Source organism: Edwardsiella ictaluri ATCC 33202 (assembly GCF_000264785.1).
Taxonomy (GTDB): domain Bacteria; phylum Pseudomonadota; class Gammaproteobacteria; order Enterobacterales; family Enterobacteriaceae; genus Edwardsiella; species Edwardsiella ictaluri.
The window spans coordinates 1-57,671 of the sequence record NZ_AFJI01000054.1 but is presented as its reverse complement, the minus strand read 5'-3'; the positions used below and the strand labels follow the sequence as shown (position 1 = coordinate 57,671).

Here is a 57,671-nt window from a genome sequence, read left to right as displayed (position 1 = left end):
CGTGTCGTCAGACATGATATCTTCGCGGATGGCCATATACACATGCCCAATGATAAACGCCCCGATCAGCCACATCCCCAGGCGGTGCCAGCTGTGGATATCGATGGAGTTGCCGCCGGTCCAGTAGAAGAACTCGATCACATAGTGGAACGGGGCGAAGATGGCGTACTGGCTGTGCTCGCTGAACAGCGCGAACCCGGTGAGGATCATGAATACCGACATCAGGAAATAGCCAAACATCGCCGCCTGGGCGATGGGGTTATGGCCAATGTCACCGCTCGGACGCTTCTCCAGAAACAGATACCAGCGGATCTCATACAACACGCCCTGCCACCAGCTGCGGCGCCACGCTGGCACCACGAACAGCTCGCGCGAGTAGCGGTTGCCGACGCAGGCCCAATAGATGCGCATCAGCAACAGCACGGTGAACAGCATCCCTGCGCTGAAATGAACCAGACGGATATAGCCCATGTAGAACAGATAGGTGGCCTCGCCGCTGACCGACGGCAGTGGCCGGCCAATGAAGTACCCGGTCACCATCAGCACCAGCATGCAGCCCACCGTCAGCCAGTGCCACAGGCGCACCGGCGCCTCGAACACATAGTGGCTGACGGCATCATCACGCGCCTCCTCGGCGTGCGGGGATGTCTTTTCACTCATCGTTCTTCTCCTTAGTGCTTAGCGTACCTGGACGGAGATCAATTCGCTGCCGTCATCGCCGAGCACGTGGGTTGAACAGGCCAGGCAGGGGTCGAAACTGTGCAGGGTGCGCAGGATCTCCAGCGGCTGATCGGGGATCGCCATCTGGGTCCCCATCAGCGCCGCCTCATAGGCCCCGATCTGTCCCTTGGGATCGCGCGGACTGGCGTTCCAAGTGGTCGGTACCACGCACTGATAGAGATCGATCTTCTGATCGCGGATCGATGCCCAGTGGCCCAGCGCACCGCGCGGCGCCTCGGTAAAGCCGATACCGCGGCAGTGCTGCGGCCAGGTGGCCGGTTCCCACTTCTCGGTATTGGCCGTCGCCAGATTGCCGTTCTTCAGGTTGGTCATCAGCTTGTCGAAGAAGTACTGCAGCTTACCGGCGGCCCACTGCGCCTCGTGGGCGCGGCACAGAATACGGCCCAGGGTAGACTGAATGCCAGAGAGCGGCAGCTTGAGCGATGACATCATGCGATCCACCGACTCGATGGTCGCCGCATCGCCCTTGTGATAGGCGATCAGGGTACGGGCCAGCGGGCCGACCTCCATCGGATGACCGCGCCAGCGCGGCGCCTTGATCCAGGAGTACTGCGCCTGCTCGTCCAGCTGCTGGATATCGGTGGCGCTGCCCTTCACGTTGCCCGGGTTGTACCAAGGGTCGGTGATGCCATCGAACGGATGACGCCCCTGCTGCCCGTTGGGGTAGCGATACCAGGAGTGGTCGACGAACTCCTGCACCTGCTGCGGATCGGCCAGATCCACCGGCAGCACGTTGGCGAAGTCACCGTTGATCACCGCACCGCCCGGCATCAGCAGACTCTTCTGGCTGAAGTCGTTGGCGATGTCCGGGAAGGCGCCATAGCTCAGCACGCACTTGTCGGACAGACCGGTGCCGATCTGGCTCCACGGCTTGTTAAACAGGCCGATGGCCAGCGCATCGGGGATCATCACGTTGTTGATAAAGTCGGCGGTGCGGGTAATGATCGACTGCACCAGGTTGAGACGCTCCATGTTGACCGCGCCGACCGCGCCGCTCTGATCGATGTTGATGGCACAGGGCATGCCGCCGACGATCCAGTTCGGGTGCGGGTTCTTACCGCCGAACACCGTATGGATCTTGACGATCTCCCGCTGGAAGTCGAGGGCCTCCAGATAGTGGGCAAAGCCCATCAGATTGGCCTCCGGCGACAGCTTGTACTGCGGGTGCCCCCAGTAGCCGTTGCGGAAGATCCCCAGCTGGCCGCCCTCCACGAACTTTTTCAGGCGGTTTTGCACGTCAAAGAAGTAGCCAGGCGACGACATCGGCCAGGAGGAGAGACTCTGCGCCAGCTGCGAGGTGGCGCGCGGATCGGCCTTCAGGGCATCCAGCACGTCGATCCAGTCCATCCCCGCCAGCTGATAAAAGTGCACCAGATGGTCGTGGCACCACAGGGTGGCCAACATGATGTTACGGATGATATTGGCGTTGTCCGGCACCTTGATGCCGATGGCATCCTCGATGGCGTACACCGAGGCCAGGGCGTGCACCCCGGTGCATACCCCACAGATACGCTCCACGAACGCCCAGGCGTCGCGCGGGTCACGCCCCTGCAGAATGATCTCCAGTCCGCGGAACATGGTGCCGCAGGAGACGGCGTTGGTAATGATGTTCTGGTCGTTGATGTTCACTTCGCAGCGCATGTGACCTTCAATGCGCGTAATCGGGTCCACCACCAGGCGACGGCCGGCATCGCTTAAGGTATATCCTTGGGTTTGATACTGGTAACTCATGCCTGTTTATCCTCATTGCCCGGCTGTTGTTGTTCTGCCTGTGTCAGCTGCTGGTTGTGGCGTTTGCGCTGATTGACAGCGCTGGCCACCGCATGTACCCCGACCCCCGCGGCAACCACGCCCAGCGCCGTCAGGCCGACGGTATCGGCGGTGGAGTGGGTCCCCATCTGCGGAATATCGACCACCCGGCTGTAGAACGAGCCGCGATCCCAGAAGCCATTCTCTGAGCAGCCCAGACAGCCGTGGCCGGACTGGATCGGGAAAGAGACGCCGTCGTTCCAGCGGGTGGAAGAGCAGGCGTTATAGGTGGTTGGCCCCTTACAGCCCATCTTGTACAGGCAGTACCCCTTACGGGCGGCATCGTCATCCCAGCTCTGGACGAACTCACCGGCGTCGAAGTGGGCGCGGCGGTAACACTTGTCGTGGATACGCTGACCGTAGAACATCAGCGGACGCCCCATGCGGTCAACGTCCGGCAGACGGTCAAAGGTCACCATATAGGTAATGATGGCGCTCATCACGTCCGGGATCGGCGGACAGCCGGGCACCTTGATGATCGGCTTGTCGGTGATCACCTTGTCGATGGGGGTGGCCTGGGTCGGATTGGGACGGGCGGCCTGCACGCAGCCCCAGGAGGCACAGGTCCCCCAGGCGATGATGGCGCTGGCACCGGCGGCGGCTTTTTTCAATTTTTCAATAAACGGACGACCGCTGCTGATACAGAACATCCCCTGCTCACCCAGCGGCGGATTCCCCTCCACCGCCAGAATGTACTTGCCGTGGTAGCGGGTGATGATGTCCTCAAATACCGCCTCGGCCTGCGTTCCGGCGGCCGCCATCAGGGTATCGTCATAATCGAGGGAGATGAGCGAGAGGATCACATCCTTGGCCAGCGGGTGTGAGGAGCGGATAAAGGATTCGGTACAGCAGGTACACTCCAGGCCGTGGATCCAGACGACCGGAATACGCGGTTTATTCTCCAGCGCCCAGGCTATCTTTGGCGCCATCCCGGCACCCAGCCCCAGCGACGTGGCAGCCAGACTGCAATACTTGAGAAAACTCCGCCGGGTCACGCCCTGACGGCGCATGGCTTGGTAAAAGGTATCCTCGTTATTCATAACGCACGTCTCTTCTCCTTGCAGCACCGGCGGGTGTGCCGGGCGCGTTTGATCGGCCAGCGACGTCCCCCCAGCGAGGCAAGCCATCGGATCGCGTGCGACGCGAACGCGAAAATAACGATCGCCCTTCCCTCTACAGTAGCGTACGCCGTCAGATAATATTGTGAAAAAAGTGTAGCCAGTTTTTCCCGAAAAACAATATAAAACCTATTGATATGTCTTTTTACGATATTTCCTGAACCCTTTATCTCTCTTTTTGACGGCGCTTTTTCCCTCTGGCAACAAACAGTTCTCCGCCATCAATAGCGTCAGACGCCGCCGGGGGTTCTCTTTACGTTCCCCCCGATAGCGCATTCGATGTGCATAATCCTTCACCGCATGTAAATGACGCACGGCGATAATATCAATAAATAAATGTCACTAATGATAATAATTAATTTATGGAATAGACGCTGGTGAGTAACAAAGACTGGCGCAAGACAAAATCATTTAATTTACTCATATCTCTTACACCTCAACCAGCCAAATTAACGCAACCGGTAACGTCTATACAATGACGCGCCAGTAAGCAGCGCGATAAAAAATCACTGGAGGATTAATTTTACTAATAGTGATAAATATCACAGTATCCAGACGCCACAAACTTACACTAAATCTGTTTTTAAATAGGGATATGTCAGGCACACATTGCCAAACATAGACCGATAAGGAGTTCGGCAATTCACACTGTGGTGAACTCAGTTTGATATATTTCCTGATAGCAAGAGAGTTGAAGAATGGAAAACAATAATAAAAACTGGCCGCACATTCGACGTGTGACCCATATTATGATGGTGGCTCACCGCAGCTGCTTCGATTTCCACAAGTTCAACGCTCAATAACTCTCCCTCCCGATATCCGTCCCGCACGGATCGTCACACAGTTAACCCAGCCATACCTGTAATCTACACCGGACCATATTTGGTCGGCGTTTGGCAGGGTGCTGCGTTATCGCTGACAATCCGTAACCGACCCATATCGCGACGATGGCTCAGGCCATCAGGCAGCCGTATACCCATTTGACAGTAGTGTCGTTAAGACATATTACTGCAGCTCTGCTGCTGCCATAAAAAATACTTACCAGAGAATTCAATTTGATTAAATTAAATTCCGTGGGATAGGTTTGTCTTAAATAATGCAATGAGACCAACAAAATGGAAACATTAAAAATAGCGATCAGCGACAGCGTGATGCAGTGTATTAATACCCAGCGTAACCTTGTCGCTCCCGGAAACAGCGATCTTACCGACGTTGCCGCCGTGGTGCTGTCGGTACAGGATGCGCTGGGCGGCGTGCTGGATAAGGTCGAGCAGAGCGCCTTTGGCCTGCCTGTCTTTGTCGCCGAGGCGGGCGACCAGTCTCTGCCGGCCGAGTATCTGCCGCGCCTGACCGGCGTCTTTACCTGCGGCGACGGCAATCAGGATTTTTATGGAAAACAGCTGGAAAGTGCGGCACAGAAATATGAGGCCGAGCTGCTGCCGCCGTTTTTCGGCAGCCTGCAGACCTACATCCGGCAGGGCAACGCCGCCTTTGACTGCCCGGGGCATCAGGGTGGCCAGTTCTTCCGCCGCCACCCCACAGGCCGTCAGTTCTTCGACTACTTTGGCGAGGCCCTGTTCCGCGCCGATCTGTGCAACGCCGACGTCTCCATGGGTGACCTGCTGATCCACGAAGGCGCCCCCTGCGCCGCCCAGCAGCACGCGGCCAAGGTGTTCAACGCCGACAAGACCTACTTTGTGCTCAACGGCACCTCCTCTTCCAATAAAGTGGTGCTCAACGCACTGCTGGCGCCCGGTGATCTGGTCCTCTTCGACCGTAATAACCATAAATCCAACCACCACGGCGCATTGATTCAGGCCGGTGCTACGCCGGTCTACCTGGAAACCGCGCGTAACCCGTTCGGTTTCATCGGGGGCATCGACGCACACTGCTTTGAAGAGAAATACCTGCGTGACCTGGTGCGTGAGATCGCCCCGGCGCGCACCGGGGAACAACGGCCGTTCCGCCTGGCGGTTATCCAGCTCGGCACCTATGACGGCACCATCTACAACGCCCGCCAGGTGGTGGATAAGATAGGTCACCTGTGTGACTACATCCTGTTCGACTCCGCCTGGGTTGGCTATGAGCAGTTCATCCCGATGATGAAAGAGTGCTCGCCGCTGCTGCTGGAGCTGAACGAGAACGATCCGGGGATCCTGGTGACCCAGTCGGTGCACAAACAGCAGGCCGGCTTCTCACAGACCTCGCAGATCCACAAAAAGGATCGTCATATCAAGGGGCAGGCGCGCTATGTTAACCACAAGCGCCTGAACAACGCCTTTATGATGCATGCCTCCACCAGCCCGTTCTACCCGCTGTTCGCCGCCCTGGACGTCAATGCCCGCATGCACGCCGGCGACAGCGGCAAGCGCATGTGGATGGAGTGCGTCCGGGTGGGCATTGAAACCCGCAAGCTGCTGCTGCAGACCTGCCAGCACATCCGCCCCTTCGTCCCGGAGACCGTGGACGGCCGCCCATGGGGTGCCTGCGACACCGAAGAGATGGCCAACGACCTGCGCTTCTTTAACTTTATCCCCGGTGAGCGCTGGCACGCCTTTGAGGGCTATGCCGAGCACCAGTACTTTGTCGACCCGTGCAAGCTGATGCTGACCACCCCGGGTATCGATGCCAAGAGCGGCGAATACCAGGCCTTTGGGGTGCCCGCGACCATTCTGGCCAACTTCCTGCGCGAAAACGGCATCGTGCCGGAGAAATGCGACCTGAACTCGATCCTGTTCCTGCTTACCCCGGCGGAGGACATGGCCAAGATGCAGCATCTGGTGGCCCAGATCGCCCGCTTCGAGCGTCTGCTGGAGCAGGACGCCCCGCTGGCTGAGGTGCTGCCGTCCCTCTACCGCGCCAACGAGGCACGCTACCGCGGCTACACCCTGCGTCAGCTGTGCCAGGAGATGCACGACCTGTACGTCAGCCACGACGTGAAGCAGCTGCAGAAGGAGATGTTCCGCAAGGCGCACTTCCCGCGGGTGGCGATGAATCCGCAGCAGGCCAACATCGCGTTCGTACGCGGCAACGTCGAGCTGGTCTCCCTGGCGCAGGCCGAAGGCCGCATCGCGGCGGAGGGCGCACTGCCGTACCCACCGGGGGTGCTGTGCGTGGTACCGGGGGAGGTCTGGGGCGGCTCGGTGCAGCGCTACTTCCTGGCGCTGGAAGAGGGCATCAACCTGCTGCCGGGCTTCGCGCCGGAGCTGCAGGGGGTCTACATCCAACAGGATGAGGATGGCCGCAAGCGCGCCTATGGCTACATGATCAAGCAGTAACAGCCTTTATATCGACATTACCAATAAAACAAGGTTGGCGGGGGGCCGCGGCTCCTGGGTTGCTCCTGCCCGGATCCCCGCATTTTGAGAGAGAGAAACTATGAGTACGTCTAGTGGCAATAAGATGGGCGTCGTGCAGTTAACCATACTGACGGCGGTGAACATGATGGGGTCCGGCATCATTATGCTGCCGACCAAGCTGGCCTCCGTGGGGACCATGTCGATACTCTCCTGGCTGGTCACCGCCTTCGGCAGCCTGTGTCTGGCCTACGGTTTTTCCAAGTGCGGGATGTTCAGCCGCAAGTCCGGCGGGATGGGCGGCTACGCGGAGTACGCCTTCGGCAAGTCCGGTAACTTTATGGCCAACTTCACCTACGCCATCAGCCTGGTGATCGCCAATATCGCCATCGCCATCTCCGCCGTCGGCTACGGCGCCGTGCTGTTCGACTGGCACCCATCGCCGATCATGACCTGTATCGCCACCATCGCCGTCATCTGGCTCACCACCGTAGCCAATTTTGGCGGGGCACGCATCACCGGCAGCATCGGCTCCATCACCGTCTGGGGAGTGATCATTCCGGTGGTCGGCATCTCCATTCTCGGCTGGTTCTGGTTTAGCCCGAATATGTACATCCAGGCCTGGAACCCGCATCATCTCTCCTTCTCATCCGGTCTGGGCGCCTCCATCGCCATGACCCTGTGGGCCTTCCTGGGGCTGGAGTCTGCCTGCGCCAACTCCGATGCCGTGGAAAACCCGGAAAAAAATATCCCGGTCGCCGTCTTCGGCGGCACCCTGATCTGCGCCATCGTGTATATCCTGTCCACCAACGTGATGGCCGGCTTTGTGCCCAACATGGATCTGGCCAATTCGACCGCGCCGTTCGGCCTGGCCTTCTCCTATATGTTCGACCCAACGGTCGGTAAGATCATCATGGCCCTGATGGTCGTCGCCTGTATCGGCTCCCTGCTGGGCTGGCAATTCACCGTAGCCCAGGTGTTTAAGTCCTCTTCCGATATCGGCTACTTCCCGCAGATCTTCGCCAAGGTCACCGCCAAGGATGCACCGATCGCCGGGATGATCATTCTGGGGATAGCGCAAACCATCCTGTCGCTGATGACCATCAGCCCATCGCTGAACAATCAGTTCAACTCCCTGGTTAACCTGGCGGTGGTCACCAACCTGATCCCCTACATCCTCTCCATGGCAGCGCTGATCCCGATGCACCGCCTGTACAAGATGGCCAACAAGACCCATGTGGTAATCCTACTCACCGCCATCATCGGTACTGTTTACAGCTTCTACGCCCTCTACTCATCCGGCTCAGAGGCCATGCTGATGGGGTCACTGGTGACCTTTGCCGGCTGGAGTTGCTATGGCCTGTTCGTGCGGGACAACAACACCTGCCCGAAAGACAAAATTCAACATGTTTAACCCGGAGAACGTGAAATGAAAGACATTCTGTTCCTGTGTAACCCCTCGCCGACCTTCAAGCGCATCCCGCTGGAGGAGCTGTACGCCCAGCTGCGCAATCGGGGTTTTAACATCATCGAAAGCACCTCGGTAGACGATCTGCTGGATCTGGTACGCAATAACGCCCAGCTGGCCGGGGTGGTCTTCGACTGGGACACCTACAGTCTGGATCTGTGCCAGCACATCACGGCGCTGAACGAGATGCTGCCGCTGTATGCCTTCACCAACACCCACTCCACGCTGGATGTCAGCCTGGGCGACCTGCGCATGAATATTCAGTTCTTTGAGTATACGCTGGGCGGCGCTGCCGACATCGCCGACAAGATCCGCCAGGGAACCGATGGCTATATCGATGCCATTATGCCGCCGCTGACCAAGGCGCTGTTCAACTATGTCAAAGAGGGGAAATACACCTTCTGTACCCCGGGCCACATGGGCGGTACCGCATTCCAGAAAAGCCCGGTTGGCAGCCTGTTCTATGACTTCTTTGGCGCCAACACCATGAAGTCCGACATCTCCATTTCCGTCTCCGAGCTGGGCTCCCTGCTGGACCACTCAGGCCCGCACAAAGAGGCGGAAGAGTATATCGCCCGTACCTTCAACGCCGATCGCAGCTACATGGTGACCAACGGCACCTCCACCGCCAACAAGATCGTCGGCATGTACTCCGCCCCGGCCGGCAGCACCATCCTGATCGACCGCAACTGTCACAAGTCGCTCACCCACCTGATGATGATGAGCGACGTTATCCCGATCTACCTGCGGCCGACCCGCAACGCCTACGGTATTCTGGGCGGCATTCCGCAGAGCGAGTTCACCCACGACACCATCGCCAAACGGGTGAAGGATACCCCAAACGCCACCTGGCCGGTACACGCCGTGGTGACCAACTCCACCTATGACGGCCTGTTCTACAACGCGGAGTACATCAAGAAAACCCTGGATGTAAAATCCATCCACTTTGACTCCGCCTGGGTGCCCTACACCAACTTCAGCCCGATCTATAAAGGCCTGTGTGGCATGAGCGGTGGTCGTGTAGAAGGCAAGGTTATCTACGAAACCCAGTCCACCCACAAACTGCTGGCGGCCTTCTCGCAGGCGTCCATGATCCACGTGAAAGGCGACTTCAACCAGGAAACCTTCAACGAAGCCTACATGATGCACACCTCCACCTCACCGCACTACGGCATCGTGGCCTCCATCGAAACCGCGGCGGCGATGATGAAGGGCCACGCCGGTAAACGCCTGATCGATGACTCTATCGCGCGGGCCATCCGCTTCCGTAAGGAGATCAAGCGCCTGCGCAGCGAATCCGACAGCTGGTTCTTCGACGTCTGGCAGCCGGATAATATTGACCAGGTCGCCTGCTGGAAACTGGATCCGCAAGCGTCCTGGCACGGCTTCAAGGGCATCGATGACAACCACATGTACCTCGACCCGGTCAAGGTCACCCTGCTGACCCCGGGGATGAAGGAAGATGGCACCATGGCAGACACCGGTATCCCGGCCTCCATCGTGGCCAAATACCTGGATGAGCATGGCATCATCGTTGAGAAGACCGGTCCGTACAACCTGCTGTTCCTGTTCAGCATCGGTATCGACAAGACCAAGGCCATGAGTCTGCTGCGTGGTCTGACTGACTTCAAACGTGCCTATGACCTGAACCTGCGCGTTAAGAACATGCTGCCCTCACTGTACCGTGAAGATCCGGAGTTCTATGAAAACATGCGTATCCAGGAACTGGCCCAGGGCATCCACGCGCTGATCCAGCATCACAACCTGCCGGATCTGATGTACCGTGCCTTCGAAGTTCTGCCGACCATGGTGATGAACCCGCACAACGCCTTCCAACAGGAGCTGCGCGGCCAGGCCGAAGAGGTCTACCTCGACGAGATGATCGGCAAGGTCAACGCCAACATGATCCTGCCGTACCCGCCGGGAGTTCCGCTGGTAATGCCGGGTGAAATGCTGACCGAAGAAAGCCGTCCGGTGCTGGAGTTTCTGCAGATGCTGTGCGAAATCGGCGCCCACTATCCGGGCTTCGAAACCGACATCCACGGCGCCTATCGTCAGGCCGACGGGCGCTATACGGTGAAAGTGCTCAGGCAGTAGCGTCTTTTGTGCGGGGCGCCACGGTGCCCCGCAGTAACCTTCTGCATTTTCCTGCCTGAAGACGGCTGCGCGTAGGAGGCGCCGCAGCGGCGCCGGGGGAAAGGGAGAGATTCCCCCTCACTATTTATCCACCCTTTCTGACGCGGCGTGCCGTCGCTGCGTCATCACGCCGTCTCCCGAACCGCGGCGCAGGCCTTGCCTGGCGCGGCTCATCTCTCCGGCGTGACATCGGCTGACAGGCCCTGATGCCGACGGACGGACACCGCTAAAGCCTCCTATGCCCTTTACGGTGGCCCCCGTCCGTCGGCACTTTTTTCCGCCCGAGATCCAGCTGCGCAATCGGTGCATCGCCATAAATAATAAAACATCATTTCAAATTAATTGAATTGGTAGACCGGCATCAGTAAACTAGCCAGAGATTCGCGGACGGATTCGCGCTGCGGGCCACGCCTGCGACGACAATTCCCGCCCTTCCCTTGGGTTACGATGTAAGGATATGTTGTGAAAATTGCACTCATGATGGAAAACAGCCAGGCCGCCAAGAATGCGGCGGTGCTGAACGAACTCAACGCCGTGGCACAGGACGGCGGGCACCGGGTCTATAACGTCGGCATGTGCGACGAGCAGGATCACCATCTGACCTATATTCACCTGGGGATCATGGCCAGCATCCTGCTCAATGCCCGCGCGGTTGACTTTGTGGTCACCGGCTGCGGCACCGGTCAGGGCGCCCTGCTCTCCCTTAACGCGCACCCCGGCGTCGTCTGCGGCTACTGCATCGATCCGGCCGACGCCTTCCTGTTCGCCCAGATCAATAACGGCAACGCCCTGTCGCTGCCGTTCGCCAAGGGCTTTGGTTGGGGCGCCGAGCTGAACCTGCGCTATATCTTTGAAAAGGCCTTCGCCGGCGAGCGCGGCCAGGGCTACCCGCAGGAGCGCCGCGAACCGCAGGTACGCAACGCGGCGATCCTCAACCGGGTAAAAGCGGCAGTGATCAAGGACAACTATCTGGATACCCTGAACGCTCTCGATCGCGATCTGGTCAAAACCGCCGTCAGCGGCGCGCGTTTCCAGCAGTGCCTGTTTGAACAGGGGCAGGATGCGGCGATTATCGACTTTGTTCGCAGCCTGCTGGCCGCGTAACCGGGCAACATCGTCAACCAACAGCGCAGCCGAAAGGCCGCGCTGTTGGCGCTCTCCGGCACGCAGAGGCAACGGCGATGCAGGCCACGGTCAGATAGAACAGGGATTCACCCAACGGAACGAACAGCAGCAGAGCCATCCCCGGCAGTGTGACAACCTACGCCGACGAAATGCCCCGGATATGGGACACGTTATCCGACAGCCCCCCAGCGCCACCTGTCCCCCATATTTTCGCCACGACGCACAGATACAGTATCACCAGGCTGTTGACATGGTCCGTCAGCAAAAAAAACCGCCCCAGCGCAATCCCGGCCCCCTGCGTCACCCGGCATACGCCGAAACGCTCCTGCAACTTGCCCGCCAACGATGAGGCCAGCGCCAGGCTGAGCAGGCCGAAGGTAAAGGCCACCTGACTGACCGGCTGATCCAGCCGCTGCGCATCATCGAAATCAGGGAGGCCATACAGCGCTTCCTGCTCAGCATTATTTAAAACAGCCAGTCGTTCACTTTTGCCTGTCACTTTGCCACGCGTTGTCATCCTGACCCGATTAATCATGTCCGTCAGAGGATCGCTCTGCGGACAGTAAAAAAGCATTGTGCGCTTCAGATAAAATCACTGCTGACCTTGTCTCATATAACTGGTACGGTATTGTTCTCTTTCATGATCCCCTAAACGTACACTTTATGACTGAAATACAGATTGGCTATGCCCGTTGCTCTACAGACAAGCAGGATTTGACTGCCCAGCAGGAAACCCTGGCGAAACTAGGTGTCTCCCCGGACCGGATTTATACCGATAAGGGACTGACCGGCTCAAACCGCCAGAGACCTGGTCTGGATCAGGCGCTGGCCGCTGTACGCAGCGGTGACACGCTGGTTGTTCCCAAGCTTGACCGCCTGGCGCGCTCTGTGGCTGATGCGCGTGAGATAGCAGATGCATTACAGGCCAGAGGCGTGAAGCTGGCACTGGGAACCCGCATTTACGATCCGACAGACCCGATGGGGAAAATGTTCTTCAATGTGCTGGCGACATTTGCTGAGTTTGAAGATGGCCTGATACGTCTGCGTACCCGCGAAGGTATGGCCATCGCCAGGGCAAAAGGGAAACTGCGGGGAAAACAGCCAAAATTGTCTGATAAACAGCAACAGGAGCTTTGCAGGATGCACGGAAGTGGTGAGTACTCTATCAGCGATCTGGCTGAATTATTCTCCGTCTCCCGCCCCACGGTCTATCGGACGCTTTCACGTGGAAAATAATGGAAAACTGGATTTAATGAGAATTAACATGGAGCGGTTATGTACAACAATGAAATCATCAGTTACTTACAGGCCAACAAAATTCTCGCATTAAAACTCGATCACGCATTAACAGGGGTAGGAAACGCTGTATCAAATCAGATCAAAACGATCGGCGCAGGTGCAACGCGCGCGCTGTATTATACATCCTGCTTTACTGATGAATATCAGGATGTATGCCAGAAACAAAAGTCTGAAGATATTCGATTTACTAAAGGCGTTGATCATATTATAAAGCATGAAAATATTGTATATGAAATTCTCAGAATATACTTTGAAGAGGTATTCCGGCACAAAACGTCCGATCAACTAGAGCACATCAAACAACTGTTAATGGCAGTAAATATCCATATTGCCGCAAGCTCACTCACAAACACGGGATTTGCTTTGGCAACAGCATCATTTGTCGCTGCAGGCATGAATCTAAGCCTTGAACTCAGTGCGTTGGCAGTGCGAAGAGCTGGACAGGTTGTAGGTGTTATCGGCATCTACGGCGTAGTCCAGAAAGCAGGAGATAGTGCGCATCATCTTCACATTACTTATCCAGCTTACTACTCAGCGTTATACGTTCAAGAGCTGGAAATGATGTACTTCCTGATAGAGCCATTGTTTGAGCGGGCCCAGGTGTTTAAAGCGCAATGGGTATCGGATGATGAGATTGCAAACACCATTACCAGGATGGTTCGATAATCATGATAAATCTTATTAAAAGGTTTTTCAGGCGGATATTCAGGTCATTAATATCGATGTACGGCCCCGCCTTATTGACACTTCTATTTGCAGTTGTCCTTTTTCGATTTTCTCCGGACAGTCCAATCTGGCTCATCCCTTTGTTTTTTGTTTTTATCATGGTTGTTTTATCAATATATGAAATTGTAAAGCTAAAACGTTAGCATTACTGTAAATTTAATTATAAGGAAATACTATGTCTACACCTGCACACTTATGGCTTGAAGATGAGAATGGCTCTCCGGTAGTCGGTAGCTGCATGATGCCACTCCGCCTGGGTTCTATCGAGTTAAAATCATTCTCTCACGGTGTCACTATCCCGGTTGACCCGAGCTGGGGAAAACTGACAGGGACGCGCGTTCATCGTCCTATCACGATAGTGAAGGAGTTTGATCAGACAACACCACTGCTGTATCGCGCTGTCTGCGAAGGCCGGACCATGAAGAAAGCGACAATCAAGATGTACCGTATTCTGGAATCGGGCATGGAGGCTGAGTACTTCAATATCATTCTGGAAAACGTTAAGTTCACGACTGTTGCGCCATACCTGGCGCCTAACGGCATGAGTAGCACTCACCTTGAAACGCTCGAATTGCGTTATGAGGCGATCACCTGGAAGTATACGGAAGGAAATATTATCTATCGTGATTTATGGAACGATCGCTGCTGTGCCTGACAACTAAGGGCGTCAGAGGAAGCAAATACCCCCTCTGACGCTAACGAGGAGAGAAAATAGTCGACTTAACCGCAGAACAGCGACAGCTGGCGAAAACAGTTCATGATTATGCCTGCCGGTTTCCTCTGACAGAAAATGGCGATGCTCAGTTATTGTAGGGCTGTTATGACGATATGGATGCAGTTAAGCAGGTAATCGACCGCGCATCAAAAATCCAGGTGGACTACATCTGCCAGCAATACCCTGGATATTTCCGCTTTGCACAATGGATGGAAAGGCTGGCACAAGGTATTGCAGATGGAGTCATTGACGTGCCGAAAGATCACTAAAACCTCGCGCCGGAAATTTCGGCGGTTTCAGCGTAGAACCCCATCACCGGCATCAACACCGCCCGCTCAAATACGGCCAGCAGCCGCATCACATCACTGATCACACCACCACCTTGGCAGGCAATACGGCCTCATGTAGCCGCAAGAGATCTCCGTAAGGGGGCGGAGTGCCCCCCTTACGCCTCAGGCTGACGCCTGTGCGGCGTCAAACTGCGGCAGCCACTGCCGCTGGGCGGCAAACAGCGCGTCGAACATCGACTGGATCTGATCCAGGGTACAGACGGCGGCGGTCAGCGGATCGAGAGAGAGCGCATAGCGCGCCGCGTCCAGATCGCCGGTCAGCGCCGCCTGCACCACCAGCTCCTGCACCGCGATATTGCTCTTACACAGGCTGGCGCACTGGGTCGGCAGACGCCCCATCGTCTGGGGGTGCAGCCCGTCACCGTCGACCCAAACCGGCACCTCCACCACGCACTCCGCCGGTAGATTCTCCACCAGCAGCCCCTGCGGCTGACGGTTGGCCATATTGCCGTTGATACGGATGCGCTCACCGCTGAGCTGTGCACTGATCAGCTTGGGCGCGTTGAGCATGTTCGGCGCGATAACGAAAGGACGCTCGCCGGCCAGCTGGGCATCGATCTCCGCCTGGCCGGCGGCATGCACCTGCTCCTCCAGCGCCAGCAGGTTCCAGCGCTGCGGCAGGAAGCGATCGATCATCTGCGGATTCTTGCGGAAGTAGGGCAGATAGTCGCTGCAGTGCCAGTGGTTCTCGGTACACCACAGGCCGAAGAAGCGCAGCACCTCGCAACGTACCCCGTCAGCCTGGCGGGTACGCGCGTCATCGGCCAGTGCCCGCACCCGCGGCAGCAGATCCTCACCATGGCGTGACAGCGCCGTAATCCAGGTCATGTGGTTGATCCCGGCAAACTCATACGCGATATCGGCCGGGACCTCGTGATACATCAGGCGCTGCCAGCGCTGCGGTGTGGAGGGGTGGTCAACCCACGGCCCCAGCCCCAGATAGCCGACCAGCTGCGCCACGGTATAGCGCACTCCATAGCACAGGCCGATGCTGCGCACGCCGCTGGCCTCTTTGGCCGCCCAGGTCAACGGCGCCAGCGGATTGGCATAGTTGATGAACAGCGCCTGCGGGCACAGATCCTCCATATCGCGCAGAATATCCAGCATCGGGGGAATATGGCGCAGGGCGCGGAAGATACCGCCGGGCCCCAGGGTGTCACCCACCTCCTGAATCACGCCGTAGCGCGCCGGAATCTCCATGTCCAGCCGCCAGGGTGCCAGCCCGCCCACCTGAATGGCGTTGATGACAAAGTCGGCGCCGCGCAGCGCGCTGCGTCTGTCGGTGGTGTGGCGTACCGTCACCGGCACCCCCGACTGTGCCACCATCATACCGATCAGGCGCTGGCTGCGCGCCAGCACCTGTTCATCCAGATCCATCAGGATGATTTCGCTGCCCGCCAGCACCGGGCTGGACAGCAGGGCGGAAATGATCTGACGCGAAAACATAATACTGCCCGCGCCGATCAGGGTGATCTTGCTCATTACATTGCCTTAATCAATACGCTGCGCCGACGGCGCAGCCTTAACGCCGTCGCGGGCGGCGCTGCAGCAGAGAGCCATGCACCACCAGCGCCGCCAGAATAATCACGCCGTACACCAGACGGGTCCAGAAGCCATCCAGACCGGCGCTGATGATCCCCGCCTCCAGCATACCAATAATGCAGGCGCCGAACAGGCTGCCCATCAGCGAACCGCGCCCGCCCAGCACCGAGGTGCCGCCGATAAACACCGAGGCAAACACCAGCAGCATATAGCCCTGCCCCTGATTGGGCCACCAGCTGCTCATCTCGACGCTGAGCAACACTCCGACCAGCGCGGAGAGAATGCCCATCACCATAAACAGCCAGAAGCGGGTCGCGCTGACCGGCACCCCCATCAGACGCGCCGACTCAGGGTTATCGCCGATAAAGTTGATCTGATCGCCAAAGCGGTGACGTGCCAGATACAACCACATCACCAGCGTAATCAGGAGTCCCCACAGGCTCTGCGTCGGCAGCCAGTCACCCAGTCGTCCCACCAGCAGGGTTGACAGCCCATCGTCGCGCAGCGTCGGCAGGCTGATCGCCAGTCCGTTGGCCAACACCGTCGACAGACCGCCCAGAAAGAACTGGGTGCCGATGGTGGCGATAATCGACGGAATATTGAGGCGTACCACCAGCAGGGCGTTCAGCAACCCGCACAGCATGCCGCTGACCACGGCGCCACCCAGCGCCAACAGGGCGGAGCCGGTATGCTGATACAGCCAGGCGAAGACAAAGCCCCCCAGCGCCACCACCGAGGGAAAACTCAGATCTATCTCGCGGGCGATGATAAGCAGTGTCATCCCCAGCGCCAGCAGCACCGTCAGCGGAATGGTGGAGAGCAGCGAGGTATAAATCCGCACGTGCAGAAAGGTCACCGGGCTGATGGCGGCAAACAGGCTCCACAGCAGCAGCAGGATAAATCCGGTCAGCAGCGGCGCCCGGTGACGGGTAAAAAACAGTTTCATCGACTCATGACCTCACGGCATCCAACAACGCCTGCTGCAGGCTGGCCAGCGTCAGCTGATCCTTACGGTAGGCGGTGACGATGGCGCCGCGATCCATCACCACAAAACGGTCCGCCACCCGATAGGCGTCGGCCATATTGTGGGTGATCAGCAGGCAGGCCCGCCCCTGGGCGCGCAGCTGCTCAATAAAGCACAGCACCTTCTCCACCTCCCCCAGCGACAGGGCGGTGGTCGGTTCATCCAGGATCACCAGACGGGCGTCGAACAGCATGGCGCGCCCGATGGCCAACCCCTGGCGCTCGCCGCCGGAGAGCTGACCGACCAGCGCGTCCACATTGGCGCCGACGCCGCGAAAGTTGAGCTGGCGCAGCAGCGCCTGCGCCCGCAGCCGCTCCGCCCGCTCGTCGATAAAGCCCCAGCGGTTGCGCAGGTGACGCCCCAGGAACAGGTTACGCCACAGCGACTGCCCCAGCCCCAACGCCCCATTCTGATACACGGTCTCGATCCCCTGACGGCGGGCCCCCAACACATTGTAGTGCCGCCCGTCGAGCGCCTGCCCCGCCACCTTCAGCGTGCCGCTGTCAAAGCGCTCGGCGCCGGCGATCGCCCGGATCAGGGTCGACTTACCGGCGCCGTTATCCCCCAGCAGGGCAACCACCTCACCGGGGAATAGCTGAAAATGGATATCGCGCAGGGCATGAACCGGGCCGAACCACTTGTTCAGCCCGATCAGTTCCAGCGCAGGCTGCGTCATCAACGCAGACCCTTGCTGGCCAGCGGCGCGATCAGTCCGATATTCTCCTGAGAGACAAACCCGGCGCCGGTGTTGATATCCAGACCGGAAAAGCCATAGCGCTTGCTCAGGACGATCTGCACCACGGAGAAGTAACCCATCAGGTAGGGCTGGGCATCGGCCACCAGCTGCACATAGCCGGATTTAATCGCCTCGGCGGTGGCCGGCGACAGGCTGAAACCGGCCACGTAGACCTCGCCCGGCTTGATCCCGGCGTTGCGCATCAGGTTACCCATCTGCGCGGTCAGGGCACCGTGGTCCACCAGTACCATCTTCACATCCGGGTGGGTCGCCATATAGGCGGTAAAGGCCGGTGCACCCAGAGAGGGATCTTTGTCCACCTCCGGCGAAATCTGCAGGAAGTCGACCTTGACACCGGCCTGCTCCAGCCCCTTAATCAGCCCCAGGGTTGACTCGCTGCGGGCGGCGCGATCTTTAAGCCCCCACACCAGCGCACGATCGCCCGCCTTCAGCCCGCTGCGGCGCACCGCCTCTTTGGCCAGGCGCAGACCGCGCACCGCGTTGTTATCACCAACGTAGCCAAAACCCTTGCTCTGCTCGGCTGCCATGGTGCCCGGCAGCTCGGTGTCGATAGAGGTCACCAGGATCCCCTTATCGATGGCCTCCTTGATCAGCGGCTGGTAGGCAGTATCGCCCGGCAGGCCGATCACCACGATGCCGGTCGGCTTGGCCGCCAGCGCCTGCTTAAAGTTTTCGATCATCTTCTGCGGCTGCCAGTCGGAGTAAACCAGACGCAAATCGACGCCCAGATCCTCGGCCGCCTGCTTGGCCCCATTCTGCACCACCGTCACGTAGGACTCGCCCACCGGACCGCCGACGTCAAACCAAATGCTCATATCCTTACCGGACTGCGCGGCAAACGCCGGCGAAGCCACGCAGGAAACGGCCAGCAAACAGGCCGCAGCCCAACCTTTAATCCTTTGAGAAACACCCATCATTATCACCTTTATTATTGGCAGGGTATGACGGCCGCCGCAGGAGCGGGCGCCACCAGACCGCAGTCGGGGACGAGGGAGACAACGGCGTCGCTGTCGCTTTTCGTCACATCCGTTGACGCGGGGCGAATATAGTAGGCGTTTTTATCCCTCAGCTAAAGCCCATCCGCACCGCCCGGGGTGATACCACTCTGGCGGTGTCTGCGGTAGACTGTTAATAGGGATTGTCCACGCCGCGTCAACCCCTGCGGGAAAACACCCACCGTTCGGCGACGCACGCCGCGGGCGGGCGCCCGATAAAATCATCGATAAAAAAGCCGATAAAATAATCATGTATCGCCGTGGGGCGGGCGGATCCCCGCCCAGGCCCGGCCATTTTCACCATTTAAGGAAACGACCATGTCCAAATCACAGGCTGCCATTCTGGTTGAGCGTATTAAGGATGCGCTGAAGGGCAATAAACTGCAGACCAGCGAAATCAACGTCCACCTGGTGGAAGACAGCTCCTTTGGCCCGGTCAAGATCGTCATGTTCCTGTGGAGCGTGGCGGACAACGATATTAACGCCGACATCATCGCCCAGGAGGTGCTGTTTCACCTGAAAGACGACGATATCTATGTCTCATTCCATAAGACCCGCCGCCGCGACGGCGAACGTCTGCTGACCGTCACCCAGCCGCTGGAGCCGAACAACCCCAAATACAGCTACGGTAATCTGCGCGGTTTTACCTCGCTGTGGCTGATCCAGGCCACCGGCGCCGAAAAGCTCAAGCAGGCCCGCGACGGCCAGGGCAACGACGGTCGCATCGTCCGCCGCTGAGCAATAGCCTTACTTCCCCGAGCCCGGCACGGAAAAATCGTAGCGGACCAGCACCGCCTTGCTCTGTCCATTTTCGTCCGTCTCCGCAATCCCCAGCCCAACCGCCTCCAGGATTTGCGTACCAAAGCGCTGGCCATAGCACCGCATAAACTGGCTTAACGCTGCATGATCACTCTGCGCCAGCAGGGTGACGTGGGGATCGAAGTGGCTGAACACATTCGGGCTGCCATAGCGGACAAAGGCCGCCTTCTTCTCCGGATAGGCATTCACCCAGCCCGGCAGCGGCGCCCCCTTATCACGATAGGGGGAGAGTCGGCGCACCAGCGTATCCGACAGGCTCTGCAGCGCCCGGCTGTTCTCTACCACCACCATCAGCCAGTCGCCGCGCGTCTGGTTCAGGTGGGTCAGACGCAGGGGAAACGTCTGCTGACGCTGGCTGAGTGCCGCAACCTCCTGCTTCAGCCGCGGCAGGGCATCGGGCCCATACTTGGCCAGATACAGCGTGACATGGGGCTGAAATCCCTGCGCCGCCAGACTGGTTAAATGATACTGCCCCAGCTGCGCCGTAGTCTGTGCGAGCAGGGTTGCCATCCCACTGCCGGGAATAATGAACACATCATAGCTCTTGCCCGGGGCCGCACCCCAGGCCACTCCCGCCAGCGCACACAGCAGCACCGCACCACCCAACCGGTAACCCATCATCTCCCCCAGATAGCCATACTCTGCGGCCGCCCGACGCTGAGGCGGCGCAGGTGCCCCCATGTATCTCCGCTATCATCCCTGCCCCTTTGCGGCAAAAACGAGATCGCACTCAAAAAACAGACTGTGCTGTATCTATAGTGCAGACACAGGGCTGAATCGTATGCAGACCGCAACCGGGTAGTTGCCAATCAACGGCTGAGCGAGAGTAATACCCGATGGCAATGGACAACAGATTATAACCGCCGCTCAATAACAGAAACGGCAATGTACGGGGTTAAACCGCTGTTTGGTAGTTCGCCAACATTACGTAACTATCACAGCCGGGTAGCCGAGGCTGCAGGCCATAGTGCGTGGCCTGAACAAAATAACGAAGCCTGACACCAGCAACTGAAGACTTACCCAAGGAGTTAGAGCCTATCCCATTAGGCTATTTGATTTTCCATTTCGGTCCGGGGCCGTGCTCACCATCCTCACGTACTGCGTGTACGCTCCGGGGCTTTGTTTCCCCACACGTTCCAACCACATGATTTTTTGTCTCTGTGGTTAACCACTACATTGCGCTAACAGCATAAAATCTATGTATTCAACAAAGAAAGACCACCCCCACGCAAATACGCAAATACGCAAATACGCAAATACGCAAATACGCAAATACGCAAATACGCAAATAAGAATAGTCAGTCCACGCGCTGCATATTACCCGGCGCTATTTTAGATTATTTTTAGCCTATACGCTTAATCGGGGTGTAGCGTGTATAACATTGACACCTTAGGCTCTGGCTATATCGGCATCGGCTTATTGGTGGTCAAGCGGGCAGTGGTCGTCTATATATCCGATAGCGCTTCCAGTCACCCCCGCGGGATACGTCGGAGCCTGAGCGTAAATCGAGGCTGTGCGCTGCTATTGGCGCATTTTAAAACAGAATAGCTGAAAAACACCGATAGAAAATTATTTAACTCATCAGCGCATTAATTCCCTAAAATCCCCCAGGCACCGCCACGACACATTCACTGCGCTATCCACCACGCAGTGAATGGTCGTAATATTGGTGGTACCGGGAGATAATCCGCCCGTCGACTGGCGGCCATCGGATCATCACTTCAACACAAAGTCATACTGAATGCCGCCCTTAATATCCCAATAGTTCAGACGATCGCCCAAGTGGCTGCCCTGGCGTTTCTCCCGCGTGCGATCGGCAGCGATAAAGGCCGTCAGCCCCGCCAGCGGGCCGGAGGTGATGCGCCCGGAGAGCACCCCCATGATACCCAGCCCCTGTACCCGCACGTTCCGCCGGGAGTCCTCCCAGCCATCGGTGTAGATGGGCATCAACATCAGGTTCACGTTGGGTAACAGATTATAGCTGGCCCCCAGTTGATAGGACCACATCCCCTCATAATTGCGATCCATCGACAGGGAAAACGGGTAGCCGATATCGGTATTGACTGTGTACCCCAGATTATGGATCACTTTCTCAAACGCCGCCGACAATCCCCAGCGCCCCACGCTCCACGCCGCCGAGGCAGAGACAATAATCGATTCATTCGGCTGTCCCGCCCGTCGGCTCACCCCATCCAGGCTGGCATAGTAGAGGATCGCATCGTACTGCAATTTTGTGTCATTCTGCAGCGGCTGGGTATATTTCAGGGTACTGGAAGCCTGCAGGGCCACATCGGACTGGTAGGATACCCCCGCACCAAACTGGCCATTATCATCGCGATAAACAGCGGCGACCGCCCCCAGCGGACGGTGCATATCAAATTCCCCGGTCAGTGGGTTGAGCACCCCTTCATAACGGACCCCTTTATCGGCATCGAAGGCGGTAAAGACCCGCTGGCGGTACAGCATCCATAAATCGACATGCTCGCTCAGGGCAAACTGCCCCATTGCCCCTTCCGAGACCACCGGCAGCGTGCGATTGGAGGCCCCATCGATCATGGGAACGGAATAGGGCAGGCTGCCATACAGCGCATCGGTACCGAAACGCCCGATTTTCAGTTTGCTATACTCCCCCAGTTTTACTTTTACCGCCCCCAGGGCATAGCCAAAGCTATCGTGACCATCCAGATAAAAACGGCTGGAGGCACTGGCTCGGGTCCCCAGTTTATAGACATAATAGGCGCCCCCCTCGACGCCGATAATATCGCGGTAGTAGTGGCTGTTCACATCCAGCATCGCCCCCTGTACCCAGGCATAGACATCCCGTCCGCTCCCGGCGCTGGGCTTATCGGCCCGGCGCAGATCATTACGCAGGCGCAGGCGGATATAGTCCTCGTCATCCTGTGGTGCGGCGGCGTAGCCCAACGGCGGCATCATCACGGCGCCCAATAGACCAAGGCATATTATTTTAATTTTAATTTCCATTTTTATATCCCGGTGAAAATAATATAAAGTGGCGTATTTATTGCGGTGATGGCAGGCTATTTTGCAGAAAACAGCCTGCCGATAAGTCATACCGCGAAAGCGTGCCCTACGTTATTTTTACGGTGTTACTGCGTCATCCCCAGACTGTATTTTTCTTTGTTTAATCTCATCGATAATTCCCGCAAAGCGTGCATCGGTCAGCGGGTAGAAAAGCATGATCAGAAATCCGGCCAGAATCAAAACAGCCGGGATCAGCGTCATACACAGCTTAATACTGAGCAGGGCACTGGGGCTCTGGGTAGCACTATTGGCGACATAACCGCTGTAACCCAGAATAAAGGCGGGGATTGAGCCGCCGATAGCCTGCCCACATTTTCGGGTAAAGGAGAACAGCGAATAGGTGAGTCCCTCAATACGCACACCGGTACACCATTCGCCATATTCGACGGTATCCGCCTCCAGCGCCCACATCACCGTCATCGAGATACTCAGCCCCAGCGTGGTCACCACAAGGGAGATCAACACTCCCGGCAGCGAGGCCATGAAGAACATCAGGAGGTACCCCAACGCGGCCAACAGCAGTCCGGCCAGAAAGGTATTCCGCTTACCCAGCCTGCGCACCAGAAACGGCACCGAGGGCGCCGCCAGCAACATGCCAAACAGCGTCTGAATGGCCACAAACAACGCCAAAAGCGACACATCATTTAAGATGTAACGGGCATAAAAGATGGTGCTCGCACTGACGGAGAAAGAGGCTCCCAGAGTACACAGCGCACAGATGCACAGCATAAACAGAGGCCGGTTCTGACGCAGGGTGCCCAGGCTTTCCCTAAACGATGGCTGGGCCACCTGGCGCTGGACAATCTCGCGGGTGCTGGCAAAGCAGAACAGATACAGTGCGATCCCGACCACCGCCAGTACCAGCGTCAGCTGGGTATACAGGGTCTGTAACTCGGTCGGCGTCGAGGAGCTCAGACGCGGCGAAATCACAAACCCTATCAGCACAAAGGTCAGTCCGGCGCCGATGGAGCGGGCCATCCCCAGCTTGGCCCGGGACGCGGGATCCTGTGTCATCACCGTCGCCAGCGAACCATAGGGAATATTGACGAAGCTGTAGCAAATATTCAGGGCAATATAGGTTGCGTAGGCATAGAGCACCTTACCGTCGTGCGACCAGTCGGCAGGCACGGAAAACACCAGTATGCTGCACAGCATCAGTGGCAGGGCACCGAACACCAGATAGGGACGGAATTTCCCCCAGCGGGTATCGGTCTTATCCACCACCCGCCCGGCGATCACATCGATAAAGGCATCCAGTATCCGCACCGACAGCAGCATGGCCCCCGCCGCCGCCGCGCCGACACCGGCCACATCGGTGTAATAGCTCAGCAGAAACAGCGCCCCCATGGCAAAGGCAAAGTTATTGGCCATATCGCCACAGCCATAGCCAATCACCGCCCTCCAGCTCAGTGACTGACTCATTGCGCTCCCCCTTTGTCACCCGCGGGTTTCATACCGTATTGCACCGCCGTCCAGCGCGCCTTGAGGGTAAAAGCCGCCGCCTTGGGCTTTCTGTCGCGGGTAAATACCCCTTTCCTGTTGCCACCGGCGCGCAGGATCCCCTGCGCCGTGGCAAAGTCGGCGAAGTTCCACACCTGCTCCCCCACCACGTAGGGCAGACGGTCAAATACCCGGTGATAGGTGGTTAAAAACTGTGCCTGAAACTCCTCGCTCCACATCTCCGGATACAGACTGTGCAGTCCGGCCAGGGTATCGGCCCCGTATTCCGTAATGATGATCGGCTTGCGGTGCCGCTCATGCCATACCGACAGCTCCTGCTCCAGCTCACGCCCGGCGGTAGCCAGATCGCCGCTGTTGACATACCAGCCGAAGTAACGGTTCAGACACAGCACGTCAAACAGATCGCTGATGGTGTCCTTGTCCGGCGGGCAGAGCATAATGTTGACGCAGCACAGCGGGCGGGAGGGGTCCAGCTCCCGTGCCGCCTGCACCAGGGGAGCGAAGTAGTCGCGCGCTGCCGCCTCGCGGACATCGGGTTCGTTCGCCAGGCTCCACATCACCACGCTGGGGTGGTTTTTATCACGGGCGATAAGCTCGCGGATCGCCTGCAGATGGGCCTGCTGGGTCTGGGAGCCGATGCGCTCCTCGCAGAACAGTTTCTCCCCCCGGGAGGTCAGATCCAGCGTGAAGCCGTGCAGGGCCATCATCCCCACGGCCGGCGTCTCATCGATCACCACGATGCCGTGCTCATCGGCCCAGTCCAACATCTCCTCGGCATAGGGGTAGTGAGAGGTGCGATACGAGTTGGCGCCGATCCAGCGCATCAGGGCGTGATCGTGCACCAGCAGCACATGATCCAGCCCCCTGCCGCGCAGATCCGCATCCTCATGACGGCCAAAACCGGTAAAATAGAATGGATTGCCATTGATCAGGAAGGCAGTTTCCGTCACCTCTACGGTACGGATCCCCACCCGTAGGGCGTATTCATCGGCCCCGTCGCCCTCGCCGCTGTAGACCATCAGGGTATACAGATAGCCCTCCCCCGGCTGCCATAGCCGTGGGTTGGAGACCGTCAGCGTCCCCTCGTCTCCCTCGCTCTCGGCCACACAGTGCTGCTGGTCATCCAGCAGGCGGCAATGCACGCCGACATCACCGGCATCAACCGCATAGTGCACCAATCCCTGCGCCCCATCGGCGCTGATTTCGGTCGTCACGCGGACATCACGGAGATAATCCTGTGGCGTCGAATAGAGCCACACCGGGCGATGTATCCCGGCATAGTTAAAGAAATCATAGCTATACTGCAGGCGACGCTCACCGTTGACCTCGGTGACCCGCCCCGGCGGGATGGTGTGCCAGGAGAGCTCGTTATTGACGCAGACGGTGACACGCACCTGCTCACGCCCGGCCAGCAGGGCGCTGATGTCCGCCTCAAAAGGGGTATATCCCCCCTGATGCACCATCACCTGGGTCTCATCCACCCACACTGTCGCTCCATGGGTTACCGCGTCAAAGCGCAGCACGATCCGCTGCCCGTTCCAGCCGCGCGGCACGCGCACCTCGGTCTGATACCACACGTCGCCTACGTGGTTACGGATCGCCGCGTCGGCAAACTGGTCGTTAAAACTGCCCGGAACCGCGATGGTGCGCCCCCCCGGCAGCGTCCCGCACCACCACTGTTCACGGTGACCACAGCGCTGAACGTCCGGTACAAACTGCCACAGCCCGCTCAGGTTCTTACGCTCACGGGAACGGCTTTCAATCGGCTTTAACATGGCGACACTCCAGAGTGAGAGAAAAATCAGGGATCATCTCTACACCCGTAGGAGGCGGAAAAAGTTACCTTAAGATCGGCGGAAGTTTTATGTCGGCAGCCAGCGATACGAAGATTCAACGCCGATGAAACAAAATAACGCCCAGAACCACACCGACCAACCCGACATGGTTAACATGATGCCAATCTATTGATTATTAATATGAATTTAGATAATAAATATAATAAGAACCACACACATATAGAAATGATGACTAAAAATAGACCCGCTAGAATATAAAGATACCCGTCTCCGTTAATCGTGCTGTCTACAGAAAGGGATCGTTATGGCGTTATCTACCCCGCTGATGTTGGTGTTGATTGGGTTAAGCGCCCTTCTGGCACAATGGGCCGCCTGGTCACTGCGTCTACCGGCCATACTGCTGTTGCTCTTGTTTGGGGTTATTCTCGGACCGATCACCCACCTGGTACAGCCAGACCGGCTATTTGGCGAGCTGTTGTTCCCTCTGGTCTCCCTATCGGTGGCGATCATCCTGTTCGAGGGCGCCTTAACACTGCGCCTGGGGGAGATCCGCGGTCTGGGCGGCGTCGTGCGTAACCTGGTCAGCATCGGTATGCTGACCACCTTTGCCGTCATCGGTCTCGCCTGTTGGTGGCTGCTGCGGCTGCCGCCGGAGTTGGCGGCGCTGATCGGCGCGGTGACCGTAGTCACCGGTCCCACGGTGATAGCCCCCCTGATGCGCGTAGTACGCCCAAACGCCAGCGTCAACCAGGTGCTGCGCTGGGAGGGGATCATCATCGATCCCATCGGGGCCATCTTCACGCTGTTGGTCTTCGAATTCATCGTCCTGCAGCAAAGCGCCCAATCTTACGGCCATCTTTTCTGGACCCTGGGCAGCACGGTACTGGTCGGTCTGCTCGTCGGGCTGGCGTGTGGCTATCTTATCGGCGTCAGCCTGCGCCGCGCCTGGGTGCCGGGTTACCTGCAAAACCTGGCGGTCCTCGCCTCGATGCTGGCCGCGTTCGGCCTGTCAAACGCCATCGCCGATGAGTCGGGACTACTGACCGTCACGGTGATCGGCATACTGCTGGCCAACATGCGCAATGTCGATACCAGCGACATCCTCGCCTTTAAGGAGGAGCTCTCCGTCATCCTGATCTCCGCCCTCTTCATCATCCTGGCGGCGCGCCTCGATATCGCGGCGCTCTGGCAAATGGGCTGGCCGCTTATCGGGGTACTGTGCGTCGTGCAGTTCATCGCCAGACCGCTGTGCATCGCCGTCTCGACCTGGCGATCCTCGCTGCATTGGCGCGAGCGGCTATTACTCAGCTGGATCGCACCGCGCGGCATCGTCGCCGCGGCCGTCAGCGCCCTCTTTGCCCTGACGCTGCAGCGCAGCGGCTACCCCGATGCCGGGCGCCTGGTGACGGTGGTCTTCGCCATTATCATCGGTACCGTCATCCTGCAGAGCCTGACCAGCCGCCTCGTGGCCCGCCTGCTGCGCGTCCAACAGCGTAGGCCGCGCGGCGTGCTGATCATCGGCGCCAATATCGTCGCCCGTATGCTGGCTCAGGCATTGATTAAGCTTGAGATCCCCGTCATCGTCAGCGACAGCAGCTGGGAGTATTACCGCCAGGCACGCATGGAGGGGATCCCCGCCTATTACGGCCACGCCTATTCCGAGCATGCGGAAAACTACCTCAATCTCGGCGAGACAGCGCAGATGTTCGCCCTGTCGCCCAACCGCCACCAGAACGCTCTGGCCATCTACCACTTCGGCCATATCCTCGGCGATGAGAAGGTCTTCGCTCTCCGCTCCGGATCGCCGCTGAAAGGGCGCAGCGATGGTGCCGAAAGCGCGCGTTTCCGCCGCCATGAAAGCCTGTTCAGCCAAGAGGCCAGCTACGGGAAACTGAGTAGTCTGATCGCCAGGGGAGCCACCATCAAGGTCACCCGCCTGAATAAAAACTTCGGCTGGCCGGAGTATCTGGCGATACATCAGGGCGTCATTCCGCTGTTTACCCTGTCGGAGAGCGGAAGGCTCCAGCCCGTACGCGCCGATAGCGCGCCAGCGGCCCCCTGCACCCTGATAGCACTGGTACAGAGCGATGGCGAGGCAGACCCCGCTCCCCGCCCCTGATGCCGCATGAGAACGCGGCAGCGCCGGGGTTAACCACGTTGACTCTGGCACCCTCAGCGACGCCGACGTCGGCGCGAGCAGCATCCTGCCGGGCATTATCGTACGCTGATCTGCCCACTTCCCGCGTTGGGAAAAACGCCCCGCCGATGATATCGCTGGGGCGTTTACACATACAGCACATGGATAATTTAGATACATATCATCACGTTAAAAAATAACAACCAATATACACCTTAGAAACATAAAATTCATTTTACCGTCATCTTGGCAGGCTATCCTTGCGCAACATTTGCATTACCTGGCAACCCCGCAGGAACGCGTCAAAAACAGCAAAGGAGCATATCAATGTGTAAAGATGACCGGCAGGACTCCCAGTTCAGTGAAATGATCAGCGCCCGGCTCTCACGCCGCCACTTTCTGGCGGGCAGCGCCGCCGCCAGCGCCGGGGCCTTTTTAGCCCTAAATCCTGTCGCCAACGCCGTGGCGGCGCTGACTCAGTCCCCCCTCCTGAACTTTACCCCCATTGCCGCCTCCGTCGCAGACAGCATCATTGTCCCCCCCGGCTACCGCGCCACGCCGCTGATCTCATGGGGCGACCCTATCTTTGCAGATGCACCGGAGTTCACCCGGCCAGAAGCGCAGGATGCCGCAGCACAAGAACGTCAGTTTGGCGACAATACCGACGGGATGAGCTTCTTCCCCATCAGCGATGACCGCGCCGTGCTGGCCATCAACAACGAATACACCAACTATGAGTATCTCTTTGACCATCAGGGTAAAGCGATGAGCGCAGCAGATGTGCGCAAGGCACAGGCGGCGGTTGGGGTAACCACGGTTGAGATCGTACGCAACAACGGCCAGTGGAGCGTAGACCGCCAGGGCATGCGTAACCGCCGGATCACGGCATACACCAAAATGATGATGACCGGCCCGGCGGCAGGACACGACTTACTGAAAACCCAGGACGATCCCAGCGGTCTCCATGTGCTGGGAACGTGTAATAACTGCGCCAATGGTCAAACCCCGTGGGGTACCTACCTGACCTGCGAAGAGAACTTCAATGACTTCTTCGGCTCCGACCGGCAGGGTAGCGTTACCGCCGACCATACCCGCTACGGCATTGCCGCTGCCCCCAGCATTTATCGGTGGCATCAACACGATGCCCGCTTTGATGTTACCCAAAACCCGCAGGAGCCCAACCGCTTTGGCTGGGTTGTGGAAATCGACCCTCACAATCCGCAATCAGTGCCGCAAAAGCGCACCGCACTGGGCCGGTTTAAACATGAAAACGCCGCGCTAACCCTCAATAAAGACGGCCGTGTCGTTATCTACCTTGGCGACGACGAACGCGGCGAACACCTGTACCGATTTGTATCACACCAGCGCTACCAACCGGGCAACGACGCCGCCAACCGCAATCTGCTGGACCACGGCACGCTGTATGTCGCCCAATTCGACATGGATGAAAACGAACTCAAAGGCAACGGGCGCTGGATTGCACTCACCTTCGGCCAGAATGGCCTGACCCCGGAAAACGGTTTTAACGACCAGGGCGAAGTCCTGATCTTTGCCCGCCGCGCTGCCACACAGGTCGGCGCGACAACCATGGATCGCCCAGAGTGGGTCGCCATACACCCCAACAACCAACACGTATTCTGCACCCTGACCAACAACAAAAACCGCGGCAAAGAGGGGCAACCCGTCGGCGGCCCCAACCCACGCGCCGCCAACCATTACGGCCAGATAGTACGCTGGATGCCTGCCGGGGGCGATCACACCGCTGAACACTTCACCTGGGATCTCTACCTGCTCGCCGGAAACCCAACGGTTCATCCGGGCACCCCCTATGCCGGCAGTAACAACATCTCTGCCGAAAACATGTTTAACAGCCCTGACGGCATCGGGTTTGATAAAGCGGGTCGCCTGTGGATCCAGACCGATGGCAACTACTCCAACCAGGGGGACTTTGCCGGACAGGGCAATAACCAAATGCTGTGCGGCGATCCGATGAGCGGAGAGGTCAAGCGCTTCCTGACCGGCCCCATCGCCTGCGAGATGACCGGGTTAACCTTTTCTCCCGATTACAAAACCATGTTTGTTGGGGTACAGCATCCCGGTGAAGAAGGCGCGCCATCCCACTTCCCCGATGGTGGCAACAGCCTACCCCGCTCCACCATCATGATGATCACCCGTGAGGATGGCGGCGTGATCGGGGCCTGATATGCTGTCGCCCCGTCAACCGTATTATCCCGGGAACCCACAGGCTCCCGGGGATTTTGCCGTCGGCCGGGGGCGGCTATCCGACACCCTGAATCGCTGCGCCCAATACCACGGCGCGCTTACCCGGCCATGCTGCTTATCCGGGGTATGCATCAACTGATGTGCACGTACAGTAATGGCCACATGTAACGACGCTGGCGGGTCTCACATTGCGACGGCCACAGCCGTTTTACCGGATTCCGCCACGGCGAAGGCATTACAGGGAACAGCAACCGGAACCCCGCGTTTCGCTCCCGCCGTCGCTCCACCATGCGGCTTTTATACATGGCGCAGCCATCAATCGCTGTCCAGGGGTTTGCGCGCGCCGGTATGCTCACAGCATGTCCCCGACAACTGAATAACTCGATCAGGATCCTGCTGCTATCGCCAACGTCGTGAACGCGGCCCGGCCCGAATGCGCCGCCCTGATAATGCGTCTGGGTCTGCCCCTGCATGACGATGCGTCTCTGTTGCCCTTTGTGCATCCCATCCGCGCCAATGTTTGGCTTAAGGTCAATATGGTTGATATCGGCTGCACCCGGATCAAACACCGCATGGCCAGCCTCCCCCAAAGGCCGCGCTCGCCCGATACCCTGCCCGGTGACAAGCCGCGTCTCCTCATGTTCATATTCCACCAGGTAAGCGGGCAGCACAGACGATGTTTGTAACCTCGCTGACGCTCATACCGCCTTGACGCAATAACATGACGATAAGCGATCTGGCATGATTTTCATCATGGGTTGGCAGGTCGTTTTCACGCATCAGTCGCCGCGCCCCTATCATAAACGGCTGCGCCGGGCGGCATCGCCCAGGTTGGAGGGGGATTTGGCGTTTGACCAGACCGTGCAATGCGGGCTGAACTCCCCCAGGTGAACGCCGGTGCTGCGTGGTTATTGAGATACGCCTGGCTTTTCCCCCCCACTAACAATGACCACAAATTACGCCACAAAAATGCCCCCGGGATCACGTCTATATCAACCTTGTATACATTTTGTTGTCATACATACTGGTATTACTGGCTTATACTATAAAAAAGGAGTTTGCTATGTATTCCATTGATTATAATAGCTATCGATCGGTGAAAAGTTTCAACCGCCGTGTTCGCTTCCTGGTTATGCATTACACCGCTATTAATTTTAAGGCGTCAGTTGCCGCGTTGACCGGATCTTCCGTCAGCGCCCACTATCTTATTCCTGACCCTTCAGAAAAAACGTATATCGATGCCGGTTTTAACGATATGCGTATTTTCAATCTGGTTGATGAAAATGAGCGGTCCTGGCATGCAGGTAGCAGCTCATGGGCTGGACGTACTAATCTGAATGACACGGCCATCGGTATTGAGATAGTTAATCTGGCGACTGACAATAATAACGTATTTGTATTCCCGCCGTATAACCCAACACAAATTGCAGCAATTAAAGAGCTGGCCGCCAATATTCTGCAGAGATATCCCGATATTACGCCTACGAATATTGTCGGGCACAGCGATATTGCCCCAGGGAGAAAAAGCGATCCCGGGGCGGCTTTCCCGTGGAAAGCGCTTTATGAAGCAGGCATCGGCGCATGGTATGAAGAGTCGACCATGCAGCACTATCTGGCGCAGTTCAGCAAATCGCTGCCAGCTAAAGCAGATATTATTGCCAAGTTAAAAACATACGGATATGATACTTCAGATGCAGGAAAAGAAAGTGGATACAGAAATTTAATCCGTGCATTTCAGCTTCACTTCCGACAAAAAAATTATGATGGTGGCGCTGATGCTGAAACAACGGCAATTCTCTATGCGCTGGTAGAAAAATATTTCCCGGAAAAGTAATTACATCCCAAAAATCTGAGCGCCCTGCATGTGGATAAATCTTATCATTTATTCACATGTGGTTTGACTTATACAGCGCGCCTGAGAGAGCATCCTGAGCGCAGTCTGGCGTGCTCCAACCTCATTAACGGCAACTTTCTGTACCCGCAATAACCGATTTTATGTTCGGCCGGTAACCCTGCACCGCGGAGGGTATACAGATCATGACATTTATGGAAGTGAAGTCCATAAAACAAACGATTATGAATAGGCTATACAGTAACATATCGGGAGATAATTCCTTGTGGAATTCAGCATTAATCACACAGATGAACCGGTTTACCAATAAAAGAGGAGAGGTTAAGTGAACAGTAAAACATCAAGAAAACTGCTTGTTTTTGCTGGGTTATTTTTTTCCACCACCGCATTGGCTGAAGCAATCAACACGGAAGACGTAGTTGCATTGATTAATCAGCGCTTGTCTTATATGAAGGACGTTGCAGGATACAAAGCAAATAACCACCTTGCCATTGAGGATTTATCTCAGGAGGATAAAGTATTAGCAAACACCGTGAACGAGGCAAAACAGTTGGGGTTGGATGGCGAGTCGGTAAAGTCCTTTATACAGGCACAAATGGATGCAGCTAAAGCGATTCAGTACCGCTATCGTGCTGACTGGTTATCTATACCGGAAAAAGATTGGCAACCTGAGTCTCTAGAGCAGGTAAGAGAACAAATCAGCGTCTTAAATACCAATATTCTTACCGGTGTCAGAACGAAACTGACCAGGGGCGAGCGGTTTACCGACAAAACTGACTTTATGAAAAGGCTTAATCAACACCACTTAAAAAACAGTGATAAAGAACGTTTGTGGTATTCATTAAGACAAATAACTTTGAAAAAATAGCCCCTACAGGATCATCACATGCACCACTTACCGTGTAACTCATAGATACCGTTCCACTATTATCACCCACTGGCTTTGCTGAACAGGTCAAAATTTTGCCGGGTTGAAGGATCAGATCAGCGACCACCCTGCAACACAGTGTGTCCCGTAGCAAAGCAGAGGATCCGTATTATCCACTGGTGCACCGACAATAGCGCCATCATTAACCGTGGATTACGCGATGAGGTGATTCAGGCTTGAAGCGAGCCGCCTGTAGCTTCATCACGGGGAGGATCTCAGCGCCATTCTGACCTGACCATCACGACCACCATGTTAAAACAACGTACTTTGCCTGACGCGGCGAACGGCATAGGGGATTGATTGATTCCATTTTTACCATGATGAGTGCTCCACTGTGCTGCCCGGACTCACCCGCGATCCGCCGCTACGTATGCTGTAGATAGCTTTACAGATAGCTGAATAACGCATTGAGATCTTCCCGATCGATACGCCAGCTTGTGCTGATCTGCAGATATTTTTCGTCCCAGAGCTCTGCAAACGCATCCAGCACCATCAACACCGTCGCTTCTGTCGGCGTCTGATATCCGGCTTGCAGCCTACCCGTAGCCGCTTTGTACTCCTTTCTGCCACCGATTGCATCAGGTGACCGGCTCCTCATTGGCAACCACATGCTGACACGCCAAAGACTCGGCGAGCGCCCCCGGATCCCTCAATCGCCGGATGCAGCAAGTGTATGCTCTGATGGGTAAAAGTTAAAAAAACATCAAGAATATATGGATATCAAGCGGGTTTACGCTGTAACGTTAACACGCTATTCCCATTTAATCGCCTGACTTTCTTTTCCAATTCTTGCAGGCCATCGTGGCGATAATGTGAATAGAATGTAAGGCTTTCTTTTTCTTTAAGAAGAACCTCGACCGTGATAAAATCATTTGTATTATAAAATAAATCATTGCTTGTTATCTTATTTGTGCGGATGCCCCATCCAACACTTAATTAATCGTTAATCCCCGCTCCGTATCGTTGCATCCTGCCAATTGAGATACAGAGCAAATGCATGAATTTGTATAAAATGCCAACACCACGCGACCCGTGGACTAATTTTATACAGCGCACGATAAGTCAGGCAATATCCGCAGTACTAAAAACGATAAATTTATCTTAGTTCGCTTTACATATGCCGAAAGGCGCTATTTGGTGTGGTTAAAATGCAAAAGGAAACACGTTATGTTCAATTTCAATAAATCAGATATAAATGCCCTGAGCCTGATCATGGTTCCGCTTATTTTATCTATAATTGGTATCTGGATTAACCCGGCAATCATCGGGCCCGCCAGCCTCGGCAGCTGCATTTTTTATGTTTACACCGACCGTAAGCAACGCAAACAGGCCGGGGTGAAGTCTCCCTCATTCTGGTGGTGGCTGCTGTCACCGGTCTATCTGTGGAAACGCGACACTCTGGACAGCCGGGCCAAACATCCCCTGTTTCTGCTCTGGTGCGTATCCATCGTGGTAATGGTGCTGATCAGCCTGGCGGATGAGGCCAAGGACTCCAATCAGCAGGTGAAAACCCGCACCTGCGAACTGGTGACGGAAATCATGCACGATAACCGCATTGAAGGATCCTGTGTCAAGACCATGGAGCTGAACCGGGTGGAAGGCACCGAGTTCTATCGTGGCACCGTATTGATCACTAACGGTAACGAGGTACCCGTCACCACCGATATGCAGAAGGATGGGAACATCTACGTGCGTATCACCGATACTTCTACTTTGCGTTAAACAATCACGATGGCTGAAGGAGGTCGCGCCTTCAGCCACCTCTCAACCTATGCTATTTTTGGATTGGACTGCTCCCAAAACCATAGACAAATTCTGTCCTCCCGACGAGGTCCGTTCAAAGGCCTCTGGAGTGACGCCTTATAGGTGACTGTAGCAATTGCCCGCAATGGCAACCACCGCCCCCTCCGGTAATATGAAGAGGGACAAGGCGCCCAACGGTATACCGGTGGTCAATACTCCCACGCCTCAAACGCCAGCGGCATCTTATTGAGCAAATCTCGCCGCTCGCGCCAGTTAGGGATCAAGCGGTCCATATGTAGACGGAAGCGCTCATTATGATGACGCTCCAGTAAGTGAACCAGTTCATGCACCAGAATATACTCCAGACACTCAGGTGGTTTCTTGATCAGCTCCAGATTGAGCCAGACTCGCTTTGTGGTGGTATTACAGGTGCCCCAAAAGGTTTTCATCTTTTTAATGCCCCAGAACGTCGCGGAAACACCGGTTCTGTCCTGCCATTCGGGCAGTAATTTAGCGACCTGCCGTTTCAACTCATGCCGATAAAAGTCGGTTAATACCAGTGCCTTATTTTCGTTGCTGGTTCCTGGCTGAACATAAAGCTGGAGTTTATTATTTCCCGCAATTTTCACCTCATGACGTCCCTGACGCTCGATCACAAACAAACGATATTTACGACCCCAAAGATAGTGGCATTCTCCGCTGACCATTTCCCGTTCGGACTGGCGTGGCTGTCTGGCGAAATCCTGCTGTTGTTTTCGGATCCAGCGAAAGCGGGAAGCGACCGCCATCCGTATCGCCGTTTCTGTCATGTGTTCCGGGGCTGAAACGCGGACTTTGCCGTCAGGCGGCAGGACGCTGATATGCAAGTTCTTAATTGCCTTACGGTTAACCTGCAAGCGCAGCGTGCCTATCTGCATGACCGGCATCAGTGGTATTCCTTTTGCTTACGGGCAAGCTCAAGAACGTCATCAATATTGACGTTATAACTGGCGGTTTCTTCACGCAGTGCACGGGCAAGCTCTCGTTCCTTAAAACGATCGCCAATCCAGTCTGCTTTTTTGGTATAGCGGATTGTCGTATCAATACGGGTTGCCAGCACCTCGTCATGGCCGAAGTTATCATAAAATGCCCGCTTTGCCTGCGTATCCATCGTTTCTGGATAGGATGCTCCGTTGGTTTGTTCTGGGCGGATAACCTGCTTGCTCAAATCCCGGATACGCTCCAGATACTGCTGATAATCAAGCGCATTCTGGCGGCGAAGGGTAATCAGTTCATCCAGCAACAGCGACATGCGCCCGTAGTATTTTGGGTTCACCGGGTTTTCATCCACGATGGTTTTACGCACGTTGTTTTCGATGGTTTCTGCCATCGCATCCTGATTATTGCGGATCTCGTCCGGCAGAGCAGCAGTTGCTGCTGCGCCTTTTTCAACAATCAGCTCAATCAGGCTTAACTCTTCGAAATCCATCAGCACTTCGCTACCGTCGGCGCGAACATACATATCCAGCAGGTGGCGCATGGCGGGCTCAAAGCGCTTCATGTCCAGCAGATCGCCGCTGGTTAGTTTAATGTCGTAGCGCAGTCTCTCGAATTTAGCGACTTCGGCGCGAATGCTTTCCACCTCCTCATTGGTATAACCCGCTTCCTGCATTTCATTCGCCAGGCTGGCGTAAGCGCGCAGCAGGCGGGCGACATTCTGATAGAACGAAAGGCGCAGCGCCTCTTTTTCGCCTAATACCGCCTGGTTTTCTCCCGACTGACCACAGAAATAGTGCTGATAGTCCTGCAATTCGCGCGGTGCCTTGACGGGTTCGCACAGGCTGCGAACCACCTCCAGCGCGCTGTCGAGATCCAGCTTCGCCTGCTCCAGACGATTTTTCAGCAGGCCATCAACATCATCCCGATCGTAATCGTCAAACGCGCCTGCGGTGTAATCGGTTATCGCTTTATCCAGCGAGCGGAACAGATCCTTATAATCGATAATATAGCCGTACTCTTTATCTTCCCCATCCAGCCGGTTTACCCGACAAATCGCCTGAAACAGCGTATGGTCCGTCATGGTTTTATCGATATAGAGATAGGTGGCGGACGGCGCGTCAAAGCCGGTCAGCAGCTTATCCACCACGATAAGCAGACGCATTTGCCCCGGCTCATTAATAAAGCGCTGTTTAACGTCCCGCTCGAACTCGGCGATGCGTCCGGCAACCTTCTCTTCGCTTTGCTCAAAATAGTCGGCCAGCATTTTGCGATAGGTCGAGAATTTAAACAGCTTCTCGGTCAGGCCCGCGCCGGTTTCTTCACCTTTGATACTGGCAGCATCGGGACGAAAGCTGGTTACAATCGCCACTTTTCCCGCCAGATCGGTCTGGCTGAACATCTCGTAAACCTTACAGGCCTGATACACGCTACTGCATACCAGCATGGCGTTACCGCGCCCGTCCATCAGGCGCGGGCGGGTATCCATATCCAACAGAATATCATTAACGATCTGCTCCAGCCGCGACTTGCTGGACAGCAGTTTCTGCATTGAGCCCCATTTCTGCTTAAGCTGGGTCTTGGCTAAATTCGACAGGCCGCGCGTTTTGGCCTCAAACCAGTCATCGACCTTTTTCTCAGACGTCAGATACTGGTCAATATCGCGGGCCTCATAGCGCAGATCCAGCACCACCCCGTCAGCCACGGCTTCATCAAACTTATAGGTGTGGATATAAGGGCCGAACACCTCCACTGATTTCTTTTTATCTTTCTTCATCAGCGGCGTGCCGGTAAAACCGATAAACAGGGCTTCCGGCAGAATCGCGGTCATTGCGTCATGCAATTTGCCGGACTGCGTGCGGTGGCACTCATCGACGAAGACAAACAGGTCGCCTTTGGCGCGGAACGTTTTGGTCAGGGATTGTTGCAACTCAGTGATGAAGTCGTCGGTTGCCGCAGCGTCTTCCGCTTCGCTACGCCGACCGAACTTATGCACCAGCGAGCAGATGAGCCACGGGTTCGGGTGATTGAGCGTCGCGATCAGATCGCTACCGCTGGAGGTGCGATAAATCTCTTCATCCACGCCCATAAACACGCTTTCGATCTGTTCATCCAACTCGGTGCGGTCGGTCACAATCAACACGCGCGAATTGGGCACGTTTTCACGGATCCACTTTGCCAGCCAGACCATCGTCAGGCTTTTACCCGATCCCTGCGTATGCCAGATAATTCCACCTTCACGACGGGCAATATGCTGTTTAGCCGCCTCGACACCAAAGAACTGATTATGGCGACAGAGTTTTTTCACCCCAGCGTCAAAGGCCATATAGTTATGGACGATATCCAGCAGTCTTGATTTGCTGCAAAGGCGGCTTAAATGGAAGTCGAGCTTATGCGTATATATGCCGGTATTCTCTTCTTTCCACTCCAGATAATATTTTTCCGGCGTTTCGATGGTGCCGTAGCGCAGTCCCTGCGTATCGTTACCTGCCATCACCAGCTGTATGGTGGTGAAGAAATTGCGGATAAAGGTTTTCTTCTGATTATCGAGGTTCTGCCGGATGCCTTCGCTGACGTGAACTGACGAGCGTTTAAGTTCAATCACGCCCAGCGCGATGCCGTTAACGTACAGCACCAGATCCGGGCGCTTGCTGTATTCGCCGTTGACCGTCACCTCGTCAGCAATAGCGAAATCATTGGCTTCAGGATTTGCCCAGTCAATCAGCCATACGGTCTGATTCTGCTCGCCCGCGCCTTCCTTTTCCTTCACGCCGTAGCGCAGCAGGCGATAGACCTCTTTATTGGCGTAATACAGCTTTTTGCCTTCGCCCAGCGCGGCGGCGGAGTCCAGTTGCCGAAGCACACGGGTGATCAGGGTATCGCTGACGCCGCGCCGTTTCAGCCATGCGCTCAGTATGTCCGTGTCGATATTGCTGTCATCGGCATCTCCAGCGCTGCGGCCCAGATAGCGGTAGCCTAAATCCTTAACAAAAAACTGAATCAGACGCTCTTGCGTGGCGCGTTCGCGCTGGCCTATGGTGCTCAAAAGGCGCTCTCCTTAGAGCCTGTCCCACCAGGCTATTTTACTTGCCAAACTGGACTTGGGCAGTGCTCAAAATCCTCACGTACTGCGTGTACGCTCCGGTTTTTCCGCGCTGTCCGCATCCAGTCTGACTGCAACAATGACGCCTGCTGGGACAGGCTAATTTTCAGCAATGAAACTCCATCACGCGGTTAATGGCGAATTGCAGATTCTTATCGTCAAACAGCTTTATCTTACGGCTGGCCCAAGGTTCTCCCGCAGGCCACTGATGCAACCCCTCTTTCACCGAGTCCAGCGTCGGCTGGCATTGTCCCCGGGTCAACAACCAGTCAACGGTCGCCAACAGCTCCAGACCAAACGGCGATTCAAAACCGTCAATCAACTGGCTGACCTGCTCAAGCGCTGGCAACCACGCTTTGGCTTCGCTGTTCAGCCAGAGGTTGATGTGTTCTTTTTCCCGATCGTTAAACCAGATCACATCCAGTGGCTGGCTGTCCGGGATACGCTTTTCGGCTTTCAGATAGGTACCGTCCAGCGCGTTAAGCAGATGGTTCAGGTTAGGAGCATAGGGGCCGTAATAGTGCGCCTCAAACCGCAGTTTTAGCACGTCCTCCTGCTGGTGCTGTTCAATGGCGCGTTGTAGCAGCCATGCCAGCTTCTGGATTTCCAGCAGGCTGCACTCCATACCCAGCACCCAGTAGCGGCGCACCAGTTCAGCGATCATCGCTCTGGCGGGGGTGAGCTTTTTTACGCCGCTGCTCTTGGCGACGTTCTGGTATTTTTCGGTAGGCTCATAAATCAGGATTTCCGTGTCCTGAAGGTCGCCCAGCGCAGATTCAATCCGCGCCCGGACATCCGGCCAGTTCAGGCCGCCGTTGCCCGCGCCCAGCGGGGGAATGGCGATGGACTGCACGTTTTCTTCGATCAAAAAGCGGCGCAAGTCCTGCAAACCGTCTTCGATCCACGCCATGCGGGAGTCGGCGCGCCAGTGCTGCTTGGTAGGGAAGTTGACGATCCAGCGTGGCCCCATCAGCTCGCCGGTTTCGGTAATAAACATCTTGCCGGTCATCACCTGCTTTTGTTTGCAGGCGTCGGCATAGGCTTTCATATTGTCGGGGAAGCGCTCTTTAAACATCAGCGCGATGCCTTTACCCATGACACCGACGGTATTCACCGTATTCACCAGTGCTTCCACGGGCGCGTCCAGTAAATTGCCTTGTGTATATGTGATCATGAGAAGTACCACCCGGCCCGTGCGTGAACGGGCATTGTCAGATTACGTTGCGACAGCCACTGCTCTAATTGTAACCTGACGCCATCGTTGTAACAAATCATCCCGACCAGCAGTGTGATGGGGCAGTGCTTCCAGATTAACGCCTCGGCCTGATAGCGTTCAAACTTCGCCGGATCGTCCGGATCGCGACGGAAATCCCGCGCCTGTAAGATAGACCAGTCGATCTGGTTCAGATCGTCCAGACGGGTGTAGTAGTTGACCCAGTTATAGTAGGCGTGGCTGTCGGTAAACACGAAGGGGATGTTCTGCGCCGCCACGTTTCGCAGGTTGCTGACCAGAATGACGATTTCCTCATTGGGGCGCTGCGTAATGCCGCCACGCCCGCTGTGGATATTCATCAGCATCGGCGAAAAGGGGGTAAAGTAAAACGGCACGTAGTCATGCAGCGTCCCGCCCATACCGACAGGCACCGGATGCCCGGCGCGTTTGCCGATAAGTTCCGGGTTGCCGATATTGATCCAGTTTGCCGCCTGCACCGGGCTGTTGCCGCAGTGCAGACCGTGGTCCAGTATCCACGGGATATTATCCCGATGGACAATGCGCCAGATCAGGGCTTTTTCCGGGTTGAGGTTGGCGCTGTAATCATAAGCCATGTGCGTTCCCTTCTATATTAAGCGGGTTTTCCCGGTTAACAGCTCCTGCATCATCCCCTGTTTAAGCTGGCGGGTTTTGTCCAGACGCTGGTGCAAGGTCTGAATCTCCTTGTCCATATCGGAGAGGATGGTGGCGATGGCGATTTGTTCTTCAATGGATGGTGTTGCCACTTGAAGTTCTTTGATTATTTTCCAGTCAGCGCGTGGCATATGAGTACCATAAGCTTCGGATGCTGTTTGAACAAAGCGGTCAGTTTTAACCGTCTGAAAAATGAACTCTGGTATTGCTTTATGAAGCTCAGTTTTTAATACCCATATTTCAGTAGAGCAAACGCCGCTTTGTGTGGCCTTCCAGTATTTTTTCAGATAGGAGCGTAATTTTCCAAAAAGAATATCATTTGGCGAAAAAACATTCTTTATTGATGATGTGCCTGATGTTTCAGTGAAACCATTTAACTGACCATACTCTGAAATAATGTGCTCAAGCTCAATACATAAACATTCAATATCTTTTGTTCTTGGGTTAATTCTTTCATTTCTCAGTGTTGCCAGCGTTGAGAAATTTTCAATAGACCAATCTTCTGGTATTTCCCCTAGTTCACTCTTTTTATACCCCTTAACCGTCCCATCTTCTCGCAATGCAAACTGCGGCAAACGGGTTTTCCCCGTCAGCAGTTGTTGCATAGTGGCTGTTTTGATAGCTTGTTTTTTATTGACTATTTTTTTCAGGTCAATAATTAAACCGTCGATGCTTGCCAATTTATCGGAAATCTCGATATATTCATCTTTATTACGAGGCACTGCTATTTTGAAATTTGATAAATCTTTGTTTGTTATTTGATTTATCGTCGCACCCAGGGTTTCTGCAATTTGCCTTTGAACTAAATTAGATTGGAGTTGATAAAAAACATAAGGAGCCAAAGGGCTACGATATAAAGACATAAATGCACCAAAGGCTGAACCAGCTGTTCGAGCGTCAATCAAAGCGCATTTCCCAATTAGTTGCCTGCTACCGTTTCGGACGCAAATTAAAATATCTCCAGATTTTGTAATAACCCGATTAGGAAGTTGCATTTGAACATAAACATTATCCTCAAACGCTAGTTGACCATCTTGAATATTGGATGACCTTAATACTAAGGTTCCAAAGTCTTTTACATCATTAGGGGAGTATGTCAGCCCAATAAATGTTTCACCGACTGACATTAACGGTACGCACTCCCAATCCTCAGGAATAACCCCCACCTCAGTCAACTTAAACCCCGCAGGCACGCCTTTTCTCGCCGCGCCCGACCGCTGTTTATCCACCACCAAATCCACCATAGCCATCACCACACCAGCCCCATCGCCCGCAAATGCCCGGCCACCTTCTTGCTTAACGCTTCAACGGACGCCTCCAGCGCCGGTAACGGCTCGGCATAACGCTCTTCCAGCTCCTTTACGCGCTCCGCCAGTTGCTGGGTGATGCGCTCAATCTCCGCCTTAATCCCGGCCTGCAACGTCGCCAGCCATTTGTCCTGCACCACCAGCGCCTTGATCGCCGGTTCGTCCAGCGTGGGATACTGTTTAAACACCGCGCGATCCAGCGCATCCTGTGCGACTTTCAGCGCTTTTTTCGCATTGGCCTCTGCTTTAATCAGCGCCAGGCAGCGGGTCAGCGCCGCCAGCTCATCCGGATCGGCGGTGGTTTTCTTCAATTTTGTCAGGCGGGCATTGACCAGCTTTTGCGTCACCTTATCCTTGTCGTTCTTCGCCTCGGCCAGCAGATCCTCTTCCCCGGTCTGCTCTTCGATAAACTCGGCTAACTGACGGCTGGCTTCTTCACTGCGCTCCTGTGCGCGGTTCAGCGCCTCCAGCTGTTGCGGGAAACAGCGAATCTCCACCAAAGAACGGGGCAGCACGTCGGCCTTGTAGCGCCGCTTGTCAAACTCAAAATCATGCGCCTCTTTCCAGACGTTTTTGCCATCCTTACCTTTCACCGGCTGGAGTTCGCGAATGTGCGCGGCGGCTTGCCAGCCGTCCTGCATGATCACGTAGACATCGTCCTGCATGGTGTCGGCCCAGTAGTCCATCAGGATCTGGTACACGCTGTATTTATTCAGCAGCTCGCTGTTGGCATACTGCGCCAGCAGCATCTCGCTGATATCGTGGATCAGCGCCTTGGGTTTATCGCCCTTACCGATCTCATTCAGTGCCGCCTCTTTCACCCACGCCTTAAACGGCAGCAGGCTGCGGGTGGAAAAATCCTTAAATTCCTGATGCGCCAGAATGGTCGGTTTAACCTGTTGGGCTTCGACCTGCGCCCGACAGTAGCCGGGGCGATCGTCGGTAAACAGCACGTCGCGCAGGGCAGGAAATACCCGCCAGTAATCCTGCAGGGCATCCACATCGCGCGCCGGAATACCGCCCTGTAAATGGGCGCTCAGATCGTGCAAATCTTCCGGCTCGCCGCCGTCGATATAGCGGGGGATATTCAGGTTGTAATCATTCCCGGCGATGTCACTTAATGGCACCATCCGGCTGTAGCCGGGCAGCGTTCGCTGATGGTTAAACACATCCACGATGCGGTGAATATCCCGGCTACGCAGGCGGTTCTTGTTGCCATCTTTGATAAAGCCCCGGCTGGCATCGATCATAAAAATGCCTTTGCGGCTGTGGGCGTGCTCTTTATCAATCACGATAATGCACGCCGGGATGCCGGTACCGTAAAACAGGTTAGCCGGTAGGCCGATAATGCCTTTGATATAGCCTTGCTTGATCAGGTTTTCGCGGATATTCGCTTCGGCGTTACCGCGGAACAGCACGCCGTGTGGCAGGATCACCGCCCCTTTGCCGGTGCTTTTCAGGCTCTTGATGATGTGCAGCAGAAAGGCATAATCGCCGTTCTTCTCCGGTGGAACGCCCCAGACGAAGCGCTCAAACGGATCTCTCTTCAGATCCAGCCCGCTGGTCCAGTTTTTATTGGAAAACGGCGGGTTCGCCACGGCGAAGTCGAAGGTTTTCAGTTTGCCGTTGGCCACTTTCCACTGTGGATCGCTCAGGGTATTGCCCTGCCAGATTTTAGCGGTGGCGTTGTTATGCAGGATCATGTTCATCCGCGCCAGCGCGCTGGTAGCGTTGTCCATCTCCTGCCCGAATATCGACAGCCCGCGTCGGGTTTCATCGCTGACTTTAAGCAACAACGAACCGGAGCCACAGGTGGGGTCGTAGACCGTGGCATCCTGTGGCGTATCGGGCGTAATGCCGATCACCTTCGCCAGAATACGCGAGACCTCCGCAGGCGTGTAGAACTGCCCCTTGCTTTTACCGGATTCGGTGGCAAAGTGACGCATCAGGTACTCATAGGCATCGCCCAGCAGATCGTCGCCATCGGCCCGGTTGCCGGACAGATCCAGCCCCTCGAAGATACCAACCAGCTTGGTCAGGCGATCCATCATCTCCTTACCTTTGCCGAGCTTGTCCTCATCGTTAAAGTCGGCCTCGTCGATAACGCCTTTCAAATCGTTCTCTTCCGCCAGCCTGCGGATGATTTTGTTAATTTTATCGCCGATTTCTTTATCGTTCTTCAGCGCGACCATATCGTCAAAGCTGGCCCCTTTCGGGATCACGATCATCCCGTAGGGATCGCCCTTATATTTGTCGGACACATACTTCATAAACAGCAGGGTCAGTACATAGTCCTTGTACTGGCTGGCATCCATCCCACCGCGCAGTTCGTCGCAGCTTGCCCATAAAGAGGAATAGAGTTCGGTTTTTTTGATAGCCATTAAATATCTCGTTTCGCGCGATTCTGTGCTGTAAACGATTACAGCAGATCGGTGTTCAGTCCGGCGGCTTTCAGCCGACGGGTTAAGTTACGCATTTTGCTGAATTCAGTGCCGAGGCTCTGGCTCAGGCCAGTGCCTTCGCAAAAGGCTTTCGCCGTAATGTGTTCCAGTTCGTCGGCATATTTGATCATTTGCAGATGCAGCTCGACGGTGTACCGGTTACGCGGCGCACTGGCCAGCGCCTGCTGAATACGGTGATAAATCTCGTTTTCGTTCATAAAGACAGGCACCCGTGGACATGCTAGATAATTTAGCTAAATTAGCTAAAATTGACGTTGAGTTCAATGATTAAGAGCCGCTAACAAAACCGTTCAACAAAGCGCAAGCAGATAACAGTACAAGCCAGCGTCAGCAATGCAAGATGGGTATCCAGCCGCCGTTCGAAACGAATACCCAGCTTGCCAAAACCCGCTAACCAGCCATGAGTTCGCTCTACAACCCAGCGATAACGACCCAAGCGGTCATGGCTATCCATGCCTCGCCGGGCAATACGGGCCTTGATTCCCCGTCGCCTCAGATAATCCCGGCAACGGCGAAAATCATACCCCTTGTCTGCGTGTCGCTTGTCAGGCCGATATCGTGGTCGCCCTCTCTTGCCTGCTAACGCCGGGAGGGCATCCAACAATGGCTCAAACATTATCGGGTCATGGCGACTGGCTCCAGAGACAAGCACGGCGAGTGGTATGCCCTGACGTTGCACCACGATGTGTCGTTTACTGCCCAGCTTTCCTCTGTCTGTCGGGTTACGTCCTGTTTCCTGGCCCCCCGGGGGCAGGCTACGCTCGCGCCATCGAGGCGTGCTCTGCTCCAGTCGATGTGACCCGCTTGGTGTAGCCGGGTCAGCAGAGCCACGTGAAGTCGCAGCCAGATGCCTTGAGCTTGCCAGTCGCGTAGGCGACGCCAGCACGTCATTGCGCTGCCAAAACCCAGCGGCTGGGGCAACTCCTCCCAGGGTATCCCAGTCGTAAGGACAAACAGAATACCGTTGAGAACGGCATCGTCATCAAGGCGTGGGCGGCCACCCCGTGACGAAGGCGGTTGGGGCGGCAGAAGTGGCTGTCAGGATTTCCAGAGCTGCTTACTGATGATTTTTCGTGTCATGCCTGCTATGTGGGGATTGACGTTATTCGCATCAACTCGGTTTTGTTAGCAGTTCGAAATCAAACCAACACCTTCAACCCATGCTTCCGCACCACAGTAAGCAATTTCAGCGCCAAGCCACTAGGGCGCTTTACGCCACTTTCCCATTTCTGCACCGTTGACACACTGGTATTCAGGTAGCTGGCAAAAACGGGTTGGCTGACGTTCAGCTTCTCGCGCAATGCTTTAATTTCAATAGGTTGTAGATCGTCCACGTTATTAAGGCACGCTTTATCAAAGTTGCGCATCGTTTCCTGTGGGATGGCATCGACGCTGAATAATCCAGAAGCCGCGCTATGGATGGCCTCAAATGCAGGACTTTTGAATTTACTTTTTGCAGTCATGGCAAATCTCCACCAGTTCTTTACTCTTAATCAGTGCCGTAATCTTTTCATCAGCAAGGGCAGCGTAGTGCTTTGCTAACTCGCGGAATCCGACCAGTTCGCGATTATCAATGTTTGCCATATCCTGTTTGGCATAAAGGAACGTGTAAAACCAATGCTCCCCACCTTTCGCCAGAATTATGGCCCGATCGCGATTCTGGTTCAGCCGCTTCTTGTAAACTCCCCCACCGAGGTCGTCAGCCTTACCTTGCATCGCCGCCTCAATAGCCTGGCATAACTCACTATCTTTGATGGCGTGCGATTTAGCCGCCTTGCTGAACCATTTAGTTTTGAATACGCGCATCAGGCTGACATCCTGTTACCTTAACTATAGCACCCAGTGCTAGGTTACTCCTTTTCCTCACTGAGGCAAAGTGGAGTGACACAGAATTTCTAACACTCCCTGGGCTTCTTTCTGTTCAGCTTTTGGGTCAATCCCCTGCACTAACAGCTTTTTAGCTTCGTTGTGCTTTGCTCTTGCCTGAGCAAGAGTCACTGTAGGCCAGACACCAAATGCCAGGCGATCCTCTTTTTTGTCGGAAGGGTGTCGGTATTTCATGCGCCAGTATTTAGAACCCTTAGCCGAAACCTCGAGATACAAACCGCCGCCATCGGCCATTTTGTAAGTTTTCTCTTTTGGCTTTGCGGTCTCGACCTGCCTGGCGTTGAGCTTCATTGGGGGGCACATTTCTAATCGAAGTTAAGATGCTCCCAATTATGCCCCCAATGACATCCGGATTTCAACGGACGACCTCGGACGACCCAAGACGTAAAAATCGCTGAGTGCATTGATTTTAAAGGGTTTGGTGGACTTTCTCGGATGGTCTTGGAAGGACTAATGGTGCCGAAGGCCGGACTCGAACCGGCACGTATTTCTACGGTTGATTTTGAATCAACTGCGTCTACCGATTTCGCCACTTCGGCACTGAAGGGGATGCGGAAACCCGTGCATTATACCCGCTGGCGATCGCCATGCAACAGATATCCACCCCCGCGGTTTTCAACTGTTGAAAAAACCGGCGCGATGGGCCGGTACGCCGGTTTTTCAGAATGTCAGCAAGGCCTTGGCACCAGGCCGAGACAGCCCTGGTCCAGGAACCGGGCAGTGACAAAAAAGGCGGGGCACTGCCCCGCCTGTGGTACTCCGCCAGCCATTGGCACTCAGTTGATCTCCACCGGCATGCCGGAGCGGGCCTTCAGGGCTTCGTCTACCGCGTGGGTGCTGACGCTCGGGTCGGCGATGATCTTGGTCACCGCGGCGTTGAGCTGGATCGGGACCGGCGCGCGGGACTGCCACTCCGCCTCGGTGGTGGAGAGCGGGTTATGCACCTCGATATAGCGGGAGCCGTCCGGTTCGACGGTGGCTTTTACCGGTTCGTCGATAAACTGTACGCGGGTACCTATCGGGACATTCTTAAACAGCCACTTGATGTCTGGGTCACGCAGCCGCACGCAGCCGTGGCTGACGCGCAGACCGATACCGAAGTTGGCGTTGGTGCCGTGCACCGCATACAGGCGGCCGACGTACAGGGCGTACAGCCCCATCGGATTGTCCGGACCGGCGGGGAAGACGGCAGGCAGGTACTGGCCGTTGGCGGCGTACTCTTCGTGCATTTTTTTGGTCGGGGTCCAGGTCGGGCCGGCTTTCTTGCGCTGGACGGAGGTCACCCAGTTCATCGGGGTGTCGCGGCCCAGCTGGCCGATGCCGATCGGCAGTACGATCACCGTCTTACTGCCTTTCGGGTAGTAGTACAGGCGCATTTCGGCGCTGTTGATCACGATCCCCTCGTGGGGGGTATTCGGCAGGATCAACTGCTGTGGGATAGTCAGGCTACGACCTGCGCGCGGCAGATAGGGGTCAACACCGTGATTGGCTTCCAGCATGTTGCTCAGCCCCATTTGGTACTGGGCAGCAAAATGCTCAAGCGGGTACTTACTGTCTTCCGGGACTTTGATATGCAGATTCTCGCCAACCACTCGGCTGTTGTTCGCCGGCAGAGGGTATACCACGGCAAACGCAGACTGCACGCAGGCAGTTGCGGCCAGAAGTACCGTGAGAAGCGCACGGATACTCATTTTCATGTCTCTATTCCTGTTGGGTGCTAACGCCACGCAGGCGGTTGTTCGGTTACAGCCACAAATGACCGCTGCGCATTATATGTTCACAGAGGAAAAAGAGGAAAAAATAACTGCGCTGCGACAGAAAATTTCCCCGTAACCACCCCGTTCTGCGTCTCTCTTTACGGCGTAGCAAGATTACCCTTGCACGCACGCTGCGTCACATCCATTTTTACCCGCGGCAGCACTCTGGCGGTATTTTTTACAAAATTCCCGGCGAAAAGCGCTGCCGTACAGCTTTGACTGGCATTACTATAGCTATCCTCTTAATTCCTTGGCGTTTAAATGACATGGATACTCCTTTTCGCTCGTTGTTTCCGCTGGCCGCGCTGGCCATCGGCTGTATGCTGAGCAGCATTTCCGCCCAAGCCGCCGTACCGGATGCCCAGATCCGCGCGACCGTTGATCGTTACGCCGAGCATATCTTTTATAACAGCGGCGCCACCGGCATGGCGCTGGTCGCCATCGACGGCAGGGAGCAGCTGTTCCGCAGCTACGGTGAGACCAAGCCGGGTAACCATCAGCGCCCGCGCCCCGACTCACTGATCCGTATCGCCTCGCTGACCAAGCTGATGACCAGTGAAGTCCTGGTCAAACTGGATGCAGAGGGTAAGGTCAAGCTGACCGATCCCCTGTCACGCTATGCTCCGTCAGGTAAGCGGGTGCCCACCAACGCCTCCGGCAGACCGATCCGCCTGATGCATCTGGCCTCCCATACCAGCGGCCTGCCGCGCGAGCAGCCGGGCGGTGCCGCCAATCGGACAGTGTTCACCTGGCCGACCTATAGCCAGCGCTGGCAGTGGCTGCAGAGCGCACGCCTGAGCGTAGCCCCGGGCAGCAGCGCCGCCTATTCTAATCTGGCCTACGATCTGCTGGCCGACGCGCTGGCCCACGCCACCAGGCAGAGCTACCCGGCACTGTTCCAGCGCCTGATCGCCCGCCCGCTGGGAATGAGCAGCACCACCTATACCCCGACGGCGACACAGTGCGCACGCCTGATGATCCCGGCGCGCAGCGCCAGCCCGTGTGTCTCCTCACTGGCGGCCATCGGCAGCGGCGGCGTCTACTCCACGCCGGACGACATGCGCCGCTGGATGCAGCAGTTTCTGGCCGGTGGTCAGCAGCCGCGCAGCCCCTATGCCGCACGCCTGCTGAAGATGTACTATCCGCGCGCCAAGCTGAATCAGGTGAAAGGCATGGATGTGCCGGGCAAGGCCTCCGCCCTGGGGCTGGGGTGGGTGGCGATGGCGCCACAGGACGGGCACCCGGCCATCATTCAGAAGACCGGCGGCGCCGGTGGCTTTATTACCTATATGGCGCTGATCCCGGAGAAAAACATCGGAGTCTTCGTGGTGGTTACCCGCAGCGATCTGACCCGCTTTAATAACATGAGCGACGGGGTTAACGATCTGGTCAGCGCGCTGGCGGCGCAGAAGTCATAGGCGGAAGTGCGACTCTAAGTAAGCACACGCTTACACTGTATAACCTGAGAGGCGGCGCCGGAGAGGCAGCAAAAAGGGGCGCCGTAGCTCCCCTTTTCCCTGCACGGCGCGCCTAGCGGCGGCGCAGCAGCAGATAGACGCTGAGTCCCAGAAACAGCGCGCTGGGCAGCACCGCCCCGATCACCGGCGGCACGTTGTACACCAGGCTCATCGGGCCGAAGATCTGATCCAGCACGTAAAACACAAAGCCAAAGCAGATGCCGGTAAGCACCCTCACCCCCATCGGCACGCTGCGCAGCGGGCCAAAGATAAATGAGAGCGCCATCAGCATCATCACCGCCACGGAGAGTGGCGCGAAGACCTTAATCCACAGGTTGAGCTGGTAGCGGCTGGACTCCTGGCCGCTCTGCTTCAGGTATTTGACATAGTAGTACAGGCCGCTGATGGAGAGAGAGTCGGGGCTGACCGCCACCACCCCCAGCTTGTCCGGCGTCAGGTTGGTCTTCCACACCCCGCTCAGGGTTCGCGAGCCGGTGATCATCTTCGGGTCGCTCAGGTTAGACTCCTCCACCTGGGCCAGCTTCCACTGTTTACCGTCAAAGGTGGCAGACGCCGCATAACGCAGCGAGGTCAGCTTACGCTGGGCATCCAGTGTGTAAATGCTCACCCCGCCAAGGGTACGGTCGTTCACCACCTGGGAGATATAGACAAACTGGTTGCCATCTTTGGCCCACAGTCCACCCTGGGTCGACAGCAGCGAACCGCCGTACATCTGCTGGGCACGGTAGTTGCGCGCCGCCTGATCCCCCTGCGGTGCCACCCACTCGCCGATGGCCATGGTCAGCAGCACCAGCGGGATGGCGGTTTTCATCACCGCCGACGCCACCTGCATGCGGGTAAAACCGGCAGCCTGCATCACCACCAGCTCACTGCGCTGCGCCAGCATCCCCAGCCCGAGCAGGGCGCCGAGCAGCGCCGCCATCGGAAAGAAGATTTCGATATCCTTGGGGACACTCAGCAGGGTAAACAGGCCGGCGCCAGCCACGGAGTAGTCGCCCTGGCCCACCTTGCGCAGCTGATCGACAAACTTGATGATGCCCGACAGCGACACCAGCATGAACAGGGTCATCATGATGGTGTTGAAGATGGTGCGGCCAATATAACGATCGAGAACGCCAAACATCAGGCCACTCCTTTTCCGCTCAGGCGCGCGCGCAGGCGGCGTAGCGGGATGGTATCCCACAGGTTAAGCACGACGGCCAGCAGCAGGTAGAAACCGTTCACCGCCCACATCCAGATCATCGGGTCCAGCTTGTCCTTGCCGCCATTGGAGCGCAGGGAGCTCTGCAGCAGGAAGAAGATCAGGTACAGCAACATCGCCGGTAACATCGACAGCACCCGCCCCTGGCGCGGGTTAACCACGCTGAGCGGTACCACCATCAGCGCCATCACGATCACCGAGAACACCAGGGTCAGGCGCCAGTGGAACTCAGCGCGGAAGCTCGGCTCCTGCGAGTGCCACAGGGCCTCCATGCTGGCCTGATCGGCGTTATTGGGATCCAGCATCGCCGATTTATGGCCGATAATCGCCGAATAGTCGACAAAGTCGGTGATACGGAAGTCGCGCAGCATGGCGGTACCCTCATAGCGGGTGCCGCTGTCCAGCACCACCTTCTGCGCGCCATCCTTCATCTCCACCAGATGGCCGCTGTCGGCCACCACCACCGACGGACGCTGGGAGCCGCTGGGGCGCAGCTGGGCCAGGAAGACATTCTGGAATTTCTTGTCCTTCACATTGCCGACAAACAGCACGTAGTTGCCGTCCTGCGAGGACTGAAACTGCCCCTCCGCCAGCGATGCCAGTCCGGGATTGGCCCGGGCCTCAGCCATCACCTCATCCGAGTGCAGCGAGGACCACGGGCTCAGCCAGAAGGCGTTGACCAGCGCAAGCGCACCGGTAATAAAGGCCAGCACCATCGCCGCCTTCACCAGTACCGCCTTGCTCAGACCGCAGGCGTGCATCACCGTGATCTCGCTCTCCGTGTACAGCCTGCCCAACGTCATCAACAGCCCCAGAAACAGGCTGAGCGGAAGAATGAGCTGGGCCATCTCAGGTATTCCCAGCCCGAGCAGGGAAAAGACCAGGTTGGTCGGGATATCACCGTTCACCACCGCCCCTAAAATCCGCACCATCTTTTGGCAAAAAAAGATCAATAGCAGAATAAACAGGATAGCGACCTGGCTTTTAACGGTTTCCCGGACTAGATATCTAATGATGATCACGCTTATTACGCCTGTGAAAACTTGTATTTTTGCAGGAAAATAGATAATTTCTACGCTAACGCGCCATTTTCATGATGATTATGGCAGCGGTAACAATCAGGAACACGATATACAGCCTTTGCTGTCCGGGCGGCGTAAAAGCACACTGGGAACGTGACCAGATCCCAAAACGCCAACCGCTGATCAGGTAAACTGATTGTACTGTAAACCGATTGTACCGTAATCGTTAGTCACGAAAACGACAAATTTAGCCGCTGTCAGCGCAAAAAACCAGCAAAAGCCGCTGCGGTGGCCGGATAAGAGCAGTGTCAGCGCGATTTTACCGTTTGGCTAAAAAAACGTGTGGCAATAATTGTTTCTAGTCAGTTCAACGGCGAAGGGGCCGCAGCTCGTTCGAGCACAGTCTATCTGCCCCTCCAGCCGCTGTCTTTAAGATTCAGGAGAGTACATGGAGTTCAGTGTAAAGAGCGGTAGCCCGGAAAAACAACGTAGCGCCTGTATCGTGGTCGGCGTATTCGAACCGCGTCGCCTGTCACCGATTGCCGAACAACTCGACAAGATCAGCGACGGTTATATCAGCGCCCTGTTGCGCCGCGGCGAACTGGAAGGCAAAGTGGGGCAGACCCTGTTGCTGCACCATGTCCCCAACGTACTCTCAGAGCGCATCCTGTTGATCGGCTGTGGCAAAGAGCGTGAGCTGGACGAGCGCCAGTATAAGCAGGTGGTTCAGAAGACCATCAACACCCTCAATGATACCGGTTCGATGGAGGCGGTGTGCTTCCTGACCGAGCTACACGTCAAGGGCCGCAACACCTATTGGAAGGTGCGCCAGGCCGTCGAAACCGCCAAGGAGACGCTCTACACCTTTGATCAGCTGAAGAGCAACAAGGTGGAGGCACGCCGTCCGCTGCGCAAGATGGTGTTTAACGTACCGACCCGCCGCGAGTTGACCAGCGGTGAGCGCGCCATCCAGCACGGTCTGGCCATCGCCGCCGGGATCAAGGCCGCCAAAGATCTCGGCAACATGCCTCCCAATATCTGTAACGCGGGATACCTGGCCTCTCAGGCGCGTCAGCTGGCCGACAACTATGCCGGCGCCGTCACCACCCGGGTGATCGGCGAGCAGCAGATGAAAGAGCTGGGCATGAATGCCTATCTGGCCGTCGGTCAGGGCTCACAAAACGAATCGCTGATGTCGGTGATCGAATATAAGGGCAACCCGAACCCGGACGCCCGCCCCATCGTGCTGGTGGGCAAAGGGCTGACCTTTGACGCCGGCGGCATCTCCCTGAAGCCGGGCGAAGGCATGGACGAGATGAAGTACGACATGTGTGGCGCCGCTTCGGTCTATGGCGTGATGCGCATGGCGGCCGAGCTGCGGCTGCCCCTCAATATTGTCGGGGTGCTGGCAGGCTGTGAAAATATGCCCGGCGGGCGCGCCTACCGCCCGGGTGACATCCTCACCACCATGTCCGGCCAGACCGTCGAGGTGCTCAACACCGACGCCGAAGGGCGCCTGGTGCTGTGCGACGTGCTGACCTACGTCGAACGCTTCGAGCCGGAGCTGGTGGTGGATGTCGCCACCCTGACCGGCGCCTGCGTCATCGCCCTGGGCCACCACCTGACCGGCCTGATGGCCAACCATAACCCACTGGCCTCCGAGCTGCTGAACGCCGCAGAGCAGGCGGGCGATCGCGCCTGGCGCCTGCCGCTGGGCGAGGAGTTCCAGGAGCAGCTGGACTCCAACTTTGCCGACATGGCCAACATCGGTGGGCGCCCGGGCGGGGCGATCACCGCCGCCTGCTTCCTGGCCCGCTTTACCCGCAAGTACAACTGGGCGCACCTGGATATCGCCGGTACCGCCTGGCGCTCCGGCAAGGCCAAGGGCGCCACGGGCCGCCCGGTGGCGATGCTGTCGCAGTTCCTGCTCAACCGCGCTGGGCTGAACGGCGAGGAGTGATCCCGCCTCTCCCCTCCCGCACGGGAGGGGGGCATGAATATTCCCGTCATTGCTGTAGAATAGAGGGGATGGCCGTCCGCCGCGCGGGCGGCCGCGCCGTATCGCTGATCCCGGCAACAGGGCATTCACCTAGCAGGATAGATCCGACTCCCAATGAAACAGGCAACCTTTTATTTACTGGAGCAGCCCCAGGAGGCTGACACGCCGGACGATGTGGAAACGCTGGCCTGCGATCTGGCCTGCCAGCACTGGCGCGCCGGTAAACGGGTGCTGTTGGCCTGCGCCAGCCAGGAGCAGGCACTGCGCCTGGACGAGGCGCTATGGGCGCGCGACCCGCAGCAGTTCGTGCCGCACAGCCTGGCCGGTGAGGGGCCGCGCTTCGGCGCGCCGGTGGAGCTCTCCTGGCCGGGCAAGCGCGGCAGCGCGCCACGCGAGCTGTTAATCTGCCTGCTGCCGACGTTCGCGGATTTTGCCACCGCTTTCCATGAAGTGATAGACTTCGTGCCTTATGAAGACGTATTAAAGCAGTTGGCGCGCGAACGCTATAAAGCCTATCGCAGCGTCGGCTTTCACTTGACCACGGCGACGCCGCCAACTCACTGACCGATCAGACGAAACAGACGAAGAATGGAAAAAACATACAACCCGCAAGATATCGAACAGCCGCTGTATGCGCACTGGGAACAGCAGGGCTACTTTAAGCCGAACGGCGACACCGGCAAAGAAAGCTTCTGCATCATGATCCCGCCGCCGAACGTGACCGGCAGCCTGCACATGGGCCACGCATTCCAGCAAACTATCATGGACACCATGATCCGCTACCAGCGCATGCAGGGGAAAAACACCCTGTGGCAGGTGGGGACCGACCATGCCGGGATCGCCACCCAAATGGTGGTTGAGCGTAAGATTGCGGCCGAAGAGGGCAAGACCCGCCACGATTATGGCCGCGATGCCTTCATCGACAAGATCTGGCAGTGGAAGGCCGAATCCGGCGGCACCATTACCCGCCAGATGCGCCGTCTGGGCAACTCCGTCGACTGGGAGCGCGAGCGCTTTACCATGGACGACGGCCTGTCCAACGCGGTGAAGGAAGTCTTCGTCCGTCTGTATCAGGAAGATCTGATCTACCGCGGCAAGCGTCTGGTCAACTGGGATCCGAAGCTGCGCACCGCCATCTCCGATCTGGAGGTGGAGAACCGTGAAACCAAGGGCTCCATGTGGCATCTGCGCTACCAACTGGCCGACGGCGCCATGACCGCAGAGGGTCAGGATCACCTGGTGGTCGCCACCACCCGCCCGGAGACCCTGCTGGGCGACACCGGCGTGGCGGTCAACCCGGAGGATCCGCGCTACAAGGATCTGATCGGCAAGTTTGTCATCGTCCCGCTGGTCAACCGCCGCATTCCCATCGTCGGCGACGAACACGCCGACATGGAGAAAGGCACCGGCTGCGTGAAGATCACCCCGGCGCACGACTTCAACGACTATGAGGTCGGTCGTCGCCACCAGCTGCCGATGATCAACATCCTCACCTTCGACGCCGACATCCGTGAGCAGGCGCAGGTGCTGGACACCAACGGCGTCGAGTGCGATGCCTACAGCGGTGAGCTGCCGGCCGAATTCCGCGGCATGGAACGCTTTGCCGCCCGTAAGGCCATCGTCAAGGCCTGCGACGAAGCCGGTCTGCTGGTCGAGATCAAGCCGCACGATCTGACGGTGCCCTACGGCGACCGCGGTGGCGTGGTGATCGAGCCGATGCTGACCGACCAGTGGTACGTGCGCGCTGCCCCGCTGGCCAAGCCGGCCATTGAGGCGGTCGAAAACGGCGACATTCAGTTTGTGCCCAAGCAGTACGAAAACATGTACTTCTCCTGGATGCGCGACATTCAGGACTGGTGTATCTCCCGTCAGCTGTGGTGGGGCCACCGCATTCCGGCCTGGTACGACGCCGAAGGCCGCGTCTACGTGGGCCGCAGCGAAGAAGAGGTGCGCAGCGAGAACGGCCTGGACGCCGGGGTGACGCTGACCCAGGACAACGACGTGCTGGATACCTGGTTCTCCTCTGCCCTGTGGACCTTCTCCACCCTGGGCTGGCCGGAGAACACCGAGGCGCTGAGGACCTTCCACCCGACCAACGTGCTGACCAGCGGTTTCGACATCATCTTCTTCTGGATCGCCCGCATGATCATGATGACCATGCACTTCATCAAGGATGAAGACGGCAAGCCGCAGGTGCCGTTCAAGACCGTCTATATCACCGGCCTGATCCGCGACGACGAAGGGCAGAAGATGTCCAAATCCAAGGGCAACGTCATCGATCCGCTGGATATGATCGACGGTATCAGTCTGCCGGCGCTGCTGGAGAAACGCACCGGCAACATGATGCAGCCGCAGCTGGCCGAGAAGATCGCCAAGCGCACCGAGAAGCAGTTCCCGGACGGCATCGAGCCGCACGGTACCGACGCCCTGCGCTTCACCCTGTCCGCCCTGGCCTCCACCGGCCGTGATATCAACTGGGACATGAAGCGCCTGGAAGGCTACCGCAACTTCTGTAACAAGCTGTGGAACGCCAGCCGCTTTGTGCTGATGAACACCGAAGGCCACGACTGCGGCTTTAACGACGGCGAAAAGATCTACTCGCTGGCCGATCGCTGGATCCTGGCGGAGTTCAACCGCACGGTGAAGGCGATGCGTGAGGCGCTGGATAGCTACCGCTTCGATATCGCCGCCAATATCCTGTACGAGTTCACCTGGAACCAGTTCTGCGACTGGTACCTGGAGCTGGCCAAACCGGCGATCAACGGCGGCAGCGATGCCGAGCTGCGCGGCACCCGCCACACCCTGGTCACCGTGCTGGAAGGGCTGCTGCGCCTGGCGCATCCGATCATTCCATTCATCACCGAGACCATCTGGCAGCGGGTCAAGCCGCTGGCCGGTATCGACGCTGATACCATCATGCTGCAGCCCTACCCGCAGTATGACGCGGCGCTGGACGACGCGCAGGCGCTGTCCGATCTGGAGTGGATCAAGCAGGCCATCATCGCGGTGCGTAACATCCGCGCCGAAATGAACATCGCCCCGAGCAAGCCGCTGGATCTGCTGCTGCGCGACGCCAGCACCGACGCCCAGCGCCGCGTGGAGCAGAACCGCAGCTTTATCCAGTCGCTGGCGCGCCTGCAGGGCATCACCCTGCTGCCGGCCGGCGACAAAGGCCCGGTCTCCGTCACCAAGCTGGTGGAGGGTGCCGAGCTGCTGATCCCGATGGCCGGTCTGGTCGATAAAGCCGCCGAGCTGGATCGCCTGACCAAAGAGGTGGCCAGGATCGACGGCGAGATCGCCCGCATCGAAGCCAAGCTCTCCAACGAAGGCTTTGTGGCGCGTGCTCCGGAGGCGGTGGTCGCCAAGGAGCGCGAAAAGCTGAACGGCTACGCCGATGCCAAGGCCAGGCTGATCGAACAGCAGGCGGTGATCGCCGCGCTGTAATCGCCCCGGCGGGCGTACACTAAAAAA

43 protein-coding genes, 1 tRNA gene and 4 pseudogenes (1 of these 48 running past the window's edge) are annotated in these 57,671 nt (G+C 56.8%); 20 read left to right on the top strand and 28 right to left on the bottom strand.

Annotated features, from left to right (window positions below; all coding sequences use genetic code 11):
- The 3 genes in view from hyaC to hyaA are tightly spaced (at most 18 nt apart) and all read right to left on the bottom strand, a layout consistent with a single transcriptional unit that may run on beyond the window.
- Nucleotides 1–660: the 5' portion of a Ni/Fe-hydrogenase b-type cytochrome subunit gene (gene hyaC, locus EIEH_RS07585; protein WP_015872617.1), read on the bottom strand. 75 nt of this gene lie to the left of the window's left edge; 660 of the gene's 735 nt are visible here — the first part of the coding sequence; its start codon is at nt 658–660; its stop codon lies beyond the left edge, outside the window.
- An 18-nt stretch (nt 661–678) separates the two neighbouring features.
- Entirely contained in the window at nt 679–2,472 is a 1,794-nt protein-coding gene (hyaB, locus tag EIEH_RS07580) for a Ni/Fe-hydrogenase large subunit (RefSeq protein ID WP_015872618.1), read from the bottom strand.
- The gene (gene hyaA / locus EIEH_RS07575) at nt 2,469–3,590 is read right to left on the bottom strand and encodes a hydrogenase 1 small subunit (protein ID WP_015872619.1); all 1,122 of its coding nucleotides are present in this window, start codon (nt 3,588–3,590) and stop codon (nt 2,469–2,471) included. The genes hyaB and hyaA overlap by 4 nt, the downstream gene beginning before the upstream one ends.
- Before the next feature lie 776 nt (nt 3,591–4,366).
- On the opposite strand from hyaA, the gene speFL reads away from it, so the two are divergent.
- From speFL to EIEH_RS07555, 5 genes are all read left to right on the top strand, one after another.
- On the top strand, nt 4,367–4,471 hold the full coding sequence (gene speFL / locus EIEH_RS18910) for a leader peptide SpeFL (protein ID WP_107775221.1): 105 nt from the start codon (nt 4,367–4,369) through the stop codon (nt 4,469–4,471).
- A gap of 312 nt (nt 4,472–4,783) precedes the next feature.
- Nucleotides 4,784–6,946 (top strand): ornithine decarboxylase SpeF, encoded by a 2,163-nt coding sequence (gene speF, locus EIEH_RS07570; protein WP_015872621.1) that lies wholly within the window; start codon nt 4,784–4,786, stop codon nt 6,944–6,946.
- A 100-nt stretch (nt 6,947–7,046) separates the two neighbouring features.
- Nucleotides 7,047–8,378, top strand: a complete 1,332-nt coding sequence (gene potE, locus EIEH_RS07565) for a putrescine-ornithine antiporter (RefSeq protein WP_035609163.1) — start codon at nt 7,047–7,049, stop codon at nt 8,376–8,378.
- A 15-nt stretch (nt 8,379–8,393) separates the two neighbouring features.
- Entirely contained in the window at nt 8,394–10,529 is a 2,136-nt protein-coding gene (locus tag EIEH_RS07560; RefSeq protein WP_015872623.1) for a lysine decarboxylase CadA, read from the top strand.
- Between the two features lie 501 nt (nt 10,530–11,030).
- On the top strand, nt 11,031–11,672 hold the full coding sequence (locus tag EIEH_RS07555; RefSeq protein WP_015872624.1) for an RpiB/LacA/LacB family sugar-phosphate isomerase: 642 nt from the start codon (nt 11,031–11,033) through the stop codon (nt 11,670–11,672).
- 199 nt (nt 11,673–11,871) lie between these two features.
- Here the strand turns inward: EIEH_RS07555 and EIEH_RS17555 are convergent.
- Nucleotides 11,872–12,111 (bottom strand): annotated as a pseudogene (locus EIEH_RS17555) (oxalate/formate antiport family MFS transporter); the annotation flags it as partial.
- A gap of 245 nt (nt 12,112–12,356) precedes the next feature.
- On the opposite strand from EIEH_RS17555, the gene EIEH_RS07545 reads away from it, so the two are divergent.
- The 4 genes and pseudogenes from EIEH_RS07545 to EIEH_RS19675 all read left to right on the top strand — a co-directional run bounded on the left by EIEH_RS07545 (nt 12,357) and on the right by EIEH_RS19675 (nt 14,702).
- Nucleotides 12,357–12,929 carry a recombinase family protein gene (locus EIEH_RS07545; RefSeq protein WP_015872627.1) on the top strand — a complete coding sequence of 191 codons (573 nt, stop codon included), beginning with the start codon at nt 12,357–12,359 and terminating at the stop codon, nt 12,927–12,929.
- Between the two features lie 39 nt (nt 12,930–12,968).
- Nucleotides 12,969–13,658: a hypothetical protein gene (locus tag EIEH_RS07540; RefSeq protein WP_015872628.1), complete on the top strand. Its 690-nt coding sequence runs from the start codon at nt 12,969–12,971 to the stop codon at nt 13,656–13,658.
- A 235-nt stretch (nt 13,659–13,893) separates the two neighbouring features.
- Nucleotides 13,894–14,373 carry an Hcp family type VI secretion system effector gene (locus EIEH_RS07530; RefSeq protein ID WP_035609157.1) on the top strand — a complete coding sequence of 160 codons (480 nt, stop codon included), beginning with the start codon at nt 13,894–13,896 and terminating at the stop codon, nt 14,371–14,373.
- A gap of 56 nt (nt 14,374–14,429) precedes the next feature.
- Nucleotides 14,430–14,702: pseudogene (locus tag EIEH_RS19675) on the top strand (arylsulfatase regulator).
- Between the two features lie 183 nt (nt 14,703–14,885).
- Here the strand turns inward: EIEH_RS19675 and melA are convergent.
- The 4 genes from melA to EIEH_RS07505 are packed head-to-tail and all read right to left on the bottom strand — an operon-like array spanning nt 14,886 to nt 19,020.
- Nucleotides 14,886–16,265, bottom strand: a complete 1,380-nt coding sequence (gene melA, locus EIEH_RS07520; protein ID WP_015872632.1) for an alpha-glucosidase/alpha-galactosidase — start codon at nt 16,263–16,265, stop codon at nt 14,886–14,888.
- A gap of 40 nt (nt 16,266–16,305) precedes the next feature.
- Nucleotides 16,306–17,271: an ABC transporter permease gene (locus EIEH_RS07515; RefSeq protein ID WP_015872633.1), complete on the bottom strand. Its 966-nt coding sequence runs from the start codon at nt 17,269–17,271 to the stop codon at nt 16,306–16,308.
- A 4-nt stretch (nt 17,272–17,275) separates the two neighbouring features.
- Nucleotides 17,276–18,025: an ATP-binding cassette domain-containing protein gene (locus EIEH_RS07510; RefSeq protein ID WP_015872634.1), complete on the bottom strand. Its 750-nt coding sequence runs from the start codon at nt 18,023–18,025 to the stop codon at nt 17,276–17,278.
- Nucleotides 18,025–19,020, bottom strand: coding sequence for a sugar ABC transporter substrate-binding protein (locus tag EIEH_RS07505; RefSeq protein ID WP_015872635.1), 996 nt, complete (start codon nt 19,018–19,020; stop codon nt 18,025–18,027). Before EIEH_RS07505 ends, EIEH_RS07510 begins: the two co-directional genes overlap by 1 nt.
- A 399-nt stretch (nt 19,021–19,419) precedes the next feature.
- Between EIEH_RS07505 and EIEH_RS07500 the strand changes: the two genes are divergently transcribed.
- Entirely contained in the window at nt 19,420–19,839 is a 420-nt protein-coding gene (locus tag EIEH_RS07500) for a hypothetical protein (RefSeq protein ID WP_015872637.1), read from the top strand.
- A 9-nt stretch (nt 19,840–19,848) separates the two neighbouring features.
- Here EIEH_RS07500 and EIEH_RS07495 read toward each other — a convergent pair whose 3' ends face one another.
- Nucleotides 19,849–20,601 (bottom strand): 2'-5' RNA ligase family protein, encoded by a 753-nt coding sequence (locus EIEH_RS07495; protein WP_226092360.1) that lies wholly within the window; start codon nt 20,599–20,601, stop codon nt 19,849–19,851.
- A gap of 99 nt (nt 20,602–20,700) precedes the next feature.
- Between EIEH_RS07495 and EIEH_RS19670 the strand changes: the two are divergent.
- Nucleotides 20,701–20,932: pseudogene (locus EIEH_RS19670) on the top strand (IS5/IS1182 family transposase); the annotation flags it as partial.
- 705 nt (nt 20,933–21,637) lie between these two features.
- On the opposite strand, the gene uidC reads toward EIEH_RS19670, so the two are convergent.
- From uidC to uidA, 3 genes are all read right to left on the bottom strand, one after another.
- A complete protein-coding gene (gene uidC, locus EIEH_RS07490; protein WP_015872639.1) occupies nt 21,638–22,903 on the bottom strand; it encodes a glucuronide uptake porin UidC in 1,266 nt (421 codons plus the stop codon).
- Between the two features lie 117 nt (nt 22,904–23,020).
- Complete coding sequence (gene uidB / locus EIEH_RS07485; protein ID WP_015872640.1) at nt 23,021–24,385, bottom strand: glucuronide transporter; 1,365 nt, start codon at nt 24,383–24,385, stop codon at nt 23,021–23,023.
- A complete protein-coding gene (gene uidA, locus EIEH_RS07480; RefSeq protein ID WP_015872641.1) occupies nt 24,382–26,199 on the bottom strand; it encodes a beta-glucuronidase in 1,818 nt (605 codons plus the stop codon). Before uidA ends, uidB begins: the two co-directional genes overlap by 4 nt.
- Nucleotides 26,200–26,524: 325 nt before the next feature.
- Between uidA and EIEH_RS07475 the strand changes: the two genes are divergently transcribed.
- The 4 genes from EIEH_RS07475 to EIEH_RS07455 all read left to right on the top strand — a co-directional run bounded on the left by EIEH_RS07475 (nt 26,525) and on the right by EIEH_RS07455 (nt 33,300).
- Entirely contained in the window at nt 26,525–28,339 is a 1,815-nt protein-coding gene (locus EIEH_RS07475; RefSeq protein ID WP_015872642.1) for a cation:proton antiporter, read from the top strand.
- 345 nt (nt 28,340–28,684) lie between these two features.
- A complete protein-coding gene (locus tag EIEH_RS07470; RefSeq protein ID WP_015872643.1) occupies nt 28,685–30,559 on the top strand; it encodes a PhoX family protein in 1,875 nt (624 codons plus the stop codon).
- 1,084 nt (nt 30,560–31,643) lie between these two features.
- Nucleotides 31,644–32,414, top strand: coding sequence for an N-acetylmuramoyl-L-alanine amidase (locus EIEH_RS07460; RefSeq protein ID WP_015872645.1), 771 nt, complete (start codon nt 31,644–31,646; stop codon nt 32,412–32,414).
- Between the two features lie 343 nt (nt 32,415–32,757).
- On the top strand, nt 32,758–33,300 hold the full coding sequence (locus EIEH_RS07455) for a chorismate mutase (protein WP_015872646.1): 543 nt from the start codon (nt 32,758–32,760) through the stop codon (nt 33,298–33,300).
- Nucleotides 33,301–33,745: 445 nt separating this feature from the next.
- Here the strand turns inward: EIEH_RS07455 and EIEH_RS18900 are convergent, their stop codons facing one another.
- Nucleotides 33,746–33,970 (bottom strand): hypothetical protein, encoded by a 225-nt coding sequence (locus EIEH_RS18900; RefSeq protein WP_128574027.1) that lies wholly within the window; start codon nt 33,968–33,970, stop codon nt 33,746–33,748.
- Nucleotides 33,971–34,527: 557 nt separating this feature from the next.
- Between EIEH_RS18900 and EIEH_RS07450 the strand changes: the two genes are divergently transcribed.
- Nucleotides 34,528–35,082 carry a hypothetical protein gene (locus tag EIEH_RS07450; RefSeq protein WP_015872648.1) on the top strand — a complete coding sequence of 185 codons (555 nt, stop codon included), beginning with the start codon at nt 34,528–34,530 and terminating at the stop codon, nt 35,080–35,082.
- Between the two features lie 230 nt (nt 35,083–35,312).
- Here EIEH_RS07450 and EIEH_RS07445 read toward each other — a convergent pair whose 3' ends face one another.
- The 13 genes and pseudogenes from EIEH_RS07445 to EIEH_RS07390 form a co-directional block, all read right to left on the bottom strand.
- Nucleotides 35,313–36,029 carry a M48 family metallopeptidase gene (locus tag EIEH_RS07445; RefSeq protein WP_015872649.1) on the bottom strand — a complete coding sequence of 239 codons (717 nt, stop codon included), beginning with the start codon at nt 36,027–36,029 and terminating at the stop codon, nt 35,313–35,315.
- Nucleotides 36,029–39,124, bottom strand: coding sequence for a type I restriction endonuclease subunit R (locus EIEH_RS07440; protein WP_015872650.1), 3,096 nt, complete (start codon nt 39,122–39,124; stop codon nt 36,029–36,031). The genes EIEH_RS07445 and EIEH_RS07440 overlap by 1 nt, the downstream gene beginning before the upstream one ends.
- 163 nt (nt 39,125–39,287) lie before the next feature.
- Nucleotides 39,288–40,355: a type II toxin-antitoxin system antitoxin DNA ADP-ribosyl glycohydrolase DarG gene (darG, locus tag EIEH_RS07435; protein WP_015872651.1), complete on the bottom strand. Its 1,068-nt coding sequence runs from the start codon at nt 40,353–40,355 to the stop codon at nt 39,288–39,290.
- Nucleotides 40,352–41,008, bottom strand: a complete 657-nt coding sequence (gene darT / locus EIEH_RS07430; RefSeq protein ID WP_015872652.1) for a type II toxin-antitoxin system toxin DNA ADP-ribosyl transferase DarT — start codon at nt 41,006–41,008, stop codon at nt 40,352–40,354. The genes darG and darT overlap by 4 nt, the downstream gene beginning before the upstream one ends.
- Nucleotides 41,009–41,020: 12 nt before the next feature.
- The gene (locus EIEH_RS07425) at nt 41,021–42,331 is read right to left on the bottom strand and encodes a restriction endonuclease subunit S (RefSeq protein ID WP_107775303.1); all 1,311 of its coding nucleotides are present in this window, start codon (nt 42,329–42,331) and stop codon (nt 41,021–41,023) included.
- Between the two features lie 5 nt (nt 42,332–42,336).
- Entirely contained in the window at nt 42,337–44,775 is a 2,439-nt protein-coding gene (locus EIEH_RS07420) for a type I restriction-modification system subunit M (RefSeq protein ID WP_015872654.1), read from the bottom strand.
- A gap of 38 nt (nt 44,776–44,813) precedes the next feature.
- A complete protein-coding gene (locus EIEH_RS07415) occupies nt 44,814–45,053 on the bottom strand; it encodes an HTH-like domain-containing protein (protein WP_015872655.1) in 240 nt (79 codons plus the stop codon).
- Between the two features lie 80 nt (nt 45,054–45,133).
- Nucleotides 45,134–45,885, bottom strand: a protein-coding gene (locus EIEH_RS18450; RefSeq protein WP_107775220.1) for an IS5 family transposase whose coding sequence is annotated in 2 segments (ribosomal slippage) — nt 45,134–45,609 and nt 45,609–45,885 — 753 coding nt in all. Because the reading frame shifts where the segments join, the coding sequence is not laid out codon by codon here.
- A 110-nt stretch (nt 45,886–45,995) separates the two neighbouring features.
- Complete coding sequence (locus EIEH_RS07410) at nt 45,996–46,319, bottom strand: helix-turn-helix domain-containing protein (protein WP_015872657.1); 324 nt, start codon at nt 46,317–46,319, stop codon at nt 45,996–45,998.
- Nucleotides 46,303–46,662: a type II toxin-antitoxin system RelE/ParE family toxin gene (locus EIEH_RS07405; protein ID WP_015872658.1), complete on the bottom strand. Its 360-nt coding sequence runs from the start codon at nt 46,660–46,662 to the stop codon at nt 46,303–46,305. The genes EIEH_RS07410 and EIEH_RS07405 overlap by 17 nt, the downstream gene beginning before the upstream one ends.
- A 99-nt stretch (nt 46,663–46,761) precedes the next feature.
- Nucleotides 46,762–47,034: pseudogene (locus EIEH_RS07400) on the bottom strand (Arm DNA-binding domain-containing protein); the annotation flags it as partial.
- Nucleotides 47,035–47,197: 163 nt separating this feature from the next.
- A tRNA-Leu gene (locus EIEH_RS07395) sits at nt 47,198–47,282 on the bottom strand.
- A 237-nt stretch (nt 47,283–47,519) separates the two neighbouring features.
- Entirely contained in the window at nt 47,520–48,440 is a 921-nt protein-coding gene (locus EIEH_RS07390) for a L,D-transpeptidase family protein (protein ID WP_035609149.1), read from the bottom strand.
- Between the two features lie 326 nt (nt 48,441–48,766).
- Between EIEH_RS07390 and ampH the strand changes: the two genes are divergently transcribed.
- Nucleotides 48,767–49,918, top strand: coding sequence for a D-alanyl-D-alanine-carboxypeptidase/endopeptidase AmpH (ampH, locus tag EIEH_RS07385; protein WP_015872661.1), 1,152 nt, complete (start codon nt 48,767–48,769; stop codon nt 49,916–49,918).
- Between the two features lie 112 nt (nt 49,919–50,030).
- On the opposite strand, the gene lptG is transcribed toward ampH, so the two are convergent.
- Both lptG and lptF read right to left on the bottom strand, forming a co-directional pair.
- A complete protein-coding gene (gene lptG / locus EIEH_RS07380; protein WP_015872662.1) occupies nt 50,031–51,101 on the bottom strand; it encodes an LPS export ABC transporter permease LptG in 1,071 nt (356 codons plus the stop codon).
- The gene (gene lptF, locus EIEH_RS07375; protein ID WP_015872663.1) at nt 51,101–52,201 is read right to left on the bottom strand and encodes an LPS export ABC transporter permease LptF; all 1,101 of its coding nucleotides are present in this window, start codon (nt 52,199–52,201) and stop codon (nt 51,101–51,103) included. The genes lptG and lptF overlap by 1 nt, the downstream gene beginning before the upstream one ends.
- Before the next feature lie 448 nt (nt 52,202–52,649).
- Here lptF and pepA point away from each other — a divergent pair, with 448 nt between their 5' ends.
- The 3 genes from pepA (at nt 52,650) to EIEH_RS07360 (ending at nt 57,644) form a co-directional block, all read left to right on the top strand.
- A complete protein-coding gene (pepA, locus tag EIEH_RS07370; protein WP_015872664.1) occupies nt 52,650–54,161 on the top strand; it encodes a leucyl aminopeptidase in 1,512 nt (503 codons plus the stop codon).
- Nucleotides 54,162–54,314: 153 nt separating this feature from the next.
- A complete protein-coding gene (locus tag EIEH_RS07365) occupies nt 54,315–54,764 on the top strand; it encodes a DNA polymerase III subunit chi (protein WP_015872665.1) in 450 nt (149 codons plus the stop codon).
- A gap of 24 nt (nt 54,765–54,788) precedes the next feature.
- Nucleotides 54,789–57,644 carry a valine--tRNA ligase gene (locus tag EIEH_RS07360; RefSeq protein ID WP_015872666.1) on the top strand — a complete coding sequence of 952 codons (2,856 nt, stop codon included), beginning with the start codon at nt 54,789–54,791 and terminating at the stop codon, nt 57,642–57,644.
- Nucleotides 57,645–57,671: the final 27 nt, after the last annotated feature.

What these genes read in the sequence shown, in the direction of transcription:
- hyaB (WP_015872618.1), bottom strand. Translation starts at nt 2,472, where the DNA reads ATGAGTTACCAGTATCAAACCCAAGGATATACCTTAAGCGATGCCGGC.
- hyaA (WP_015872619.1), bottom strand. Translation starts at nt 3,590, where the DNA reads ATGAATAACGAGGATACCTTTTACCAAGCCATGCGCCGTCAGGGCGTG.
- speFL (WP_107775221.1), top strand. Translation starts at nt 4,367, where the DNA reads ATGGAAAACAATAATAAAAACTGGCCGCACATTCGACGTGTGACCCAT.
- speF (WP_015872621.1), top strand. Translation starts at nt 4,784, where the DNA reads ATGGAAACATTAAAAATAGCGATCAGCGACAGCGTGATGCAGTGTATT.
- potE (WP_035609163.1), top strand. Translation starts at nt 7,047, where the DNA reads ATGAGTACGTCTAGTGGCAATAAGATGGGCGTCGTGCAGTTAACCATA.
- EIEH_RS07560 (WP_015872623.1), top strand. Translation starts at nt 8,394, where the DNA reads ATGAAAGACATTCTGTTCCTGTGTAACCCCTCGCCGACCTTCAAGCGC.
- EIEH_RS07545 (WP_015872627.1), top strand. Translation starts at nt 12,357, where the DNA reads ATGACTGAAATACAGATTGGCTATGCCCGTTGCTCTACAGACAAGCAG.
- EIEH_RS07540 (WP_015872628.1), top strand. Translation starts at nt 12,969, where the DNA reads ATGTACAACAATGAAATCATCAGTTACTTACAGGCCAACAAAATTCTC.
- EIEH_RS07530 (WP_035609157.1), top strand. Translation starts at nt 13,894, where the DNA reads ATGTCTACACCTGCACACTTATGGCTTGAAGATGAGAATGGCTCTCCG.
- melA (WP_015872632.1), bottom strand. Translation starts at nt 16,265, where the DNA reads ATGAGCAAGATCACCCTGATCGGCGCGGGCAGTATTATGTTTTCGCGT.
- EIEH_RS07515 (WP_015872633.1), bottom strand. Translation starts at nt 17,271, where the DNA reads ATGAAACTGTTTTTTACCCGTCACCGGGCGCCGCTGCTGACCGGATTT.
- EIEH_RS07510 (WP_015872634.1), bottom strand. Translation starts at nt 18,025, where the DNA reads ATGACGCAGCCTGCGCTGGAACTGATCGGGCTGAACAAGTGGTTCGGC.
- EIEH_RS07505 (WP_015872635.1), bottom strand. Translation starts at nt 19,020, where the DNA reads ATGGGTGTTTCTCAAAGGATTAAAGGTTGGGCTGCGGCCTGTTTGCTG.
- EIEH_RS07500 (WP_015872637.1), top strand. Translation starts at nt 19,420, where the DNA reads ATGTCCAAATCACAGGCTGCCATTCTGGTTGAGCGTATTAAGGATGCG.
- EIEH_RS07495 (WP_226092360.1), bottom strand. Translation starts at nt 20,601, where the DNA reads ATGGGGGCACCTGCGCCGCCTCAGCGTCGGGCGGCCGCAGAGTATGGC.
- uidC (WP_015872639.1), bottom strand. Translation starts at nt 22,903, where the DNA reads ATGGAAATTAAAATTAAAATAATATGCCTTGGTCTATTGGGCGCCGTG.
- uidB (WP_015872640.1), bottom strand. Translation starts at nt 24,385, where the DNA reads ATGAGTCAGTCACTGAGCTGGAGGGCGGTGATTGGCTATGGCTGTGGC.
- uidA (WP_015872641.1), bottom strand. Translation starts at nt 26,199, where the DNA reads ATGTTAAAGCCGATTGAAAGCCGTTCCCGTGAGCGTAAGAACCTGAGC.
- EIEH_RS07475 (WP_015872642.1), top strand. Translation starts at nt 26,525, where the DNA reads ATGGCGTTATCTACCCCGCTGATGTTGGTGTTGATTGGGTTAAGCGCC.
- EIEH_RS07470 (WP_015872643.1), top strand. Translation starts at nt 28,685, where the DNA reads ATGTGTAAAGATGACCGGCAGGACTCCCAGTTCAGTGAAATGATCAGC.
- EIEH_RS07460 (WP_015872645.1), top strand. Translation starts at nt 31,644, where the DNA reads ATGTATTCCATTGATTATAATAGCTATCGATCGGTGAAAAGTTTCAAC.
- EIEH_RS18900 (WP_128574027.1), bottom strand. Translation starts at nt 33,970, where the DNA reads ATGTGGTTGCCAATGAGGAGCCGGTCACCTGATGCAATCGGTGGCAGA.
- EIEH_RS07450 (WP_015872648.1), top strand. Translation starts at nt 34,528, where the DNA reads ATGTTCAATTTCAATAAATCAGATATAAATGCCCTGAGCCTGATCATG.
- EIEH_RS07445 (WP_015872649.1), bottom strand. Translation starts at nt 36,029, where the DNA reads ATGCCGGTCATGCAGATAGGCACGCTGCGCTTGCAGGTTAACCGTAAG.
- darG (WP_015872651.1), bottom strand. Translation starts at nt 40,355, where the DNA reads ATGATCACATATACACAAGGCAATTTACTGGACGCGCCCGTGGAAGCA.
- darT (WP_015872652.1), bottom strand. Translation starts at nt 41,008, where the DNA reads ATGGCTTATGATTACAGCGCCAACCTCAACCCGGAAAAAGCCCTGATC.
- EIEH_RS07425 (WP_107775303.1), bottom strand. Translation starts at nt 42,331, where the DNA reads ATGGTGGATTTGGTGGTGGATAAACAGCGGTCGGGCGCGGCGAGAAAA.
- EIEH_RS07420 (WP_015872654.1), bottom strand. Translation starts at nt 44,775, where the DNA reads ATGGCTATCAAAAAAACCGAACTCTATTCCTCTTTATGGGCAAGCTGC.
- EIEH_RS07415 (WP_015872655.1), bottom strand. Translation starts at nt 45,053, where the DNA reads ATGAACGAAAACGAGATTTATCACCGTATTCAGCAGGCGCTGGCCAGT.
- EIEH_RS07410 (WP_015872657.1), bottom strand. Translation starts at nt 46,319, where the DNA reads ATGACTGCAAAAAGTAAATTCAAAAGTCCTGCATTTGAGGCCATCCAT.
- EIEH_RS07405 (WP_015872658.1), bottom strand. Translation starts at nt 46,662, where the DNA reads ATGCGCGTATTCAAAACTAAATGGTTCAGCAAGGCGGCTAAATCGCAC.
- EIEH_RS07390 (WP_035609149.1), bottom strand. Translation starts at nt 48,440, where the DNA reads ATGAAAATGAGTATCCGTGCGCTTCTCACGGTACTTCTGGCCGCAACT.
- ampH (WP_015872661.1), top strand. Translation starts at nt 48,767, where the DNA reads ATGGATACTCCTTTTCGCTCGTTGTTTCCGCTGGCCGCGCTGGCCATC.
- lptG (WP_015872662.1), bottom strand. Translation starts at nt 51,101, where the DNA reads ATGTTTGGCGTTCTCGATCGTTATATTGGCCGCACCATCTTCAACACC.
- pepA (WP_015872664.1), top strand. Translation starts at nt 52,650, where the DNA reads ATGGAGTTCAGTGTAAAGAGCGGTAGCCCGGAAAAACAACGTAGCGCC.
- EIEH_RS07365 (WP_015872665.1), top strand. Translation starts at nt 54,315, where the DNA reads ATGAAACAGGCAACCTTTTATTTACTGGAGCAGCCCCAGGAGGCTGAC.
- EIEH_RS07360 (WP_015872666.1), top strand. Translation starts at nt 54,789, where the DNA reads ATGGAAAAAACATACAACCCGCAAGATATCGAACAGCCGCTGTATGCG.